The organism is Sphaerisporangium sp. NPDC051017 (genome assembly GCF_040683095.1).
Taxonomy (GTDB): Bacteria; Actinomycetota; Actinomycetes; order Streptosporangiales; family Streptosporangiaceae; genus Sphaerisporangium.
This window is the reverse complement of the sequence record NZ_JBFBCI010000001.1, coordinates 448619-506289: the sequence shown is the minus strand read 5'-3', so window position 1 is coordinate 506289 and position 57671 is coordinate 448619. Positions and strand designations below refer to the sequence as shown.

General features: G+C 70.7%; 49 protein-coding genes, 2 pseudogenes and 1 riboswitch (2 of these 52 running past the window's edge). Of the genes and pseudogenes, 18 read left to right on the top strand and 33 right to left on the bottom strand.

Features of this window, described 5'->3' with window-relative positions; genetic code table 11:
* From AB0M95_RS02495 to AB0M95_RS02485, 3 genes are all read left to right on the top strand, one after another.
* Positions 1-318, top strand: partial view of a helix-turn-helix transcriptional regulator gene (locus AB0M95_RS02495; RefSeq protein ID WP_363758343.1) — the 3' portion only. 78 nt of this gene lie to the left of the window's left edge; 318 of the gene's 396 nt are visible here — the last part of the coding sequence; its start codon lies off the left edge, out of view; its stop codon occupies positions 316-318.
* 94 nt (positions 319-412) lie between these two features.
* Positions 413-528: riboswitch (SAM riboswitch) on the top strand.
* 92 nt (positions 529-620) lie between these two features.
* On the top strand, positions 621-1913 hold the full coding sequence (locus AB0M95_RS02490) for an aminotransferase class V-fold PLP-dependent enzyme (protein WP_358526509.1): 1293 nt from the start codon (positions 621-623) through the stop codon (positions 1911-1913).
* Between the two features lie 17 nt (positions 1914-1930).
* Positions 1931-3103, top strand: a complete 1173-nt coding sequence (locus AB0M95_RS02485; RefSeq protein ID WP_363758341.1) for an NADH-quinone oxidoreductase subunit D — start codon at positions 1931-1933, stop codon at positions 3101-3103.
* Between the two features lie 66 nt (positions 3104-3169).
* Here AB0M95_RS02485 and AB0M95_RS02480 read toward each other — a convergent pair whose 3' ends face one another.
* The 11 genes from AB0M95_RS02480 to dacB all read right to left on the bottom strand — a co-directional run bounded on the left by AB0M95_RS02480 (position 3170) and on the right by dacB (position 13268).
* Positions 3170-3634: a DUF3180 domain-containing protein gene (locus AB0M95_RS02480; RefSeq protein WP_358526459.1), complete on the bottom strand. Its 465-nt coding sequence runs from the start codon at positions 3632-3634 to the stop codon at positions 3170-3172.
* Positions 3635-3894: 260 nt separating this feature from the next.
* Positions 3895-4401: a 2-amino-4-hydroxy-6-hydroxymethyldihydropteridine diphosphokinase gene (gene folK, locus AB0M95_RS02475; protein WP_358526458.1), complete on the bottom strand. Its 507-nt coding sequence runs from the start codon at positions 4399-4401 to the stop codon at positions 3895-3897.
* A complete protein-coding gene (folB, locus tag AB0M95_RS02470; protein ID WP_363758338.1) occupies positions 4398-4760 on the bottom strand; it encodes a dihydroneopterin aldolase in 363 nt (120 codons plus the stop codon). Before folB ends, folK begins: the two co-directional genes overlap by 4 nt.
* Positions 4753-5193 carry a nuclear transport factor 2 family protein gene (locus AB0M95_RS02465; RefSeq protein ID WP_363758336.1) on the bottom strand — a complete coding sequence of 147 codons (441 nt, stop codon included), beginning with the start codon at positions 5191-5193 and terminating at the stop codon, positions 4753-4755. The genes folB and AB0M95_RS02465 overlap by 8 nt, the downstream gene beginning before the upstream one ends.
* Positions 5190-6047: a dihydropteroate synthase gene (folP, locus tag AB0M95_RS02460; RefSeq protein ID WP_358526455.1), complete on the bottom strand. Its 858-nt coding sequence runs from the start codon at positions 6045-6047 to the stop codon at positions 5190-5192. The genes AB0M95_RS02465 and folP overlap by 4 nt, the downstream gene beginning before the upstream one ends.
* Before the next feature lie 97 nt (positions 6048-6144).
* The gene (gene folE, locus AB0M95_RS02455; protein WP_363758334.1) at positions 6145-6732 is read right to left on the bottom strand and encodes a GTP cyclohydrolase I FolE; all 588 of its coding nucleotides are present in this window, start codon (positions 6730-6732) and stop codon (positions 6145-6147) included.
* A 3-nt stretch (positions 6733-6735) separates the two neighbouring features.
* Positions 6736-8757 carry an ATP-dependent zinc metalloprotease FtsH gene (ftsH, locus tag AB0M95_RS02450; protein ID WP_363758332.1) on the bottom strand — a complete coding sequence of 674 codons (2022 nt, stop codon included), beginning with the start codon at positions 8755-8757 and terminating at the stop codon, positions 6736-6738.
* A 277-nt stretch (positions 8758-9034) separates the two neighbouring features.
* A complete protein-coding gene (hpt, locus tag AB0M95_RS02445) occupies positions 9035-9592 on the bottom strand; it encodes a hypoxanthine phosphoribosyltransferase (protein ID WP_358526452.1) in 558 nt (185 codons plus the stop codon).
* A gap of 13 nt (positions 9593-9605) precedes the next feature.
* Positions 9606-10583: a tRNA lysidine(34) synthetase TilS gene (gene tilS, locus AB0M95_RS02440; protein ID WP_363758329.1), complete on the bottom strand. Its 978-nt coding sequence runs from the start codon at positions 10581-10583 to the stop codon at positions 9606-9608.
* Positions 10584-10738: 155 nt separating this feature from the next.
* Entirely contained in the window at positions 10739-11830 is a 1092-nt protein-coding gene (locus tag AB0M95_RS02435; RefSeq protein ID WP_363758327.1) for a zinc-dependent metalloprotease, read from the bottom strand.
* 28 nt (positions 11831-11858) lie between these two features.
* Positions 11859-13268, bottom strand: a complete 1410-nt coding sequence (dacB, locus tag AB0M95_RS02430) for a D-alanyl-D-alanine carboxypeptidase/D-alanyl-D-alanine-endopeptidase (RefSeq protein WP_363758325.1) — start codon at positions 13266-13268, stop codon at positions 11859-11861.
* Between the two features lie 98 nt (positions 13269-13366).
* Between dacB and AB0M95_RS02425 the strand changes: the two genes are divergently transcribed.
* Entirely contained in the window at positions 13367-13897 is a 531-nt protein-coding gene (locus tag AB0M95_RS02425; protein ID WP_363758323.1) for an inorganic diphosphatase, read from the top strand.
* Here AB0M95_RS02425 and AB0M95_RS02420 read toward each other — a convergent pair.
* From AB0M95_RS02420 to AB0M95_RS02395, 6 genes are all read right to left on the bottom strand, one after another.
* A complete protein-coding gene (locus AB0M95_RS02420; RefSeq protein ID WP_363758321.1) occupies positions 13843-14487 on the bottom strand; it encodes a C40 family peptidase in 645 nt (214 codons plus the stop codon). The genes AB0M95_RS02425 and AB0M95_RS02420 overlap by 55 nt on opposite strands.
* A 57-nt stretch (positions 14488-14544) precedes the next feature.
* Complete coding sequence (locus AB0M95_RS02415) at positions 14545-15195, bottom strand: hypothetical protein (protein ID WP_363758319.1); 651 nt, start codon at positions 15193-15195, stop codon at positions 14545-14547.
* Between the two features lie 15 nt (positions 15196-15210).
* Entirely contained in the window at positions 15211-16785 is a 1575-nt protein-coding gene (locus AB0M95_RS02410; RefSeq protein WP_363758317.1) for a sigma-70 family RNA polymerase sigma factor, read from the bottom strand.
* 414 nt (positions 16786-17199) lie between these two features.
* A complete protein-coding gene (locus AB0M95_RS02405) occupies positions 17200-18306 on the bottom strand; it encodes a saccharopine dehydrogenase (RefSeq protein ID WP_363758315.1) in 1107 nt (368 codons plus the stop codon).
* 98 nt (positions 18307-18404) lie between these two features.
* Positions 18405-19226 carry an FxLYD domain-containing protein gene (locus AB0M95_RS02400; RefSeq protein ID WP_363758313.1) on the bottom strand — a complete coding sequence of 274 codons (822 nt, stop codon included), beginning with the start codon at positions 19224-19226 and terminating at the stop codon, positions 18405-18407.
* A 105-nt stretch (positions 19227-19331) separates the two neighbouring features.
* Positions 19332-20942 (bottom strand): ATP-binding cassette domain-containing protein, encoded by a 1611-nt coding sequence (locus tag AB0M95_RS02395; protein ID WP_363758311.1) that lies wholly within the window; start codon positions 20940-20942, stop codon positions 19332-19334.
* A gap of 253 nt (positions 20943-21195) precedes the next feature.
* On the opposite strand from AB0M95_RS02395, the gene AB0M95_RS02390 reads away from it, so the two are divergent.
* Entirely contained in the window at positions 21196-21453 is a 258-nt protein-coding gene (locus AB0M95_RS02390; RefSeq protein WP_358526435.1) for a hypothetical protein, read from the top strand.
* Here the strand turns inward: AB0M95_RS02390 and metE are convergent.
* Positions 21423-23699 carry a 5-methyltetrahydropteroyltriglutamate--homocysteine S-methyltransferase gene (gene metE / locus AB0M95_RS02385; protein ID WP_363758309.1) on the bottom strand — a complete coding sequence of 759 codons (2277 nt, stop codon included), beginning with the start codon at positions 23697-23699 and terminating at the stop codon, positions 21423-21425. The two genes, AB0M95_RS02390 and metE, sit on opposite strands and share 31 nt — an antisense overlap.
* Before the next feature lie 183 nt (positions 23700-23882).
* Here metE and AB0M95_RS02380 point away from each other — a divergent pair, with 183 nt between their 5' ends.
* Positions 23883-24782 carry a LysR family transcriptional regulator gene (locus AB0M95_RS02380; RefSeq protein ID WP_363758428.1) on the top strand — a complete coding sequence of 300 codons (900 nt, stop codon included), beginning with the start codon at positions 23883-23885 and terminating at the stop codon, positions 24780-24782.
* Between the two features lie 116 nt (positions 24783-24898).
* Here the strand turns inward: AB0M95_RS02380 and AB0M95_RS02375 are convergent, their stop codons facing one another.
* Entirely contained in the window at positions 24899-25339 is a 441-nt protein-coding gene (locus tag AB0M95_RS02375; protein WP_363758307.1) for a helix-turn-helix domain-containing protein, read from the bottom strand.
* Positions 25340-25434: 95 nt separating this feature from the next.
* Between AB0M95_RS02375 and AB0M95_RS02370 the strand changes: the two genes are divergently transcribed.
* Positions 25435-26367, top strand: a complete 933-nt coding sequence (locus tag AB0M95_RS02370; RefSeq protein ID WP_363758305.1) for an NADP-dependent oxidoreductase — start codon at positions 25435-25437, stop codon at positions 26365-26367.
* Positions 26368-26444: 77 nt separating this feature from the next.
* Here the strand turns inward: AB0M95_RS02370 and AB0M95_RS02365 are convergent, their stop codons facing one another.
* Entirely contained in the window at positions 26445-28988 is a 2544-nt protein-coding gene (locus AB0M95_RS02365; protein WP_363758303.1) for a germacradienol/geosmin synthase, read from the bottom strand.
* A gap of 445 nt (positions 28989-29433) precedes the next feature.
* Here AB0M95_RS02365 and AB0M95_RS02360 point away from each other — a divergent pair, with 445 nt between their 5' ends.
* Positions 29434-29814 (top strand): hypothetical protein, encoded by a 381-nt coding sequence (locus AB0M95_RS02360; protein ID WP_363758301.1) that lies wholly within the window; start codon positions 29434-29436, stop codon positions 29812-29814.
* Positions 29815-29844: 30 nt separating this feature from the next.
* Here the strand turns inward: AB0M95_RS02360 and AB0M95_RS02355 are convergent, their stop codons facing one another.
* Positions 29845-30372: a DUF1697 domain-containing protein gene (locus AB0M95_RS02355; RefSeq protein ID WP_363758299.1), complete on the bottom strand. Its 528-nt coding sequence runs from the start codon at positions 30370-30372 to the stop codon at positions 29845-29847.
* A gap of 354 nt (positions 30373-30726) precedes the next feature.
* Here AB0M95_RS02355 and AB0M95_RS02350 point away from each other — a divergent pair, with 354 nt between their 5' ends.
* Genes AB0M95_RS02350 through AB0M95_RS02340 form a run of 3 tightly spaced genes read left to right on the top strand, consistent with a single transcriptional unit; the run spans position 30727 to position 33942 of the window.
* Positions 30727-31434, top strand: a complete 708-nt coding sequence (locus tag AB0M95_RS02350; protein WP_363758297.1) for a TetR family transcriptional regulator — start codon at positions 30727-30729, stop codon at positions 31432-31434.
* Positions 31427-32338 (top strand): ABC transporter ATP-binding protein, encoded by a 912-nt coding sequence (locus AB0M95_RS02345; RefSeq protein ID WP_363758295.1) that lies wholly within the window; start codon positions 31427-31429, stop codon positions 32336-32338. The genes AB0M95_RS02350 and AB0M95_RS02345 overlap by 8 nt, the downstream gene beginning before the upstream one ends.
* Complete coding sequence (locus AB0M95_RS02340) at positions 32335-33942, top strand: ABC transporter permease (protein ID WP_363758293.1); 1608 nt, start codon at positions 32335-32337, stop codon at positions 33940-33942. The genes AB0M95_RS02345 and AB0M95_RS02340 overlap by 4 nt, the downstream gene beginning before the upstream one ends.
* Positions 33943-34026: 84 nt before the next feature.
* Here AB0M95_RS02340 and AB0M95_RS02335 read toward each other — a convergent pair whose 3' ends face one another.
* The 3 genes from AB0M95_RS02335 to AB0M95_RS02325 all read right to left on the bottom strand — a co-directional run bounded on the left by AB0M95_RS02335 (position 34027) and on the right by AB0M95_RS02325 (position 36399).
* A complete protein-coding gene (locus AB0M95_RS02335; RefSeq protein ID WP_363758291.1) occupies positions 34027-34752 on the bottom strand; it encodes a hypothetical protein in 726 nt (241 codons plus the stop codon).
* Positions 34753-35182: 430 nt separating this feature from the next.
* Positions 35183-36130 carry a DUF2218 domain-containing protein gene (locus tag AB0M95_RS02330; protein ID WP_363758289.1) on the bottom strand — a complete coding sequence of 316 codons (948 nt, stop codon included), beginning with the start codon at positions 36128-36130 and terminating at the stop codon, positions 35183-35185.
* 20 nt (positions 36131-36150) lie between these two features.
* The gene (locus AB0M95_RS02325; RefSeq protein ID WP_363758287.1) at positions 36151-36399 is read right to left on the bottom strand and encodes a hypothetical protein; all 249 of its coding nucleotides are present in this window, start codon (positions 36397-36399) and stop codon (positions 36151-36153) included.
* Positions 36400-36631: 232 nt separating this feature from the next.
* Between AB0M95_RS02325 and AB0M95_RS02320 the strand changes: the two are divergent.
* The 4 genes and pseudogenes from AB0M95_RS02320 to AB0M95_RS02305 form a co-directional block, all read left to right on the top strand.
* Positions 36632-37177, top strand: a pseudogene (locus AB0M95_RS02320) (hypothetical protein); the annotation flags it as partial.
* Positions 37178-37406: 229 nt separating this feature from the next.
* The gene (locus AB0M95_RS02315) at positions 37407-38204 is read left to right on the top strand and encodes a hypothetical protein (protein WP_363758285.1); all 798 of its coding nucleotides are present in this window, start codon (positions 37407-37409) and stop codon (positions 38202-38204) included.
* Positions 38201-38485, top strand: coding sequence for a hypothetical protein (locus AB0M95_RS02310; protein WP_363758283.1), 285 nt, complete (start codon positions 38201-38203; stop codon positions 38483-38485). The genes AB0M95_RS02315 and AB0M95_RS02310 overlap by 4 nt, the downstream gene beginning before the upstream one ends.
* Positions 38482-40449: an ABC transporter ATP-binding protein gene (locus tag AB0M95_RS02305; protein ID WP_363758281.1), complete on the top strand. Its 1968-nt coding sequence runs from the start codon at positions 38482-38484 to the stop codon at positions 40447-40449. Before AB0M95_RS02310 ends, AB0M95_RS02305 begins: the two co-directional genes overlap by 4 nt.
* Before the next feature lie 128 nt (positions 40450-40577).
* On the opposite strand, the gene argG is transcribed toward AB0M95_RS02305, so the two are convergent.
* From argG to AB0M95_RS02285, 4 genes are all read right to left on the bottom strand, one after another.
* Positions 40578-42026 (bottom strand): argininosuccinate synthase, encoded by a 1449-nt coding sequence (gene argG / locus AB0M95_RS02300; protein ID WP_363758279.1) that lies wholly within the window; start codon positions 42024-42026, stop codon positions 40578-40580.
* Positions 42027-42151: 125 nt separating this feature from the next.
* Positions 42152-43189 (bottom strand): DUF916 domain-containing protein, encoded by a 1038-nt coding sequence (locus tag AB0M95_RS02295; RefSeq protein WP_363758277.1) that lies wholly within the window; start codon positions 43187-43189, stop codon positions 42152-42154.
* 157 nt (positions 43190-43346) lie between these two features.
* A complete protein-coding gene (locus tag AB0M95_RS02290) occupies positions 43347-44906 on the bottom strand; it encodes a metallophosphoesterase family protein (protein ID WP_363758275.1) in 1560 nt (519 codons plus the stop codon).
* A 118-nt stretch (positions 44907-45024) separates the two neighbouring features.
* Positions 45025-46203, bottom strand: a complete 1179-nt coding sequence (locus AB0M95_RS02285; RefSeq protein ID WP_363758273.1) for a HupE/UreJ family protein — start codon at positions 46201-46203, stop codon at positions 45025-45027.
* 206 nt (positions 46204-46409) lie between these two features.
* On the opposite strand from AB0M95_RS02285, the gene AB0M95_RS02280 reads away from it, so the two are divergent.
* The gene (locus AB0M95_RS02280) at positions 46410-47081 is read left to right on the top strand and encodes a hypothetical protein (protein ID WP_363758271.1); all 672 of its coding nucleotides are present in this window, start codon (positions 46410-46412) and stop codon (positions 47079-47081) included.
* A gap of 16 nt (positions 47082-47097) precedes the next feature.
* On the opposite strand, the gene AB0M95_RS02275 is transcribed toward AB0M95_RS02280, so the two are convergent.
* The 4 genes from AB0M95_RS02275 to AB0M95_RS02260 form a co-directional block, all read right to left on the bottom strand.
* Positions 47098-49224 carry a prolyl oligopeptidase family serine peptidase gene (locus tag AB0M95_RS02275; RefSeq protein ID WP_363758269.1) on the bottom strand — a complete coding sequence of 709 codons (2127 nt, stop codon included), beginning with the start codon at positions 49222-49224 and terminating at the stop codon, positions 47098-47100.
* Positions 49225-49920: 696 nt separating this feature from the next.
* Entirely contained in the window at positions 49921-50982 is a 1062-nt protein-coding gene (locus tag AB0M95_RS02270) for a mechanosensitive ion channel family protein (RefSeq protein WP_363758267.1), read from the bottom strand.
* Between the two features lie 117 nt (positions 50983-51099).
* Positions 51100-51333: a hypothetical protein gene (locus AB0M95_RS02265; RefSeq protein WP_363758265.1), complete on the bottom strand. Its 234-nt coding sequence runs from the start codon at positions 51331-51333 to the stop codon at positions 51100-51102.
* A 10-nt stretch (positions 51334-51343) separates the two neighbouring features.
* Positions 51344-52798: an MDR family MFS transporter gene (locus AB0M95_RS02260; protein ID WP_363758264.1), complete on the bottom strand. Its 1455-nt coding sequence runs from the start codon at positions 52796-52798 to the stop codon at positions 51344-51346.
* Positions 52799-53224: 426 nt separating this feature from the next.
* Between AB0M95_RS02260 and AB0M95_RS02255 the strand changes: the two genes are divergently transcribed.
* Positions 53225-54250: an ATP-binding cassette domain-containing protein gene (locus AB0M95_RS02255; protein WP_358526394.1), complete on the top strand. Its 1026-nt coding sequence runs from the start codon at positions 53225-53227 to the stop codon at positions 54248-54250.
* Positions 54247-55083 carry an ABC transporter permease gene (locus AB0M95_RS02250; RefSeq protein WP_363758263.1) on the top strand — a complete coding sequence of 279 codons (837 nt, stop codon included), beginning with the start codon at positions 54247-54249 and terminating at the stop codon, positions 55081-55083. The genes AB0M95_RS02255 and AB0M95_RS02250 overlap by 4 nt, the downstream gene beginning before the upstream one ends.
* A gap of 1689 nt (positions 55084-56772) precedes the next feature.
* On the opposite strand, the pseudogene AB0M95_RS02245 reads toward AB0M95_RS02250, so the two are convergent.
* Positions 56773-57671: pseudogene (locus AB0M95_RS02245) on the bottom strand (BTAD domain-containing putative transcriptional regulator) (its annotated part continues 331 nt past the right edge of the window); the annotation flags it as partial.

Here is a 57671-nt window from a genome sequence, read left to right as displayed (position 1 = left end):
CCGCTCAGCCGGTACAACCCCGGTGAAGTGTGCGGTCCATGCGCCGTGGATGCTCAACCGATACCAGCGGAGGTGTGGACTATTCCCGATGTCCGTGAAGCGCTCGCTTCATGGGATCTTGCCACCGTATGCACGCTGATCCGCGAGCATGCCGGGATGAGTCAGGAACGGCTCGCTGAACTAATCGGGCGATCTCAGGGCTACGTGTCTCAGCTCGAATCAGGGGCTCGGCTGGCCAGCGGTGTGATGCTGGTACGCGATCTGGTTGACGGCCTGGGCATACCCACCGAACTCCTCGGTGGCGCAGAGTCCTCTTAACGCGACACCGCCGGTGCTGGCACAAACGGAGGCGGGGGCGTGAGGCCTGTCACATTGCGGGGGCGGGGGGAGGTTGGGTTATAGTCCGGACGTAGGTCATGAGTGCCAGCGCCAAGCCCCGGCTCGCTGGCCGGCAACCCTCGCGCTCGCGGCGGGGTGCCCCGGGTGAAGACCAGGTCCGGCGCGCGGTGCGCCGGGCAAGCGCGGGCTCCGTCGTCTCAACGCCATGACCGAGGGCCCCTTACCCGAGGAGGCCGGCGTTGTCCGCTGTCACCGATCTGACCATCCCCACCCCCGCCGAGATCGTCCCCGCCCAGCCCGTCCCCGCAGGGCACCGGACCGGCATCCCCACCGTGCTCGGCACCGACCTGGAGGTTCCCGTCAAGGGCGGCGAGCTGGTCCGGTACGTCAACCTGGACTACGCCGCCAGCGCGCCCTGTCTGGAGCCGGTGAGCGCGGCCGTCGCCGCCGCGCTGCCGGCCTACTCCAGCGTGCACCGCGGCGCCGGGTACGCCTCCCAGCTCACCACCGCCCGCTACGAGCAGGCCCGCCACACCGTCGGGGCCTTCGCGGGCGCCCGCCGCGACGACGCCGTCGTGTTCACCCGCAACACCACCGACGCGACGAACCTGCTGGCCCGCTGCCTGCCCGAGGGCACCACCGTCGTCGTCTTCGAGACCGAGCACCACGCCTCGCTGCTCCCCTGGACCGGCGCCGTCCGGCTCGCGCCGCCCGCCTTCCCCGGCGAGGCCGTGCGCGCCGCCGACGAGACCCTCGCGGCCATCGACGGCCCCAAGCTGCTGGTCGTCACCGCCGCGTCCAACGTCACCGGCGAGCTGTGGCCGATCGCCGCGCTGGCGCACATCGCCCACCGTCACGGCGCCCGTATCTTCGTGGACGCCGCCCAGCTCGTCCCGCACCGCAGGCTCAACCTGACCGCGCTCGACCTCGACTACGTCGCGTTCTCCGGGCACAAGCTCTACGCCCCGTTCGGCGCGGGCGTGCTCATCGGCCGGCCGGACTGGCTCGCGGACGCCGACCCGTACCTGCGCGGCGGCGGCGCGTCCGCGAACGTCACGGGCGGGGCCGCCGAGGGGGCGCCGATCACGACCGAGTGGAGCGGCGACGCCGAGCAGCGGCACGAGGCCGGCACGCCGAACGTCCTCGGCGCGATCGCCCTTGCCGCCGCCTGCGACGCCCTGTCCGCCACCGGCTGGGCCCCGCTGGTCAAGGAGGAGGAGCGGCTGGTCGGCCTGCTGCGCGACGGGCTGGCCCGCATCGACGGCGTGCGCGAGCTATCGCTGTGGGGGCCTGGGCACCCGCGCGTCGGCATCGTGTCCTTCATCGTGGACGGCTGGACCGCCCGCGAGGTCGCCGAGGCGCTGTCGTCGGAGTACGGCATCGGCGTGCGGGACGGCCGGTTCTGCGCCCACCCGTTCGTCCGCCACCTGCTCGACGAGGCCGGGCGGCTGGACGACGGCACCTGCGCGGACGGCACGGCCGGCGCGGTCCGGGCGTCCATCGGCATCGGCACCACCGAGGAGCACGTCCGGCGTCTGGTGACCGCCCTCTCCGAGCTTGTGTCGCGCCGCTGACGTGACAGCATAGGTCCATGACCGAACCTCTCGCCGGAGGCGGGCGCGTCGAGCGCGTCGTGGGAATCGGCGCCGGGGCCAAGGAGCTCGCCACCGAGGACATGATCCTCAACATCGGGCCCCAGCACCCCTCGACCCACGGCGTGCTGCGACTGCGGCTCACCGTGGACGGCGAGCGCATCGCCGCGGCGGAGCCGATCATCGGGTACATGCACCGCGGCGCCGAGAAGCTGTTCGAGGTGCGCGACTACCGGCAGATCATCGTGCTGGCCAACCGGCACGACTGGCTGTCGGCCTTCGCCAACGAGCTGGGCGTGGTGCTGGCCGTCGAGCGCATGCTCGGCATGGAGGTCCCCGTGCGGGCCGTGTGGGCGCGCACGCTGCTCGCCGAGCTGAACCGCGTGCTGAACCACCTCATGTTCCTCGGGTCCTATCCCCTGGAGCTCGGCGCGATCACGCCGATCTTCTACGCCTTCCGCGAGCGCGAGATGCTGCAGGCCGTCATGGAGGAGATCTCCGGCGGGCGCATGCACTACATGTTCAACCGGGTCGGCGGGCTGAAGGAGGACCTGCCGGACGGCTGGCTCGACCGGGTGTCGCGGACGGTCGGCGACGTGCGGGGGCGGCTGTCCGACATCGAGCACCTGATCTACGGCAACGAGATCTTCCTGGCTCGCACGCGCGGCGTCGGCGTGCTCGACCGTGAGACGATCATGCAGTACGGCGTGAGCGGGCCGATCGCCCGCGCCTCCGGCGTCGACCTGGACCTGCGCCGCGACGAGCCGTACCTCGCGTACGCCGAGCTGCCGGTCAAGGTCGCCACGCGCTCGGCCGGCGACTGCCACGCCCGCTTCGAGGTCCTGCTGGACCAGGTGAAGAACTCGCTGGACCTCGCGGACGCCTGCGTGGACCGGCTGCGGTCGCTGCCGCCCGGGCCGATCAACCAGCGGCTGCCCAAGGTGCTGAAGGTGCCCGAGGGGCACACCTACGCCTGGACCGAGAACCCGCTGGGGCTCAACGGATACTACCTGGTGTCGCGCGGCGAGAAGACGCCGTGGCGGCTGAAGCTGCGCAGCGCGTCGTACAACAACGTCCAGGTGCTCAGGGAGATGCTTCCCGGCCACCTCATCTCGGACATGGTGGCGATCCTGGGCTCGATGTTCTTCGTCGTCGGCGACATCGACAAGTAAGGATTTTTCCCGTTTTAGCAGGCGCGGACGCGGCGGGACCATCGTACGCGGGTTCAGGGCCCTCGCTCAGGGGCGCGCGGGGCCCGGCCGGTCGTCCGGGTCCTTCGGCACCTTGCAGCAGTGTTCGAGGAACAGGGCCGCGCAGACCAGCACCACACAGGCGATCAGCGACCCGCCGGCCAGGAAGAAGTCGCGCCGCGGGCTGTCCTGGTCCAGCAGCGGCAGCACGTAGAGCACGAAACCGGCGAAGATGCCCGCGCAGGCCGCCCCCACGTACGCCGACGCCTTGGCCAGGGCGGCGAGCCGGGCCACCGCCAGCGGCTCCACCGGCTTGGTGTCGGGCCTGCGCTCGATACGCGCGCGGGTCATCCATCCGCTGTACGCCTCGCCCACCGCCAGCAGCAGCACGGTGGGGATCGCCGTCCAGGGGACGGTCGGCAGGGCGGAGTAGACCTGCTGGAGCACGGCCCACGTCACCAGCGCGAACCCGACGACCAGCACGACGAGCAAGCCGGGACGGCTCGGTCTCACGCGATCCTCCTCCTCGTTCCCTCCGCCGCCCGCAGGCTATTCCATGCGCGATCGGCCCGCGCCGGCTGTGCCTATGGCCGCGCCTCCGGCACGGCGGTTCGAAGCGCCCCTTAGGCCTCGAACAGTGCCCATGGCCGCGCCTCCGGCACGGCGGATTCGAGGCGCACTTCAGGCGGCGTTCTTCCGTCGTCACTCGGAAGGGGCTCGTTCCTCACCCCTTCCTCCCTCCTCCTCCAGAACACCGCCGCGCCTCGAACAGGTCAGTCGGGGGGCTGGAGCACCAGGTCGGGGCGCAGACGCACGCCTGCCTGGTCCAGGTCGGCGAGCAGGCCCGCCACCGAACCCCGGCCGGGCAGCACCGCGCCCGGATCGGCCTGCGACCACGGAACCAGGACGAACGCCCGCTCGTGCGCCAGCGGGTGCGGGAGCGTGAGCTCAGGGTCGTCCGATAGCAGGTCGCCGACCATGATCAGGTCGACGTCCAGCGTACGCGGCCCCCACCGCAGCTCGCGGACCCGTCCGAACGCGACCTCCACGCCGAGGGCCCGTTCGAGGATCGCCTTCGGGCCCAGCGTCATCGTGCTGCCGATCACCACCGCGTTGAGATAGGGGCGCTGGTCCGGAGGCCCGCCGACGGGGTCGGTCTCGTACACCGGCGACACCGCCACGAAGTCGAGCCCGGGAGCGTCGAACAGCGCGTCCACGGCTCCTTGAAGGGTGTCGAAACGGCGGCCGACATTGCTGCCGAGCGCCAGGACCACCTTCATCCCCGCCTCCTCCTGATCGTCACGACAACATCGTCGAAGGGCAGCGGGATGGGCGCGGCGGGCTTGTGCACCTTCACCTCGGCCTCCTCGACCGGCTCGTTCGCCAGGCACGCCTCCGCCAGGCGCCCGGCCAGGGTCTCGATGAGATCGACCGGCTCCCCCTCGACGATGGCGGCCAGCCGCAGGGCCAGCTCGCCGTAGTCGACGGTCTTGGACAGGTCGTCGCCGGCGGCCGCGGGGGCGGTGTCCAGGAAGAGCGTGACGTCGACGACGAACTCCTGCCCCAGCTCGCGCTCGGCGGGCAGGCATCCGTGCCGGCCGCGCGCCCGCAGGCCCACCAGGCTGATGCTGTCACTCATCAGCGGGCTCGTCGTCGTCATCGTCGGCCTGCAGGACCGGGGAGCCGTGGTAGATCCAGAGTTTCCAGCCCGCGGCGGTGCGGACGAAGGTGCTGGTCGCGACCACCCGGCCCGCGGCGAAGGTCGCTTCGTCGGTGTCGGCCGCGGTGAGGATGTTCTCGGCGCAGGCGAGCACGGCGACGTCGCCGACGACGGTGGTGCGGACGTCGGTCAGCACGAACTGGATGTACGTCGTGTTGGCCATGATCAGCGCCCAGGAGCGCAGGACCTCGGCCCGGCCCGTCACGGCCGACCAGCCGGGGTGGACGCACGTCGCGACCCGGCCGTCGTCGTCCTCGGCCCAGAGGTCGGTCATGCGGTCGAGGTCGCCGCTCTCGATGGCGGTGTAGAACGCCTCGTTGAGTTTCTCGATCTCCGCTGCGGTGGTGCTCATCGGATTTCCTCCCGCCCGTGCCAGGCCGCCGCCACCCGGACGGCGTCGGCGTTGGGACGCACATGGTGCACACGCACGCACCAGGCCCCGGCGTGGGCGGCCAGCGCGGTGACCGCCAGCGTCGCGTCGTCGCTGCCGCTGAACGGCCTGGGCGTGCCCTCGGAGTCGGCCAGGAGACGACCGAGGAAACGCTTGCGGGACGCGCCGATGATGATCGGGTAACCCAGCCGGCCGAGCTCGCCGATGCCCGCGAGCAGAGACCAGTTGTGCTCGGACTTCTTGGCGAAGCCCAGGCCGGGATCGATGATGATCTGCTTCTCGGCGACGCCCTCGGCGAGCACGGAGTCGACCCGTTTGCGCAGCTCTTCGCTCACCTCGCCGACGACGTCGGAGTACATCGCGCGGTTGTCCATGTCGTGGCTGTGGCCACGCCAGTGCATCACGACGTAGGCGACGCCCGACGCGGCCACCACGCGGGGCATCGCCGGATCGGCCAGCCCGCCGCTCACGTCGTTCACCAGCCGGGCCCCGGCGCGCACCGCGGCCTCGGCGACCTCGGCGCGCATCGTGTCGACGCTGACGGTCACGCCCTCGTCGGCCAGGGTGCGGATGACCGGCTCGACCCGGCGCAGTTCCTCGGCCAGGGACACGCGGGCGGCGCCCGGGCGCGTGGACTCGCCGCCGACGTCGACGATGTCGGCGCCCTGTTCGACGAGTTCGAGGCCGTGACGGACGGCGACCTCGGGGTCGAACCACTGGCCGCCGTCGGAGAAGGAGTCGGGGGTGACGTTGACCACGCCCATCACCAGGCAGCGCCCCGCGTCGGGGAGCCCCGGCACCGTCCATGTGGTCATGGCGTCAAGCCTAGGTGGTTATCGAGGGCTATCTGTGCCTTGGGTCCGGCTTGTGGATAACGAATCGGCCAGGCCACCCTCGAGCGGCGCGGGTGGATCAGCGGTGGCCCAGGATGAGGGCCATCGCCTCGGCGCGGGTCTTGTCGCTGTCGCGAAAGTCGCCGCGCACCGCCGAGGTGATCGTCTTCGCGCCCGGTTTGCGCACGCCGCGCATGGTCATGCACAGGTGCTCGGCCTCGATGACCACGATGACCCCGCGCGGGGCGAGGACGTCCATCAGCGCATCGGCGATCTGGGACGTCATGCGCTCTTGGACCTGGGGGCGCCGGGCGAAGACGTCCACCAGCCGGGCGAGCTTGGACAGACCGGTGATCTGCCCCTTCTCGTTCGGAACGTAGCCGACGTGGGCGACCCCGTGGAACGGCACGAGGTGGTGCTCGCAGGTGGAGAAGACCTCGATGTCCTTGACCAGGACCATCTCGTCGTGGTCGGCGTCGAAGACGGTGGTCAGGACGTCCTCGGGCGACTGCCCCAGCCCGGCGAACTGCTCGGCGTACGCGCGGGCGACCCGGGCGGGGGTATCCACCAGGCCGTCCCGGTCCGGATCTTCACCGATCGCGAGGAGGATCTCGCGAACGGCCTTTTCGATCCGGCCCGAGTCGACCTTCAGGAAGTTCACGCTCACCCGTTACGCCTCGTCCTGGGGCGCCGGGTGGTCGTGCCGGAGCAGGGCGCCGGAGCCGGCCGGGTTGCCGTTGCCCGCCGGGAGCGCGGCGCCGTTGCCGTTGCCCGCGACCTCCTTCGGGGTGAGGATCGGCGGCCGGTCGGATGGGAGCCGCTTGCCGTACCCGGAGTACGAGGGGCGCTTTTCCTTGACGACGACGGGCGCGAAGATCCCCAGGACCTGCTCGCGCGACAGCGTCTCCTTCTCCATGAGCTCCAGCACGAGGTTGTCCAGCACGTCGCGGTACTGGACGAGGATCTCCCACGCCTGGTCGTGCGCGGACTCGATGAGGCGGCGGACCTCTTCGTCGATCGTGGAGGCGATCTTCTCGGAGTAGTCGCGCTCGTGGCCCATGTCACGGCCGAGGAAGACCTCGCTGTTGCCGGTGCCGAACTTGCGGGCGCCGAGGTGCTCGCTCATGCCGTACTCGGTGACCATGCGCCGGGCGATGGACGTGGCCTTCTCGATGTCGTTGGCCGCGCCCGTCGTCGGCTCGTGGAAGACGAGCTCCTCGGCGGTGCGCCCGCCCAGCAGCATCGCGAGCTGGTCGTTCATCTCCGAGCGGGTGGCGAGGAACTTGTCCTCCATGGGAAGCGTCATCGTGTAGCCGAGGGCCCGGCCGCGGGACAGGATCGTGATCTTGTGCACCGGGTCGGAGTTCGGCAGGGCGTGCGCCACCAGGGCGTGGCCGCCCTCGTGGTAGGCGATGATCTTCTTCTCCTGGTCGGACATGACCCGGCTCTTGCGCTCGGGGCCCGCCATCACGCGGTCGATGGACTCCTCGAGGGTGTTCATCGAGATGAGCTTCTGGTCCTGCCGGGCGGTCAGCAGCGCGGCCTCGTTGATCACGTTGGCGAGGTCGGCGCCGGTGAACCCGGGGGTCCTGCGGGCGATGACGTCGAGGTCGACATCCTGCGCGAACGGCTTACCGCGCCCGTGGACCCGCAGGATGCCCTTGCGGCCCTCCAGGTCGGGCCGGTCGATGACGACCTGACGGTCGAACCGGCCGGGACGCAGCAGCGCCGGGTCGAGGATGTCGGGACGGTTGGTCGCCGCGATGAGGATCACGCCGCCCTTGACGTCGAAACCGTCCATCTCGACCAGCAACTGGTTGAGGGTCTGCTCGCGCTCGTCGTGCCCGCCGCCGAGGCCCGCGCCGCGGTGCCGGCCGACGGCGTCGATCTCGTCGATGAAGATGATCGCCGGGGCATTCGCCTTGGCCTGCTCGAACAGGTCGCGGACGCGGGAGGCGCCGACGCCGACGAACATCTCGACGAAGTCGGAACCGGAGATCGAGTAGAACGGCACCCCGGCCTCACCGGCCACCGCGCGGGCCAGCAGCGTCTTGCCGGTGCCGGGCGGGCCGTACAGCAGCACACCCTTGGGGATCTTCGCGCCGATCGCCTGGAACTTGGCCGGGGCCTGCAGGAACTCCTTGATCTCCTGGAGCTCCTCGATGGCCTCGTCGGCGCCGGCGACGTCGGCGAAGGTGGTCTTCGGCGTGTCCTTGGTGATGAGCTTGGCCCGGGACTTCCCGAAGTTCATGACCCGGGAGCCGCCACCCTGCATCTGGTTCATGATGAACAGGAAGATGAGGACGATGACGACGATGGGCAGGAAGCTCACCAGCAGGCCGACGAGGAAGTTCTCGGTCGGCACGGTGACCTTGTAGCCGCCGGGCAGCTTGCCCGCGTTCGCCTGAGCCTGAAGCTGCTTCTGGAGCTCGACACCCTGCCCCGCGACCCAGGACGCGTAGAAGCGATCTTCCCCGCCGATCTTCTGGAGGGTCTTGATCTCTATGCGCTGGTCCTTGTCGACGATCACCGCGTTGTCGACATTGCCCTTTTCGATCTGGCTGACGACGAACGAGGTGTCCTTCTGGGCATAGTTGCTGTTGCTGCTCCAGAATGTGGAGGCGAGCAGGAGCAGCACGACGATGCCCAGGATCCACAGCAGTGGCCCACGTGTAAATCGCTTGAGATCCATCCGATGCGGAACCCCTGCGGGCCCGTCCCTTCCTGAACACGGCCTGACACCCCGGGCGGACCCGGGGTTAGCGGCATCCAACCGCTCCTACTGACAACCCGGAGAAAGTGGTTCGCTCCGAGACATCCGAAGGTACACCGGGCCGCCGCGCAGGGTCACTGCTCCGGCGACACCGGCTTTGTCCTACCAACGTACGTCAGACGGCCCGGTGTTCCCCACGGCGAGACCGAATAAGGGGTGGACACACCGGTAATGAACCCGGAACTTCGCTCAGGGCTTACTCGGCGCCGTACACGTGACGCGCGAGAGTGCCGATGAAGGGGAGATTGCGGTAGCGCTCGGCGTAGTCGAGGCCGTACCCGATCACGAACTCGTTGGGGATGTCGAAACCGACGTACTTCACGTCGATCGGCACCTTCACCGCGTCCGGCTTGCGCAGCAAGGTGCAGATCTCGACCGACGCGGGGTTGCGCGAGCGCAGATTGTGCACTAGCCACGACAGCGTCAGCCCGGAGTCGATGATGTCCTCCACCACCAGGACGTGCCGCCCGGCGATGTCGGTGTCGAGGTCCTTCAGCGTGCGCACGACCCCCGAGGACTTGGTGCCCGCGCCGTAGGACGACACGGCCATCCAGTCCATCTCGACCTTGATGTGCAGCGCGCGCGCCAGGTCGGCCATGACCATGACCGCACCCTTGAGCACCCCGACGATTAAAAGATCCTTGCCCGCGTAGTCCGCGTCGATCTGCCCGGCAAGCTCCTTGATCTTCGCCTGGAGCTCTTCCTCGGGGATGAGGACCTTTTCCAGGTCCTTGCCCATGTCAGCTGCGTCCACCTGGGGATTTCCTTCACAAGAGGGTGCTGGCGAACACCAGGGTGCCATATCGCCGGACCACTCCCACCCCCCCGGGCAGTTCGACCATCCGCTGTCCGCGCCACTGCGTCACCAGGCGGTCCACCTCCGCGATGTGGACGGCCGCGAGCGCGGACGCGTTCGCCCCCGCCGCCAGGGCCGCCCGCTGGATCACCCGGCGCCGCACGGCGGCGGGCAGGTCCTTGACGCCGTCCACGGTCAGCTCGACCCCGATGCCCCTGACCTGCCCGTACACCTCGTCCGCCCAGTCGTCCAGCGCGTCGGCGTCGTCCCGGCACAGCGCGGCGGTACGGGCCAGCGCCTCGGTGACGCCCGGCCCGAGGGCGCCTTCGAGGACCGGCAGGACGTCGTGCCGGACGCGCGCGCGGGCGTAGGAGGAATCGGCGTTGTGCGGGTCCTCCCAGGGCGACAGGTCCAGCGCCGCGCAGGCCGCCCGCGCGGTCGCGCGGGAGACGCCGAGCATCGGCCTGCGGTAGACGCCCGAGACCGCCGGCATCCCGGCGAGCGACCGGGTGCCGCTGCCCCGCGCGAGCCGCAGCAGGACCGTCTCGGCCTGGTCGTCGAGGGTGTGCCCCAGCAGCACTGCGGACGCGCCGAGACGGCTCGCGGCAGCCGAGAGGGCCTCGTACCTGGCGTCGCGGGCCGCGGCCTCGGGCCCACCCTCGCGCCCCACCGTGACCGTCAGCACCTCGGCGGGCGCGAGCCCCAGGTCCCCCGCCAGGGCCGCGACCTGGAGCGCCCGCTCGGCGGAGCCGTCCTGCAGGCGGTGGTCGACGGTGAGCAGGCCCGCGCGCAGGCCCATGCGGGGCGCGGCGAAGCCCAGGCATGCGGCCAGCGCGAGAGAGTCACCCCCGCCACTGCACGCGACCAGCACGAGCGCGTCCGACGGCAGATCGCCAAGCGACAGCCGCACGGCACGGCGAATCTCCGCGACAGCGGGATGCGGTCCCATAACCCTAGTTTGGAGCGGCTGCGCCTATGGCTGTGCCGATGACCCGCTCCGCCGCAGGAGTCGAAGACGCCGTGTTCCGAACCCGCCGTGCCGAAACCGCGGCCATAGGCACAGCGCCCCGAACTGTGCCCATGGCCGCGCCTCCGGCGGGTTTGTCAGGCGTGGCCGTTCGCCGCGGGGAGTTGGGGGGCCTTGATCACGCGGTTGATCCAGAGCTCGGGGTTCTTGATCTCGGCGTGGGTGGGCAGCGTCGCGGGCGAGCCCCACACCCGGTTGAAGCCGTCGATGCCGGCCTCGCCGACGACCTTGCGGACGAACGACGCGCCTTCGGCGTACTGCTTCATCTTCAGGTCGACGCCGAGCAGCCGCCTGAGCGTCTTGTCGAAGCGGGAGCCGCCCTCGCGCCGGTGCTGGAACTTGGCGCGGATCTCGGCCACCGACGGCACCACCGCCGGCCCGACGGCGTCCATCACGTAGTCGCCGTGCCCCTCGACCAGCGTCATCACGGCCGTGAGCCGGTCCAGGATCTCCTTCTGCTCGGGAGTCTGGATGGCGTCGATCAGGTTGCCCTCGCCGCCCTTGATCGCGTCGGCGACGGCGTCGGACGCGGCGCGCATGCGGTCGAGCAGCGTGCCGAGGTCGAGGTCGGAGGCGAGCAGGAACTCGGTCATCTGCGACCGGACGTACTCGCGCAGCCAGGGCACGCCCGTGAACTGCACGCGGTGGGTCTCCTCGTGGAGACACACCCACAGGCGGAAGTCGCGCGGGTTGACGCCGAGCTCGCGCTCGGTGTTCACGATGTTGGGCGCGACCAGCGTGAGCCGGCCCGTGGGCGCCTGCCCGCTCGGGTCGGGCGGGAGGAACAGCTCGTACTGCCCCAGCACGCGCGACGCCAGGAACGCGAGCACCGCCCCGACCTCGACGCCGGTCACGCGCGACCCCACGGCGCCGACGATCGCGGGGATCTGCGCGCGCCGCGCGTTCATGCGCTCGGTGAGCGGCTCGAGGACCACCCGGAACCCGTCGACGTTGGCGCGGATCCACCCGGGGCGGTCCACGACCGTGGCGGCCTCCGGCTCGGCCGCGCCGTCGATGCGGGCGAACCCCTGTACGTGCCCCTCGGCCTCACGCGACAGCCGCCGGAGTTCGGCGACGGCGTGCCTTGCTTCCTCCCGGCTCACCTGCGGGCCAGGACGGACTAGACGGACACCGGTCGATACGGCCAGATCCCAGTCGATCACCTGCATGTTCACCACCGTACGTCGTCCGGGGTCGTCATGAGCACCCGCATCCGGATACGAGGGCGGCCAGCCTGTCGAGCGCCGCCACGGCCCCGTCGGGATCGCGGACGTCGTCGGCCATGAACGCGAAGGCCACGAGCCGGCCGTCGGCGGTCCGCGCGAGCCCTGTCAAGGTGTTCACTCCGTTCAACGTGCCCGTTTTGGCCCTTACCACTCCCGCCGCGGCCTTCGCCTCGCCCTTCGCGTACCGATGGCCGAGGGTTCCGGTGAATCCCGCGATGGGCAGGCCGCTGATCGCCGCCCGCAGGTGGGGGTTGGCGGGGGACGCCGCCAGGGCGATCAGGCGGGCGAGCGCGGCCGGGGTGATCCGGTTGCGGGTGGACAGACCGCTGCCGTCGTTGACCACGACCCCTGCGTCGGCGCCCAGCCGCTTCAGCGTGGCCCGCACGGCCTGGGAGGCGCCGGCGAATCCGCCCGGCCGGCCTTCCTTGATCGCCACGTGGTGGGCGAGGGCCTCGGCGAGGTCGTTGTCGCTCTCGGTCAGCATGTGCTCGACCAGTTCGTACACCGCCGGGGACTCCACCCGGGCGACCTCCGTGGCGCCCGCCGCCGCCTTCGCCCGCTTGACGGTCTTGCCGACCTTGACGCCGTACCGCTTGAGCTGGACCGCGAAGGCCTCGGCGGCCGTCCGGGGCGGATCGGGGTAACGCGCCGAGTTCTCGTTGCGCGGGTCCTGGCGTCCCTCGTCGATGGTCAGGCCCGTGACGGGGGCCACGCTGCCCTCGGGGATGTACCCGGGCTTCCAGCCGGGCGCCGTGCTCGGGCCGGAGAACACCGAGTCGTCGTAGGCGAGCGAGACCGCGGTGACGCCCGCCGCCTTGAGGGCCTGCGCCGTCCGGGAGGCCAGGGTGGCGAGGGACGCGAACCGGGGGTACCCGGGCACGTGGTCCGACTTCGGGCTCGCCAGCGTCGGGTCACCGCCGCCGACCAGCGTCAACGTGCCGGGCTTGCCCTGGAGGACGCGGGTCGCGATCTTGGCGTCGGGGCCGAGCGCGGTGAGCGCGGCGACGGCCGTCACGACCTTGGTGGTGGAGGCGGGCGTGATGCCGATGTCGGCCCTGCCGGAAAACAGGCCGGCGCCGCTGGAGACGTCGACCACCACGGCGCCCACGTTGCCGCCCAGCGCCGAGTCCCCCATGGCGCGGGTGAGCTGGGCGGCCAAAGTACCCTTTCCCGGGAGAGACCCTTCAGGCGCTGGTGGTAGGACGGGACCCGAGGTGACGATGGCGACGGGAGCCCGCGTCGGCGTGGCGGCCTTGACCGGCGGGCTCGCGGTGGCACCGCTCAGCCCTCCGGACGCGAGGAGGTACGCGCCCACGGCGCAGACGAACGCCTGCAGCAGGGCGAGAGTCGCCACCGCCGCCACGCGCTCGCGTCGTACCACCTCGCCGGCCCCTTTCTCACATGCGTCATCCTGGAAATACGTCTACGAGACATTAACGCCCGTCCGGAGTGTCCGGACGGCTGAGCGGAGGAACCGCAGTGGAGTTCGACGTTGTCGTTGAGATTCCGAAAGGACAACGCAACAAGTACGAGGTTGATCACAAGACGGGGCGGATCCGCCTGGACCGCCTGCTTTTCACCTCCACGCAGTACCCCGCCGACTACGGCTTCATCGAGGACACCCTGGGCGAGGACGGCGACCCGCTCGACGCGCTCGTGCTCCTGCAGGAGCCGACCTTCCCCGGTTGCCTCATCAGCTGCCGCGCGGTCGGCATGTTCCGGATGACGGACGAGAAGGGCGGGGACGACAAGGTCCTGTGCGTACCGGCCACGGACCCCCGCATGGAGCACATCCGTGACATTCATCACGTCCCGGAGTTCGACCGGCTGGAAATCCAGCACTTCTTCGAGGTCTACAAGGACCTGGAGCCCGGCAAGTCGGTGGAAGGGGCGAACTGGGTCGGCCGGGTGGAGGCCGAGCTGGAGATCCAGCGGTCGGTCAAGCGTCACCTCGATCACGAGGAGCACGCCGGCGCCGAGAGCCCGCTGAGCAAAGGAGAAGGACACTGACGCCGCCCTCCCGCGAGGAGGGCCGGCGACCGCGGGCGTGACGGCCTTGCTCGCGGGAGGGGCCTGACCACGCCCACCATGTGCGGGCGCCAGATGGACGCGACGCGCACCACGTCCCCGGTGCTGGGGGCGTGGACCATCTGGCCCGCGCCTATGTAGATCCCGACATGACGGATCGTCCCGGGATCGCGCGTCCGGCGTCCGAAGAACAGCAGGTCGCCGCGGCGCAGGGAGCTGAGCGCGATCTTCGGGCCCGCAGTCCACTGCGTGCCCGTCCAGTGGGGAAGCGCGATCCCCGCCCGCTGCCAGGCGCGCATGGTCAGCCCCGAGCAGTCGTACGCACGGGGGCCGGCGGCGGCCCAGACGTAGGGCTTGCCGAGCTGGGTCAGCGCCCAGTTGGCCGCCAGGTCGCCGAGCCGGGCGGCGGCGGCGCGGCGACCCGCCCAGGCCCCCGTCCACCGGCCGCCACCCGTCGCGCCCAGCCCCGGAGTCCAGTGGTCACCGCCCGCCGGACGGGGACCCGCCAGGGCCACGGGGGCGTGCCCCAGGCTCACGGCCAGGGCGCAGGCGAAGACGATCTCACGCCACATAGCCTCCAGATTTCCCCGCGGCTGCACGACGCACACCCACGCCGTCACTTTCCGTGATCAGCCGAGGCGGAACAGACGGGATATCCACGGGCGAACCCCCGCGCCCGGGGGCAGCGGGCCGCGCGGATAGGTGAAGACCGGCACCTCGTGCCCGTACGCGGCGCACAGCTCGCCCGCCTTGCACCAGTCGGCGATCGTCCGGCTGGCCGCCCACGCGGCGCCGAGGGCCGGGCGCGCCTCGGCGTGCCGGTCCCAGACGCGCAGCAGGGTCATCGTGGCCTGCGCCGCAGCGTACCCGTCGTCGGGGTACGCGGTGCCCGCGAGGTACGGCGCCGTCACCTGGCCGGCGAACCGCGTGTCGAGCACCCACGTCCAGTTGGCGACGACCAGCGCGAGCGCGGCCCCGGGGATCGCGCCCGCCGCGTCGTACATGAGCCGCTGCCGCGGGCCGGTCAGACGGCGGCCCGGCCACAGCCAGGCGACGTCCTCGGGGGCCCGGCCGGCGGCGAGCCAGGACAGCATCGCGAGGCCGCGCGCGGTCTGCAGGCGGCACAGCTCCAGCAGGTCGCGCAGCATGCGGGGGCCCGGGTCCAGCCAGACCGGCCAGTCGGCCCGGTGGACGCGGGGCACGAGAGCGGCCAACTCGGGCGGCACGGGCTCGGGGAACACGCGGCGGCCGAGGTGGGCGTCGTCACGGGCGGTGAACACGGGGGCGCCGGCCTGCTACCGGTCGGCTCTCGTCCGCGGGTACCCCTCGCGTCCCCAGTGGCCCCCGTGACCGTGGCCCTCGTGCCACGGAACCCGCGCCCTGCCCGGCTCAGACGGCGGCTCCGACGGCGGCTGCGGGGGCTGCGGGGGCGCGGACGGTGGGACGGACGGCGCGGCGGGCGGGTTCGCCGGTGACGGGGCGGGGGATGCGGGCGGGGTGGCCGTCCGGCAGGGCTTGTGCTGGTGGCTCGCCGTCGGGGACGGATGGTGGTGCGGGCCGCGCACGGGCGGCTCCGGAGCGCCCACCGAGGGAGGGACGGCGGTGGGCGCGGGCGGCCGCGAGGGCGGCTGTGACGGGGGCGCGGTGGGCGGCGGGGGCGGGAAGGGGATCGCGGACTCCGACGGCCGAGGAGAGGGCGTGGACGGCGGGGCGGGCGCCGGACGCGGCGGCACGCCGCCCGCGGGGCGCGAGGACCCGTCCGGCCGGATCGCGCCCGCCGGCAGCGGGGCCCCGGGGAGGACCGCGCCGCTCCGCGCGTCCTGCTCGGCCATCCGCCCCGCAGGCGAGGACGTCGCCGGGCCCGGGTGTCTCGTGACCGTACCGGAGGGGGCGGAGACGCCGGGCGGGGAGGCGGACGGCGGGAACGCGCCGAAGACGGTCTGGGTCAGCCGGTCCTCCCGGCCGTTCAGCGCGCCGGCCAGCACTACGGCGGCGAGGGCCATCGCGACCGCCGCCACACCGCCCGCAAGAACCTGAGGCCGCCACCGAGGCCCTTTGACGTCCTGTAAGGGAAAGCCGTCGGCGCCGAGCAGCCCGGTGCGCCGCGCGACGAACTGGCGGTACGGGACCAGCTCGGGGTCGATGAAGCAGCTCATCACCCGGACGCGGAGGGTCTGGGGCAGCGCGGGCCGGGGAAGCTGGTCGAAGACCTTGGCCGCCGACACCTGGCGCTCGCGGTAGGGGCCGCAGATCGGGCAGTGACCGGCGTGCTCGATCAGCCGCTCACGGGTCTCGTCGTCCAGGACGTCGCCGAACCCGGCGAGGATGTCCCGTCTGTCCGGGCACTCCTGCGCGGTGTCGCGGGCCAGGATCTCGGTGGCGACGAGGTCCTGAAGGCGGGCGCGTGCGGCCTCGTGGAGCTCCTCGGCGTGGCCGGGCGTGGTGCCGAGCACGAAAGGGAGCTCCTCCTCGGGGATGCCGTGGCGCGTCAGGAGCTCCAGGACCTCGCGCTCGTCGTCCGGCAGCGCGGCGACGGCGTTGACGGCCACGCGCCGCAGGTCGCCGTCGGAGTCGTCTTCGGGTGCGGGGTCCGGGTCGTCCTCGGCGGCCGGGGGCACCGAGCGCCGGCGCAGGGCCTCCCCGCGGGCCAGGGCGTAGAGCCAGGCGCGCAACCGCTCAGGATCGGCCAGTGTCTCGATGTGCGCCTCGGCCGCGATCAGGGTGTCGCGCAGCGCGACCTGCGCGCCGTCGGGGCTGCCGAGCAAGAGCGAGGCGTACGCGTACAGACCTCCGGCGTAGTCGTCGTAGAGGGCAGCGAGGGCACCAGGATCGCGGGCGCGGAGTGCCTCGACCAGGACGCTGTGGTTCATGTAACCGACAGTAAAGGCTTCGTAACTGGTTGCTCCACCGTTTCCCGGACAATGACCGGCCTTGTATTAATACCGTAATGAACGCTGGCAAGATTGTTTGCGGTACTGCGCGCGGCATATGGCCATCAAATTCGACATATCACTAGATAGCAGATCCGAGCGGACGCACAGGTGGGAGCCGGCCCGCTTTCCCCGCGGCGGCCTACATGAGAACTCCGGGACAACCCTTCACCGCGATCCCGGTTAATATATGAATTTCATTCACACCTGCCGGGCTTGACAATACGCGGCCTCCGGCACGGGCGCCGTCACCCACGCCGGCCTTCCCGGACGGTCACTCACGGGAAGCGCCCCGGCGAACGGGGCAGGGGTCAGGCACCGAGTCTGCCCAACCAGCCGACCCGGTAACTCCCATCAGGCGATGGCGTGCAGCCCGGCCTGGTCGCAGCCCCGCACCAGGGATTCGAGGCCGAACGCCTCCACCGGCCCCACGGCCCCCTGCGCGTCCACCCCGTCGGTGCCGGCCGTGATCGCGCCCCACGCCAGCAGGCGCGCGGTGAAGTCGTACGGGTCGCCGCCGTGCAGCTCGATGGAGGCGAGCCGCTCGCCGTCGCGGTCGAACGCCTCCGCGACGACCTGCGTGGCGATCTCCTCGCCGGACTCCCCCGGGGACGCGTCCCGGCCCGCCGTGTGGATCACGCGGTCGGCGATGGCCTCGGTGACGCGCTTGGCGCCCGGGATCGCCGCGATGAAGGGCGTGGCCCTGGCCAGCGCCGCGGCGGCCTTGGTGAGCCCGCCGAACCAGCCCAGGTAGACGTTCACCTCGCGCAGGCCGACGTGCGTTCTCGGCAGCGCGAAATGTTCCGAGGCTCCCACGGAGAGCGCGTGCCTGCGTCGGCCGTTCACGGAGAAAATCCGTGTACGCCCGTGTTCGCGAAGAATGCGGCCTTCGCGAAAGCCGTACATCGGCTCCAGCACCATTCCCAGCGCGGACGCCCGTGTGCCCGCGCTCGCGCGCCGGAGCATGTCGCCCTGCGTGAAATACCCGACGTCCACGCGCACCGCCGCGGGCCCGGCCTTGCGCAGCGCCAGTTCCGCCGCCAGATTCCCCGGCGCGTAGTCGTGTCCGAAGGCGGTGAGCAGCGTCGCCCCCGAGGCGGCCGCCGCCGGGCCGTACCGCTGGAAGATGCGCCGGATGAACGCCGGCTCGCCCGTGGAGTCGAGGTAGACCCCCCCTGCCTCGATCGCCGCCTCGACGGCGGGCTCCCCCCACCGCGCGAACGGGCCCACCGTGGAGATCAGCACGCCGCCCGGCTCGACGATGCGCCGGATCGTCGCGGGACGCCCGACGTCGGCGACGGCCGTCGGCAGCTCCACCGGCAGGGACGAGGCGAGCGCCTCCAGCCGGGCCGGGTCGCGTCCCGCCAGCACCGGACGGGCGCCGCGGGCGAGGAGCGCTTCGGCGGTGAGCCGGCCCGTGAAGCCGGTGGCACCGAAGAGGACTATCCGGGGGGAAGTCATGTAAGTACCGTAACCCGCAGGCGATTTCAAGATCCATAGCGGGGCTGGCCGGTCGCCCTCGGGGGCGGGTCCGGATGCGGACGCGGACAGCCCGGCGCTCACGGCCGGCTGTCGACGGGCATCGCTTGATACCCGCGGTCTCGGGCGAACGGTGGGGTCTTCGGCTTGTCCGTACTCGGCGGCATCGCCCCGCTCATGGCCAGCTCCTCGTACGGCCGCGCGCTCGACCCCCAGGTGCGCGCGGCGATGTCCGTGCGCGCCACCGGGCCGGCACTGCTCAAGCTGTCCACGGTGAGCACGAACCGGCGCGGCGAGCCGGCGCGCACGTCGTCCACGTACGTGCTGGCGCCGCCGATCAGCTTGCCGTCCTTGTCGCGCAGCAGCGCGGTGATCACGAGGCTGGTCGCCGCCTTCTGGTACGGGTTGCCGACCGCGCCGGTCACGAGGTACGAGCCGTTGCCGAGCTTCTCGGTGATGGGCGCCGTGATCGGGAACGGCACGAACGCCGACGGGATCCGCCCCGCCTGCCGCCAGCGGGCGGGCCGGAAGGTCACCTTGACGTCGACCGGCGCGGCCGAGGCCGTGGCCTGGCCGGTGAACTTGAGCGACCCGGCCGGAGGCACGGCGTCGAGGGGCTGCTCCATGCGCACCACCTCCTTGCCGGAGGCGTCCTTGCCGACCACGGTGGCGGCGACGTTCTCGCCGAAGTGCCACCGGTTCGGGTTGGTGATCACACCAGCCCAGGTCACCACGTAGCCGCCGGCCCCCTGGGCGACCGACGAGGTCTGCTCCTTCATCACGAGCGGCTTGAGCGCCTGCTCGCGCCGCGGCTCGTCGCCGCCGCACCCGGCGAGCGAGGCCGCCGCCACCACCCCGAGAGCGAGTCCTAGTGCTGTCGTGTTTCGACTACGCTGGGTCACAAGACCGTCATAGCCCGGTTAGTCGGGGGTGATTCCTCCGACACGCGCAACCCGTACGAAGTCTTTAACTGCGGCACACCCGCGCCGCGCCTGCGCGCACCGATCTCAGCGTTCGCGCGCCACCCTTGCCTCGTCCCAGACCGGCTCCGACGGCTCGTACACGCGGCCATCGGCGCCGAACACCAGATACCGGTCGAAGTCTGCGGCGAACCAGCGGTCGTGGGTGACCGCGACCACCGTCCCGTCGAACTGGTTCAGGCCGTCCTGCAACGCCTCGGCGCTGGCCAGGTCAAGGTTGTCGGTCGGCTCGTCGAGCAGCAGCAGCGTCGCGCCCGACAGCTCCAGCAGCAGGATCTGCAGCCGGGCCTGCTGACCGCCGGACAGCGTCTCGAACCGCTGCTCGGCGATGGTGCCCGCCAGCTCGTAGCGCGCCAGCGCCTTCATCGCCTCGTTCTTCAGCCGGGCGTGCTCGGTCATGACGATCTGGCAGGGCGTCCGGCCCTGGAGCTCCGGCCGGGCGTGGGTCTGCGCGAAGTGTCCCGGAACGACCCGGGCGCCGAGCCGCGCCACGCCCGTGTGCCGGACGTCCTCGCCCGCGATCAACCGCAGGAAGTGGGACTTGCCCGAGCCGTTCGAGCCCAGGACCGCCACCCGCTCGCCGTACCAGACCTCCAGGTCGAACGGCTTCATCAGGCCCGTGAGCTCGAGGTTCTCGCAGATCACGGCCCGCTTGCCCGTACGGCCGCCACGCAGGCGCATCGAGATGGACTGGTCCTTCGGCGCCTCCTCGGGCGGCCCGGCCTCCTCGAACCGGCGCAGGCGCGTCTGGGCGGCGTGGTAGGCCGCGGCCATGCCGTCGTTGTACTTGGCTTTCTGCTTGAGCATCACGACCAGGCGTTTGATCTTGTCGTGCTCCTCGTCCCAGCGGCGGCGCAGCTCGTCCAGGCGGGCGTTGCGGTCGCGGCGCGCCTCCGCGTACGTCGCGAAGCCGCCGCCGTGCACCCAGACGTTGCCGGACTCGACCGTGACGATGCGGTCGGCGGCGTTGGCGAGGAGCTGCCGGTCGTGCGAGACGAGCAGGACGGTCTTCGGCGTCTCCCTGAGCGCCTGTTCCAGCCACAGCTTGCCGGGGACGTCGAGGTAGTTGTCCGGCTCGTCGAGGAGCAGCGTCTGGTCGGGGCCGCGCAGCAGCGCCTCCAGCACCAGCCGCTTCTGCTCGCCACCCGACAACGTGTTGACCTCGCGGTACTTGACCCGGTCGTACGGGGCGCCGAGCGCGGCCATCGTGCAGGTGTCCCAGAGCACCTCGATCTCGTAGCCGCCGGCGTCGGTGTAGTCGGTGATGGCCTGCGCGTAGCGCATCTGCGTCTTCTCGTCCTCGCGCTCCATCATCGCGAGTTCGCTCTCGTCGAGCCTGCGCGCGGCCTCGCGGACGCGGTCCGGGGCCACCGACAGCAGCAGCTCATGCACCGTGCGGCCGTCGCGGATGCTGCCGATGAACTGGCGCATCACCCCGAGCCCGCCGGAGGAGACCACGCTGCCCTCGACGGGCTTGACGTCGCCCGCGATCAGCCGCATCAGCGTGGTCTTGCCCGCGCCGTTCGGCCCGACCAGCGCGGCCTTCAGTCCCTCACCGACGCGGAAGGACACCTCGTTGAGCAGCGGACGCCCATCGGGCAGCACATAGGTCAGACGACCTACCTCGACATGGCCCACGACGTTCCCTCCCAGCCTTCCCGCAGAAGGTATCCAGCGGGGACGCTTCCCGCATCTGGATATCCGCCGTGGCCATGGCGGCGCGTGACGGACCCTCGCCGCGGACGGGGCGCCGGGCCCGTCTAAGGCGTCCGGGGTCATGGACCGATCCTAGCCGCGGCCCCGGCGGCGGATACGGGGCCGCGGGCGCCGCGGCCCCGCGCAGGACCATAAAGTGGGTGCCCTACCTGCGGAGTGCTTGGGAGTAGCGACAGTGGAAGACGATGACTACGTCTCGGTGGGCGAGGCCTTGTCGGGGCTCACCGTCTCGCCGCTCCCCGAGGGCTGGACGGCCCTGGGCGCGATCATCCTGGTCAAGTGCTTCGACGACGAGGGCCGCTCGTCGTGGGCGTTCCGGCGCACGGACGGGCTGAACGACGAGGAGCTGCTCGGCGCGCTGATGGTCCGCACCGACCTGCTGCGCCGCGAGCTGTTCGAGGCCTACACCGGCGACGACGAGGAAGAGGACTGAGCAAGCGTCCCGCGCACACGGCGCGCGCCGGCCACCACATTGGCCAGCGCCGCCTCCACCTGCTCGTAGGTACGGGTCTTCAGGCCGCAGTCCGGGTTGACCCAGACCCGCTCGGCGGGCAGGACGCGGAGCACCGCGTCCAGAAGGCCGCCGACCTCCTCCAGCCCGGGCACGCGCGGTGAGTGGATGTCGTACACGCCCGGCCCGAGGCCCCGGGCGAACTCGCGCACCACGAGCTCGCCGAGGATGCGCCCGCGCGACCGGGCCGACTCGACGCTGGTGACGTCCGCGTCCAGCGCGTCGATCGCTGTCAGGATCTGATCGGCGTCCGAGTAGCACAGGTGGGTATGGATCTGCGTGCGGTCTGCCGCCCCCGAGGTCGCCCTGCGGTACGCGGCCACGGCCCAGTGCAGGTACGCGCCCTGCTCGGCCCGCCGCAGCGGCATCAGCTCGCGCAGCGCCGGCTCGTCGACCTGCACGATCGAGATGCCCGCGGCCTCCAGGTCGGCCACCTCGGCCCGCACCGCGTCGGCCACCTGGAACACCACCTCGCGCAGCGGCAGGTCGTCCCGGACGAACGACCACGCGACGATGGTCACCGGGCCCGTGAGCATGCCCTTCACCGGCCTGCCGGTCAGCGACCGCGCGTACTCGGCCCAGCGCACGGTGATCGGCGCGGGCCTGCCGACGTCGCCGTGCAGGATGGGCGGGCGCGTGCAGCGCGAGCCGTACGACTGCACCCAGCCATGGCGGGTCACGGCGAAGCCGTCGAGGTGCTCGGCGAAGTACTGCACCATGTCGTTGCGCTCCGGCTCGCCGTGCACGAGCACGTCCAGGCCGAGGCGCTCCTGGACGCGGACGGCCCGCTCGATCTCGGCGCGGACGCGCTCCTCGTAGGCCGCCTCGCCCAGTTCGCCCGCCGCGAGTGCCGCACGGGCGGCGCGCAGTTCGCCGGTCTGCGGGAACGAGCCGATCGTGGTGACCGGGAGCGGGGGCAGTCCCAGGTGCTCCGCCTGCGCGGCGGCGCGCACCGCGTACGGCGAGCGGCTCTCCCAGATGGGCGGGGCCTGCGCCTTCCCGCTTTCGACGGTCTCGCCGGTCTTGGTGGTCTCGCTCCGGACGGTGGGCGGGGCCGTGGCGAGCAGGGCAGCCAGCTCGACGACCTCGGTGACCTTCTCGTCGGCGAACGCCAGGCGCGCCACCAGCGCGGGGTCCAGGCCGGTCTCGCGCTCCAGGCTGTGCGGGACGTGCTGCAGTGAGCACGAGGTGGCGACGACGACCCGCTCCACGCGCTCGCGCAGGGCGCGCAGCCTGCCGAGGGCGCGGTCGCGGTCGGCGCGCCAGACGTCGCGCCCGGACACCACCCCGGCGACGACGGTCTTGCCCGCCAGGGCGTCCCCGAGGGCCTCGACGGGCGTGCGGCCGCGCACGAGGTCCACGCCGACGGCCTCGACCGGCGTGCCCGCGAGGGCCGGCAGCGCCTCCCCGAGGTCGCCGAAGTACGAGGCGACGAACAGCCCCGGCCGGTCCGCGCGCGAGCCCAGCCGCTCGTACGCCCGCCGGACGGCGTCGAGCTCCGCGCCGGTGCGGTCGGCGACCAGGGCGGGCTCGTCGAGCTGCACCCAGGCGGCGCCCTCGGCGGCGAGCGCGGCGAGCAGCCGCTCGTAGACGTCCAGCACGTCGTCCAGCCGGTCCAGCGGGGCGAACCGTTCCGGGGAGCCCGGGGCAGGCTGGGACAGCAGCAGGAAGGTCACCGGGCCGACCAGCACGGGCCGCGTCTCGAACCCGAGCGCCCGCGCCTCGCGCAGCTCCGCGACGGGCTTGCCCGGATCCAGGGTGAAGACGGTGTCCGGCCCGATTTCCGGGACGATGTAGTGATAGTTCGTGTCGAACCACTTGGTCATCCGCAGAGGGGGCACGTCGCGGGTGCCGCGCGCCATCGCGAAGTACGTGTCCAGCGCCGACGCGCCGCGATACCGCCCGGGAACCGCGCCCAGCGTCACCGCCGTGTCGAGCACCTGGTCGTAGTACGAGAACGTGTTGGACGGCGACGCGGCGAGGCCCAGGGCGTCCAGGCGGCGCCAGGTCCGCTCCCGGATGCGCGCGCCGGCCGCCAGCAGGTCGTCGGCGGTCGAGCCGCCGTCCCAATACCGCTCCAGCGCCCGTTTCAGCTCCCGGTCCGGCCCGATCCTCGGGTAGCCGAGGATCGTCGAGGCGGGGAACGGCGAGGTGTGTACGGCGGGCATGCGGGCTCCTTCACGGACGGACGGTCGGACCCGGCCTGCCCGCGGACGGCGGGCACGTGGACTCCTTCACGAGTGGACGGGCCGGACCCACCCTGCCCGCCTACGCGACCCCCGGCCCCGATCTATTGGTGCCCCTTATGGATGGATGCGCCGCCCACCGCGCCGAGGTGCCCATACTTGAGCATGGATCACGGCCCGCACCCGCGCGACCTGCGCTGTTTCGTGAGCGTCGCCCGTCACAACGGCTTCTCACCGGCGGCGGCCGAGCTCCGTATGTCGCAACCCGCGGTCAGCCAGGCCATCGCCCGTCTCGAACGCGTCCTCGGCGTCCGCCTCTTCGCCCGCACCAGCCGCGAGGTCCGCCTCTCCCCGGCCGGCGAGTCCCTCCTGCCGTACGCCGAGACCGCGCTGGACACGCTCGCCGCGCTCACGTCCGAGGCGGCGCGGCTCGCCGTCCCCCAGCGGCCGTCCATTCGCTTCGCTTATCCACCGCTCGTGGGATCCCTCGCCGCGCGCGCGGCCCGGCGGCTCGCCCACCGCGTCCCGCCCATCGGCGTGGACCTCAGCCCGATGGGACGGCGGGCCGCGACGGAGCTCCTGGAACAGGGCGAGCTGCCGGCCGCCATCCTCGCCTCGCCCTTCCCGCTGCGGATGACGACGGGCACGCGGTTCCACGTGACGGTCGGCCACCTCGCCCTCCCGGCCGGGGACCCGCTCGCCGCCCGGGCGCCGCTGCAGCCCGAGCAACTCGCCCGGCACAAGATCCTGATGCCGCGCCGGCGGCCACCCGGCGGCATGTGGGAGCGGCTGGCCGCCCGGCTCCGCGGTCCCCACCAGATCAACGTCGTGGCCGACGAGATCGACGACTTCGCCGCCGCCCTCGACCTCGTGGCCGCGGGCGCCGGCCTGCTGCCCGTCCCCCGCCTGCTCACCTCGACCGTCCGCCGGGACGACATCCGGTTCGTCCCCTTCGACGCGGGCGACCTGCGCATCACGTACGGCCTCGTGTGGTCCCGCGAGCGCGTCACCCCCGAGCTGATGACGCTGATCCAGGCCGTCCAGGAGGTCCTGTGGACCCGGTGACCGCCCAGGCGACCCGGTACTGCGCCCTGGTCAGGGCGCGATGGCCACCTGGGTGCGGTGGTGGGCGGGGGTCTCCACCTCGTCGATCAGCAGCCGGTTCGTTCCGCTCCGCTCGCTCAGGTGCGCGCGTGCGGAGGGTTCGGGGGGCCGGTGACGGGGGTGGGAGGTTCGGCGGCGCGGCGGTCGAAGTCCTCGCGGGCCGCGACGATCTCCGGGACGTGGTTCTCCGCCCAGCGCTTGATGCCCTCCATCAGCGACACCACGCTCTGCCCGAGTTCGCTCAGCTCGTACTCCACCCGGGGCGGGATCGTCGGGTACACCGTGCGGATCACCATGCCGTCCCGCTCCAGGTTGCGCAGGGCCTGGGTGAGGCTCTTCTGGGTGATCCCGTCGAGGCGGCGGCGCAGCACGCCGAACCGCACGGGGCCGAGGCGCAGCGCGTCCACGAGCAGGCACGTCCACTTGTTGGCGATCGCCTCCAGGACGGTACGGGACGCGCAGTCACGCAGGTAGGCGTTGACCGAGAACGATTCACGCCGGTCGGCGATGGTATCCATGAGGTACCTATATATCTCAAAGGTGCCGACTTTCCCAGTGATAGTTACGTCCCCCACGATGGTCGCGGCAGTAAGCACGACCTATGGAGGACCAGATGCGTTCCATCACCCAGTCGTCGTTCGGCGACACGTCGGTGCTCGAATTCGCCGAGGTCGACCGCCCTCGGCCCGGGCCCGGGCAAGTGCTGATCAAGGTGGGGGCGGCCGGGGTCAACCCCGTGGACGTCGGCGTCCGCGCGGGCTTCTACCCCCTGCTCGGCGAGCCGCCGTTCACCCTCGGCTGGGACGTCGCCGGTGTGGTCGAGGACGCCGGGAGCGGGGTGTCCGCCTTCGAACCCGGCGACGAGGTGCTCGGCCTGCTCGCCTTCCCCGCCGCCGGGAACGTCTACGCCGAGTACGTGCTCGCGTCCGCGAACGAGATCGTCCGCAGGCCCGCCGCGCTGACGGTCGAGCAGGCGGCGGGGTTGCCGCTCGCCGGGCTGACCGCGTGGCAGGCGCTGGTCGGCATCGCGCGGCTCGGCGAGGGGCAGCGGGTGCTGATCCACCGGGCCGCCGGCGGCGTGGGCCACCTCGCGGTCCAGATCGCCAAGGCCCGGGGGGCGCACGTCGTCGGGACGGCCAGCCGCGCCAAGCACGCCCTGCTGCGCGAGCTCGGCGCGGACACGCTCATCGACTACACGACGGAGGACTTCGTCACGGAGGCCGGGCCGGTGGACGTGGCGTTCGACCTGGTCGGCGGCGAGTACGGCGCGCGCTCGGCCGCCGTCGTCAAGCCCGGGGGCCTGCTCATCGGCGCGTTCGGCGCCAACCTCGGGATCACGCCCGAGCAGGCCGCCGAACGTGGGATCGGGTTCGAAGTCGTCTCCGTACGCCCCTCGGCCGCCGACCTGGCCCGGTTGACCGCACTCGCCGAGGCGGGACGGCTGACCGTCCACGTCGAGCACGTCCTGCCGTTCGCCGAGGTGGCCAAGGCCCACGAACTCATCTCCTCCGGCCGCACCACCGGCAAGGTCGTCCTCACCCCGTGACGGCCTCCATCGTCCGTCCTCACGCCGTGACGGTCTCCGCATCCGTCCTCACGCCGTGACGGTCTCCGCATCCGTCCTCACCCTGTGACGGCCTCCGTCTCGGTCGGTCGCTCTCGGAGCAGCGCGGACAGGTCCGCGGACATCCCCGTCCACTGAGGAAGCGGCCCGGAGGTCCCGGCGCCGTCACCGAGCTCGGCCACCGGAACGGAACCGCTTCCAGTGGCCGGGACGGAGCCGGCTTCGGCGGTCGCGTGGGGAACGGTCGCCGCGCCGGTCTCCGCGGTCCCCGCCGTGTCGCGAAGTGCGAGGAGTGTCGAGATCGAGGGGACCACTCCGATCGGGGCCGTGACGGGGGGTGCGCCGGCTCCGGCGGCTTGCTCGGCGGTTTCGCCTGGGATGCCCGTGACATGTGCGGCCGAGGTGCCGAGGCCGGTGGGCAGTAACGAGAAGCCGTGCGAGACGCTGGAGCTTCGGTGGCGCCGGAGCTCGGCCTCGGTGTAGCGGCCGCACTTGCGGTGCCATTCGAGGATGCCGGACATCCAGTTCTGCAGGGACTCGGCGTAGTCGACGAGGGCGCGGCGGACCGGCTCCTCCAGCCCGAGGTCGTCGCACATGGCGGGCAGGTCGGTCTCGACGAGGTGCGCGAACTGCTCGATGCGCGCCGCCATGAGGTCGGCCACGATGTCACGGGCCCGGTGGCGGTCGACCCCCAAGAAGTTCTCGACGACCAGGACGAGGTTGTGCAGCTCGCCCTCGAACTCGATCTCTTTCTGGTACGAGAACAGGTCGTTGGTGAAGCAGGCGTAGTCTTCGGCGGCGGTCTCCAACTCGTGCATCACCCGGTTGCGGTAGATCTCGGCCGGGACGACGTCGGCGTGCGCGAAGCGCGCCAGGCTCTTGGTCAGCTCCGAGCCGAAGGTCTTACGGCGCATCTCGACGTAGTCGACCGGGTCGGGAACGCGGTTGTCGGCCTGGTTGATCAGCTCCCACAGCCAGCTCGCGGTCATCTCTTCGACCGCGTCGCGCAGGTGACGCCGGGCGTCGGGCGTCATCGACCCGGCGGTGCGCCGCCAGAGATCATCGAGCCCGCGCTCAAGGGTGTTCGCGGGCTCGGGCGTCTCACCGGCGTCGAGCGGCATGAAGGCCGCGAGCCGGTCGTTGCAGAGCTTCGCCCCCGCGAGGTCGCGGGACGCGCCGAACACGACCGGGTAGACATCGTCGGCGTACGTGCCCCAGGACAGCCAGTCGGCGGACAGGTCGAGCTGCTCGGGGGTGGCGTCCGGGTGGATCATCGCGGCGCAATGAGCGAGGTCGTAGACCCGGCAGCGCCGCTCGTCCCAGATGCCCCCGAGCTCGACGCCCGGCGTCGCGTCGAGGAAGCCCATGCGCCGTGCCCACTCGACCGTGTGGTCGCGCGCGGCGTCGATGTGCGGGCTGGTGCGCAGGGCGTAGGGCATCGGGACATCGGGCAGGCGGAGGTGCCCCACCGGAGTGAACGGCACGTGGGAATGCTGCCGCGCCCTGCGCCGCGCCCCGGGCGCGAGCGACGAGGGCGTCAGCGCGGCGCCGGAGGTGCCGAGCCCGGTGGGGCCGCCGAGCACCCCGCCGTGCCGGGAGGCGGCGCCCTCGTTCATGTACCGGCTGGACCGGGCGTGCCACTCGTGGCCGCCGGACTGCCAGTCCTGCAAACCCTTGACGTACGCGGCGACCGCGGCCTGTTCGTGCGGCGGGACGGCGTGCTCGGCGAACAGCGCCGGCACCTCCATGAGCGCCGTGGTCTCGAACTGCTCCATGCGGGACGTCAGCAGGTCGTTGACCATCTCGGCGGCCTCCTGCGTGGAGCAGTCGAAGAACCGCTCGAAGACCAGCACGGCGTTGGAGTTCTCGCCTTCCTCGCGGACCTCCCGCTGGTAGGAGAACAGGTCGTTGCGCAGGTGGACCGCATCGGAGAAGGTGTCGACCAGGACCTCCATCGGCCGGGTGGCGGCCAGGGAGTCCGGGACCTCGGCGTGGACGGCGTACTCGACGAGGCCGGCCGACCAGGGCGCGCCGCCGACCCTGCGCCGCATCTGGATGTACTCGATGGGGTTCGCGATGCGGCCGCGGTTGATGTTGTCGAGCTCCCACATCGACTCGACCATGAGGTTGTGCGTGCTGGCGATGAACCGCCTGCGCCACCCGTCGGACATCGCCGGCACCGTGCGTTCCCACAGGTCTTTGAGCCCGGCCTCGGCGGCGTTCTCGGGCTCCGGCGGCGTCTCGCCGTCCGCGGTCATGAAGAGCTCCAGCCGGTCCAGGTGGGCCTTGGCGCCGGCGAGGTCGCGGGAGTGCTTGAACAGCTCCAGGAAGTTGTCGTCGAAGAAGAACACCCAGACGTACCAGTCGGTGATCAGGTCGAGCGTGGGGCCGTCGCAGTCGGGGTGGGTGTACGCGCACATCAGGGCGTAGTCCATGGCGGCGAGCGCCTCGGCGTCCCAGACGACCCCGCCGGACGGCTTGGGCGCGTCCAGCATGCCCATGCGCGCGGCCCAGGCCTCGCTGTGCGCCCGGGAGCGCTCCAGATGCGGGTTGAGCCTGGCGGGATAGGCCAGGTAGAAGTCCGGCAGCGTGAAAGCCTGCATGAGCGTGCCTACTCTCGTGAGCCGAGCCGATCGCGGGTCTCACCATCGGTGAATCCCCTGACACCTGGAGTAGTTTGCCGCAACTTTGACCTCAGCGATACCCCGCGAAATTCTGTCCGCCCGACCCGGCACCACGATTTCCGGGCGAATTCCGCAATATCCCCTTAACTGCACATCCTGCGCATTCTTCGCTCTACATGACCCATCCGGGTCAAATTATGTGGATTCGGATGGGAGGGCGATGTCGGAACAGACATCCGCTACTCCCCTCGTCGGCGGTACGACAAAAAGCCGGTAAGCATACGGGCTGTCGATCATTCGGAACGAGAGGCGCACATGGTGAGCGGGTATGGACGCGGTGTCGCCGAGGCGAGACGGACATAAGGCGGCTACTGGGTGACCTGAAGACAGGTACCGGACGACCCGAAGGCAGGTGTGCGACGAAATGACCCGTCACCGCGCGGACGATCCGCTCGTATCCCTGGCCTGGTCCACGACGCGGCTCGCGACCGCCGTGCTCCTGATCGGGCTGGTGGGGGCCGTCGCGTCGTCGCCGGCCGAAGCCTGGGCGTCCGCGGCGGGCCACGCCGTCTCCGTGAGCACCGGCTCGGGCGACCACGGGCAGTCCAGGTTCGGCAACGGCAAGTACAACTCGTTGTACGTGCAGGTGAACAGCCCGACCTTCATGCGCGGCATCCAGCACAAGTCCAACGCGGCCGTCCAGGGCAGCGCGCCCTCCCAGGCCGCCTTCTGCAAGAAGAAGCAGCGTGTCTGTAACATCTGGCAGTTCCAGAAAATGAACCACAGCCGCCACAGGTCCCGCTAGACGTCTCCGCGCGGCCGTGTTCCGGCCGCGTCAGGCCTCCGCCAGCTCCAGCAGCCGCGTGACGGTGTTCCAGTTGCGCATCGTCGCCGGGGCGCTCGACCGCCTCTCCACCAGAGGCGGCAGCTTGGGACGGCGCAGGCCGTCGGGAAAGTACATGTAGAGCTCCCGCCTGCCGACGGCCATCTCCTCCGGCGCGTACTCCGCCGGGTCGATGCCTTCGAGGACGGCCCTGTCGGGGGCCCCGGCCAGGAAGACCACCACGAACTTCACCGGGTCGCGGACCTCCAGCGGGTTCTCCTCGACCACCGCGCGCAGCTCCGGCACCGTCCGGACGATCACCGCCGGGGAGATGCCCAGGACCTCGGAGATCCGCCGCCCGACCTCGTCCGCGACCTGTTCCGGAGACCTGCCGTCGGCCGTGAGCAGGGCGTTTCCGCTCTGCAGATGCGTGCGGACCCCGGTGTACCCCAGCCCTTCCAGCAGGGCGCGGAGGTCGGCCATGGCGACCCTTGTACGGGGGTTGATGTTGATACCGCGCAGCAGCGCGACGTAGCGCATCGGATGTCACCTGTCCCATCGGCGAGTACCAGGTGACGCTACTGCCCATACCCGTCAGGGCCATACCCGTCAGGAGATGTCACCCTCACGGACGTGATCAGGGCCACCGACCCGGCTCGCCGCCGTCCGGACGGTGCGGCCTCCGCGACCTCGACGGGCGCCAGTGGTCGTTCCCGTACATGGACCACACCGCCATGGGCTACAACGGGGATCGGCCGGACGGGCGTGCGCACACCCCCACCGGCGTCAAGAAAGCGTATGGATCCATGACGCGGCCTGGACAGTCACTACACACGCGTATAGCGTCCTGTCCGCGCGAGTAGCGGGCTACACGCCCGGATAGGAAGAGAGCAAGTGGCGACGACCCAACCGGACCCCGAGGACCTCACCGCCCGTGCCCGCATCCGAGACGCGGCGCTGCTGCAGTTCGGCGAGCACGGGTTCGAGCGGGCGACGATCCGCGAGATCGCCAAGGCCGCCGGGGTGTCGTCGGGGCTGGTACGCCACCACTTCGGCTCCAAGCAGGAGTTGCGCGAGGCGTGCGACGAGTTCATGTACCGGACGGTCCGCAAACTCAGCGACCAGGCCCGCGCCGGTCTCGTACACGGCGCGTTCGGCGACCTGAACCACCTGGCCGCCGCACGCGCCGTGCTGCTTCCGTACCAGAATTACCTGGCACGAGCCCTGGCCGACGGGACCGCCGCGGCGCTGTTCGACCAGATGGTCGACATCACCGAGGAGTGGCTCGCGAGGGCCGACGAGAAACGCGCCGGCGCCCCCCCGGCGGCGAGCCGCAAGGCCCGGGCGACGGTGCTCACCGCGATGGCGATGGCCGTCCCGGTCCTGCACCAGCACGTGTCCCGCAGCATCGGCGCCGACATGTTCACGCCGGAGGGCGACCGCGAGGTCGCCTACGCCCTCATCGACCTCTACTCGCACGCGCTGATCACTCCGGACGATGCCGCCACCGCGCGCGACGCCCTCGACACCGTCTGGAGCAAACAACCCCCAGCGGACCGCGACGCCGTGATCCGCGCATTCGAGGAGCAAAACGATGACTGACGCCATCTCGGTGACAGGGCTCGTCAAGACGTTCGGCGCCACCCGGGCGCTGGACGGGTTCGACCTCTCTGTGCGCACCGGGGAGGTCCACGGCTTCCTGGGCCCTAACGGCGCGGGAAAGAGCACCACCATCCGCATCCTGCTCGGCATGATGCGCGCGGACTCCGGCACCGCGCGGTTGCTCGGCGGCGACCCCTGGGCCGACGCGACCACCCTGCACAAGCAGCTCGCGTACGTACCCGGCGACGTCACCCTGTGGCCGAACCTGTCCGGCGGCGAGGTGATCGACATGCTCGGGCGGATGCGGGGCGGGCTGGACAAGAAGCGCCGCGCCGACCTGCTGGAGCGTTTCGACCTGGACCCCCGCAAGAAGGGGCGCGCCTACTCCAAGGGCAACCGGCAGAAGGTCGCCCTGATCGCCGCGCTGGCCTCCGACGTGCGGCTGCTGCTGCTCGACGAGCCGACCTCCGGCCTGGACCCGCTGATGGAGGAGGTCTTCCGCGAGGCCGTCCGCGAAGAGATGCGCCGCGGCGACCGCACCGTGCTGCTGTCCAGCCACATCCTCTCCGAGGTCGAGGCGCTGTGCGACCGGCTGACCATCATCCGCGACGGCCGCGCCGTCGAGACCGGCACCCTCGCCGACCTGCGCCACCTGAGCCGCACCACGATCCAGGCCGAGCTGGCCGCCCCCGCCAACGGCCTCGCCGAGCTGCCCGGCGTCCACGACCTGCACGTGGAGGAGGGCCGAGTGCGCTTCGACGTCGACGCCGACGCCCTCGACCCGGCGCTGCGCCACCTCACCGCCGTCGGCGTGCGCAGCCTCGTCAGCCGGCCGCCGACGCTGGAGGAGCTGTTCCTGCAGCACTACGACCGCACCCAGCGGGCCGCCGAGGTGTCGCGATGAACACCCTGACCGGCACGGGCGGGCTGGCCCGGCTGATCCTGCGCCGCGACCGCGTCCTGCTCCCGCTGTGGGTGCTGCTCCTCGGCCTCATCCCCCTCTCCTACGTCGTCTCCATCAACGAACTCTTCCCCACGGCCGCCGGGCGGCACGGCTACTTCGCGGCCAGCGAGCACAACGCCGCCTTCGTCGCGTTGTACGGCCGCCTGTTCGGCGACAGCCTGGGCCAGCTCGTCGCCTGGCGCGCCGGCTTCCTGCCCATCGTGGTCGGGCTGTTCAGCATCCTCACCGTCGTCCGGCACACGAGGACCGAGGAGGACAGCGGCCGCCGCGAGCTGCTCGGATCGACCGTCACCGGCCGGCACGCGGGCCTGGCGGCCGCGCTGCTCACCACCTTCGCCGCGACGCTCCTCCTCGGGGTGATCCTGGCCGTGGGCATGATCGGCCAGGGCCTCCCCGCCGCCGGCTCGTGGGCCTTCGGCATGGAGCTGACCGCCTCGGGGTGGGTCTTCGCGGCGGTCGGCGGCGTGGCGGCCCAGCTCACCAGCAGTGCGGGCAGCGCGCGCGGCATCGCGATCACCACGCTGGGCGCGGCCTTCGTGCTCCGGGTCGTCGGCGACATCAGCGGCATCGGCGACGGCACGCTCGCCTGGCTGACGTGGCTGTCCCCGTTCGGATGGGTCCAGCGCATGCTCCCCTACGGCGGCGACCACTGGTGGCCCGCCCTGCTCGCCGTCGCGTTCGGCGCGGTGCTGGCCGTGACGGCCGTCGTGCTCTCCGCCCGCCGCGACGTCGGCGCCGGCCTCCTGCCGCCCCGGCTCGGCCCCGCCTCGGCGGCGCCCGGCCTGCGCTCGCCCCTGGCGCTGGCCTGGCGCCTGCACCGCGGCCTGCTCGCCGGCTGGGTCGCCGGGTTCGCCGTCCTCGGAGTCGTGCTCGGCTACCTCGCCGCGGGCGTCGGGGACCTGGTGCGCGACAACCGGCAGCTCAACGAGGTGTTCGCCAACCTCGGCGGCGCGTCCGGGCTGATAGACAGCTATCTCGCCTCCATCATGGGGCTGTTCGGCCTGATCGCGGGCGGGTACGCCATCCAGGCGACGCTGCGCGCGCGGGTCGAGGAGACCAGCGGCCACGCCGAGCCGGTGCTCGGCACGGGCGTCGGCCGCGTCCGCTGGGTGGGCGGCCACATGGTCTTCTCGCTGCTCGGCCCGGCCGCCGTCCTGGCCGTCGCCGGGGCCGCCACCGGGCTGGCCCACGGGCTGAACACCGGGGACGTCGGCCGTGAGCTGCCGAGGGCGGTGGCGGGCGCGATCGTGCAACTGCCCGCGGTGTGGATCCTGTCCGCGGTCGCGATCGTGATGTTCGGCCTGCTGCCGCGGCTCGCGGCCGTGAGCTGGGGCGCGCTGGTGATCTGCCTGCTGTTCGGCCTGGTGGGCAGCGCCCTGGGGCTCGACGAGCGGGTACTGGAGGTCTCGCCCTTCACCCACCTCCCGAAGATCCCCGGAGGCGAGGTCACCGCGGCCCCGCTGATCTGGCTGACGCTCATCGCCGCGGCCCTGACCACGGCCGGCCTCACCGCCTTCCGCCGCCGGGACATCCCTGCCGCCTGACGTCCCACTCGGGTCCGGCCTTCCCGAAGTCCGGACCCGCCAGCGGGCGCCCCGGCCCGCTCAGCCCAGCACCACTCAGGCCGCTCAGCCCAGCACCACGCCGACGAGTTGCCCGACGCCCCCGGCCAGCACCATGGACACGATGGACAGCCCGATCGAGATCAGGCAGCCGTTCCCGCCCATCACCCGCCTTTCCGGCACGGGCACCTCGCCGAGGCCCCTCCACACGGGCCTCGGTTCCAAGATGAGGAACAGGATCGCCCCGACCTGCCCGATCGTGAACATCCAGAACCACGCCCACCGGTTGGCCAGGCGAGGTACCGAACCCAGCATGACGACGAACGTGACCACCCAGGCTGCGGCCAGCCACGCCAGGTTCGAGCCGCCGGGGAGCTTGAACGGCCAGTCGGGGAAGGGGTTCCTTCCGGAATCCGGCTCGGAGTCGTACACCACGGACGCCCTGATGGGGGCTCGGTTCACGTCCGCCATGAGCTGATCGACCGTGTAGCCACGATAGGCGTCATCGACGATCTCCCGCCGCACCTCGTGCCAGATCAGCGGCGACTCCGACCATTCCAGGCGTATCAGCTCCCGCGGACCGGCCACCGGGTCCCCACCACCGGCCGCTTGGTAGCTCACGCGGTCGACCTCTCCGGCCGCGACGGCCGCGCGGAACTCGGCGACCGTTCGCTCGGAGGGCACAAGGCTCGCGCAGGTGATCAAAGCACCCGCGAGCAGGAGCAGCAGAAGTGCCAGCCGGATCCCGAAACCGACCCAGCGCAGGAAGTGCCACAAATCCCCGTTATCCACCCTTCATTCCTACCGTATTACTGAAGACGGGGATTGTCTGTTTCATATGTCGTTTATGGCCGATACCCGGCGCCGATGCCCATCTGAGAAGACTTCGTCGTTACGTGTGGTCGCCGGCGTGAACTCCCGCGTTAGGCGCGGTACTCGAAAAAAATGTCGGTCACATCTCCTAAAGTGCCGACCACCGGGTGAACGGCGACCGGTCCCGTTCGACGCCCGCGCGGCACAGCGAAAGGACGCCCTCGAAATGCCGACCGCCGATATGACGAGCCACACCCTCGACGTCCCGGCGGCGCGCCTCTACTACGAGGTCCGCGGGCCGGGTCCGCTGTACCTGCTGACCGGTTCCTCGGCAAGGCGAGCTGACCGAGGCCGGCCCCACCCGCGCCCGGAACGCGGGTGGGCCAGGAGCGTGCCGGCGCGGGCGTGGTCAGCGTTTGCGGGCGAGCGTGACGCCGTCGCGTACGGGCAGCATCACCGACTCGACCCGCTCGTCCCGCGCGATGAGGTCGTTCAGGCGGCGCATCTCGATGTGGTGTTCCTCCTGGAACGCCGGGTCGAACACCCGCGCGCCGAGGAACACGTTGTCCAGGACGACGAGCCCGCCGGGGCGCAGCCGCCGCACGATCTCCTCGTAGTAGGCCGGGTAGTTCACCTTGTCGGCGTCGATGAAGGCGATGTCGATGGACGGCTCGTCCGGCAGGGCGCGCAGCGTGTCGATCGCCGGGCCGATCTCCAGGTCGATGCGGTCGGCGACCCCGGCGCGCTCCCAGTACTCCCGGGCGATGGTCGTCCACTCGTCGCTCACGTCGCAGGCGAGCAGGCGGCCTCCCTCGGCGAGCCCTCGGGCGATGCAGATCGACGAGTAGCCGGTGAACACGCCCACCTCGACGGCCCGGCGTGCGCCGACCATCCGGACCAGCATGGTCAGGAAGGCGCCCTCGTCGTGGGAGACCTGCATCCCCGACGCGTCTCCGGTGGCCTCCCGCGTTCTGACGACCAGCTCCTGGAGCACGTCGTCCGCCGGGGTGCAGTGGGTGAGCACGTAGTCGCTCGCGACGGGGTGGACGATGTTCATGGAGTCGCCCGCGGCGGGTTCCGTCCACTCGACCTTGAGTTCCTCCTGCGTGGCGAAGCGCACGAGGTGGCTGGTGACGACGTCCTGGACGGTCGCGAGCCCTTCGGCGTCCACCGCCGTGATGATCATGTCGAGGTGGCCCCGGGACGGCGTGAACACGCAGGTGCCCTGGGCGAACGTGAGCGTCCCCCGGCTGTCGCCGGCGAGCTCGGCGGGGATCTTCTTCCCCATGTGGGAGAGGAGCTGCTTGATATAGCGAGATGGACGGGCGGTTGCGACATGTGCCGTCGTGTAAGGCATATAGATCCTTCGGCTAGGCGCTATGGCTCCCGGGACGAACCAGCCTGCAGGTACGCCCTGCTCTCAAGTATCGCAAACATGCTGCCCCCGGCCCCGGTAAGGCCGAGCACACCGCGCTCCGCCACTTCTGGATCATCCGCTCCAGTCCGGCGAAGGCGTACGTGCGCCCGCAACTCGGCGCGCAGCGGTTCGACCAGATGCCCGAAGGCCACCGAGCCGCCCGCCCGCGCCGCCTCCAGCAGCGCTTCGTGCTCCGTCTGCGCCCGCATCCCCACGCCCTCGACGAACCCCTGCGCCGACTTTACTTCGCGTTGTAGGTCGATCAGGGCGCTCTTAGCGATCTCCGCGGGACTGTTGCGGACGGCACGAAGCCCCAGCGAACGGTTGCCACGTCGGAAACAGACCGGGCGCGCCGGATACCGGGCGGTAAGGCCACCGACTCGCGGGACAAAGGCCCTCCGGATGATCCCGGAGGGCCTTTGTCCCGCTGGGTGGTAATCAGTGTCCGACCTGTTCCGCGACAGCGACCACGACGCGTGGGTACTCAAGTCCGTCTCGGGCGGTCCGGGACTGAGCCTGCTGGAAGCGGCCGCGGCCAGCGGCCTCAGGACGATCAACGACGCCCGGTCGATCCCCGCGGTCCGGGACAAGGCCGTCGCGGCGGCGGTCGCCCGGCGCCACGGCCTCCCGTTCCCACTGACCTACTTCGCCGCCGTCCCGGACCTCCTGCGCACCGTTCCGCCCGAGCACTACCCGCTCGTCGTCAAACCGGCCAACGGCGACTCCGGCCGCAGCGTCCGCCTGGTGTCCACGCCCGAGGACCTCCAGTGCTGCACCATGGGCGACGGCTGGCTCCTCGCCCAGACGTACGTGCCGAACCCAGGCGTCGACATCAAGGTCTACAACACCGGCGACGGGCTGTACGCCACCGTCCAGCGGTCGCCGCTGCACCCCGACATGCCGGTGGAGGGGCGGCTCATCACGCTCTCCCCCGACCTCGCCCGGCTGGTCGCCTTCATCGGAGCGGTCTTCCGCCTCGACCTCTACGGCGTCGACGTCGTGGAGGGGCCGGACGGGTGGGCCGTGGTCGACGTCAACGACTTCCCGAGCTTCGCCTGGGTCCCCGACGCGCCGGCCCGGGTGGCGCGCACCGTCCTGCGCCTGGCCGACCGTGACGGTGCCGCGGCGTACCCTCCGCTCGACGTGGACACGGCCGGGGCACCGGGCCGTGTCCACGTCGACGCACGCGCGGCGACGCATCGCACGGGTAGGCGCCATGAGGGTCCGCGTCCTGGCCGACGATCCGTTCCACCCGCTGCTGGTCTCGGCGGCCGAACTGCTGAGGACCCGGCACCGGGTCGACCTGATCGACTCGGCCGCCCAGCCCCGGGCTCCGGCGGAACCCGCCGACCCGGCGGACGTGTACCTGCTCAAGAGCCACTCGCCGCGCGCCCTGGCGCTCGCGCGCGCGGCCGAGGAGCGCGGTGCCCGGGTGGTCAACGGCGCGGCGCCGACGGAGTTCTGCCAGGACCGCGCGCACATGGCCGAACGGTCCCAGGCGGGCGGCCTGCCCTTCCCGCAAACCCACGAGTTCGCGTCCCTGTCCGGCCTGATCGCCTCCGCCACCGGCTCACGGCCTCCGGGCTTCCCCATGGTCGTCAAGAGCCGGCGCTGCCGCCGTCGGGATCTCGTCCGAAGGGTCGACGGTCCCGAGGGGTTGGCCGCGCTACGGCCGGTCTGGGGACGGGAGCCCGTGGTCGTGCAGGAGCAGGTGCCCAACGACGGCTGGGACCATAAGGTGTGGGTGGTCGGCGACGAGGTCTTCGTCGGCCTGCGGCGCACCCCGCTGGAGCCCGAGGCCCTCGCCGCGACGATCCCCGTCGACATGGACGACCTCCCACCCGGCTGGCTCGACATGATCAGGTCCGTGGGCAGGCTGTTCGACCTGCAGGTGTACGGGGTCGACATGTTCCCCACCGACCGCGGGCCGATGATCGTCGATGTCAACGCGTTCCCCGGGTGCCGTGGTGCGCGCGGTGCTCCCGAGGCGCTCGCCGCGCTGGTGGACCCGTGACTCCCATACTCGCGGGGCATCTGCCCGCCTTCGCGGCGCAGCTCGCCACGGCCGCCGACGCCCTCGCGGTGGCGCTCCAGCGCAGCCATCCGCCGCGGCTCGTGCCGGTGCACGGGTCGTTCAAACCCGGCCACCTGGTCTTCGAGGCCGCGGCGCTCCTCGAGATGGCGTCGCGCCGGGTCCACCGGCTCAACAGTCCACGTCCGGGGGAGCCGGCCCGCGTGCTCGGCGAGATCGACGTCTGCCTGCGGCGTTTCACGAGGGAGCGGACCAGGCCGTGATCCGCTTTCTGTTCACCAACCTCAAGGGGCGGCGCCTGATCATCGCCGCCGCGATCGTCCTGACGTTCGCGGCGGTGGCCGCCGACGTCCTCATGGCGATCCCGCTGAAGCTGGTCCTCGACAAGGTGGTCGACCACCGGGATCCCGACCTCCCGCTCGCTGGCACCCTCATCAGCGCCTTCGACCGGCTCGGCTCCCCGGACGGGCCGGCCTCGACCGGGCACACGCAGCTCGGGGTCATCCTCTTCGCCGGGGCCATGGCGCTCACCCTCGGCGTGGTCGGTGCCGCCGTCTCGTTCGTCCAGCTCCGCATCGGCGCGTTCGTCGGGCAGGACCTCGGGGCCCGGTTGCGCCGCCGGCTCTTCGTCCACCTGGAGCACCTCCCCTTGCGCTGGCACGGCAGGCAGCGGGTGGGCGACATCGTCCAGCGCATCAGTGGCAACGTCACCGAGATCGAGAAACTCGTGACGGACGGCCTCGTCAACTTACTCTCGGGGATCCTGACCCTGCTCGGGATCCTGATCGTGATGCTGGCGATCAACTGGCAGTTCACCCTGCTGTCGATGTGCATCGCGCCGCCGCTGTTCGTCATCGTGGTGCTGTACACGCGGTGGATCAAGCTGGCGTCCAAGGAGACCGCCCGCGCCGCCGGTCAGGTCGCCCAGGTGGGGACGGAGAGCGTCAACGCCATCGCCGAGATCAAGGCGTTCACGCTCGAGAAGTGGGCGGCCGACGCGTTCGACCACCAGTCCGAGCGGCAACGGCGTTCGGGGTTGCGTGCCGGCCTCCGGCAGGCCGAGTTCAATCCCCTGGTGACCGTGCTGATCGCGGTGAGCAACGCGGTGATCATCACCGCGGGGGCGTGGGTGGCGACCGGGCACGCGATGTCCTATTCGGTGGGCTTCCTCACGATCCCCACCGACAGCCTGACGATCGGCTCGCTCACCGTCTTCCTCGCCTACTCCAAGCTGCTGTACCAGCCGATGCGGAACCTCTCCAAGCTCATGCTGCTGGCCTCGACCGGCGCCAGGGCGGCGGAACGCATCCAGGAGATCATCGACGAACCCGTGGAACAGCCGCTCCGGGCCCTCGCCGCGCCCGCTCCCGACGAATCCGTGGCGCGGAGGCCGCGGACGGCGGGCGTCCCCGCGCGGACGCCCAGCGGGGACGTCGTCTTCTCGGGGGTCGTCTTCGGCTACGGCCGCGGCTCGGTTCTGCGCGGGGTCGACCTCGACGTCCCGCTCGGCACCCGCCTGGCCCTGGTCGGGTTGTCGGGCAGCGGGAAGACCACCCTCGTCAGGCTGCTCCCCCGCTTCTACGAGTTGTGCGACGGCGGCATCACCATCGGCGGGGTCGACGTCCGCGACTGGCCTCTCGCGGTGCTGCGGCGCAACATCGGCTTCGTCATGCAGGACTCGATGCTGTTCGAGGGCACGATCAGGGAGAACATCGCCCTCGGCCGGCCGGACGCCACCGCCGGCGAGATCCAGACGGCGGTGGACCAGGCGTCGCTGCGCGAGATGATCGCCGCGCTCCCGAACGGGTACGCCACGCCGGTGTACGAGCAGGGCCGGAACTTCTCCAGCGGGCAGCGGCAGCGGATCGCCATCGCGCGCGCCTTCCTCAGGGACGCCCCGATCCTGATCCTGGACGAACCGACCGCGAACCTCGACGTCGAGGCCGAGGCGGAGGTCATGGACGCCATCGAGCGGCTCACCGTCGGGCGGACCGTGATCATGATCTCGCACCGCCTGAGCACGCTCGGCCAGGTGGACGAGATCGCGGTGCTCCACGCCGGCACGATCGCCGAGCGGGGCACCTACGGGCAGCTCAGGGACGCCGGCGGCCTGTTCGCCCGGCTCGCCGAAAAGCACCGCCGCCCCGCGGACGCCCACGGGAGCGACGGCGCGCGACGCCCGCCCCTTCCCGGCCCTCCCGTTCCCCACCCCCCGGGCCCGCCATGACCGCCCTCGGCGGACCATGCTCCAGGTCGTGGAGTTCGCTGCTGTCCAGACGGCGAAAGGGCCGCTTCCGGTGAGCGGAAGCGGCCCTTTGACGTGTGGTGCGGCCCCGGGTGGCTGTGGCGAGGCCGTCAGTCGGTGCCGGACTCCATCGCGGCGTGGTCGAGCAGCTCGTCGTCCTCCGCGGCCTCTCCGCGGGAGGCGATGGCCTCGGCCCCACCCTCGGGCATCGCGCCGATGAGCCCGGTCGAGGCCGCCTGCGCGGCGCCGATCAACATCGGCTGCGGGCTGCCGACCATGCCGAGCTGGGCGTACTGCTCCAGCTTGGCGCGGGAGTCGGCGATGTCGAGGTTGCGCATGGTGAGCTGGCCGATGCGGTCGACCGGCCCGAAGGCGGAGTCCTCGGTTCGCTCCATGGAGAGCTTGTCCGGGTGGTAGCTGAACGCAGGTCCGGACGTGTCCAGGATGGAGTAGTCCTCACCGCGGCGCAGCCGCAGGGTCACCTCGCCGGTGACCGCCATCCCGACCCAGCGCTGCAGCGACTCGCGCAGCATGAGCGCCTGCGGGTCCAGCCAGCGGCCCTCGTACATCAGCCTGCCGAGGCGCCGTCCCTCGTTGTGGTAGCTGGCGAGGGTGTCCTCGTTGTGGATCGCGTTGACCAGCCGCTCGTACGCCGCGTGCAGCAACGCCATTCCCGGCGCCTCGTAGATGCCGCGGCTCTTGGCCTCGATGATCCGGTTCTCGATCTGGTCGGACATGCCCATGCCGTGCCGTCCGCCGATGGCGTTGGCCTCCAGCACCAGGTCGACGGCGGAGGGGAACTCCTTGCCGTTGATCCTGACCGGGCGTCCCTGCTCGAAGGCGATCGTGACGTCCTCGGTGGCGATCTCGACGGCGGGGTCCCAGGACCGCACACCCATGATCGGTTCGACGATCTCGATGCCCGTGTCGAGGTGCTCCAGAGACTTGGCCTCGTGCGTCGCGCCCCAGAGGTTCGCGTCCGTGGAGTAGGCCTTCTCGGTGCTGTCCCGGTACGGCAGGCCGCGGGCGAGCAGCCACTCGGACATCTCCTTGCGACCGCCGAGCTCGCTGACGAAGTCTGCGTCCAGCCACGGCTTGTAGATGCGCAGGGAGGGGTTGGCGAGCAGACCGTAGCGGTAGAACCGCTCGATGTCGTTGCCCTTGAAGGTCGAGCCGTCGCCCCAGACCTGCACGCCGTCCTCGAGCATGGCGCGCACCAGCAGGGTGCCCGTGACGGCCCGCCCGAGCGGGGTGGTGTTGAAGTAGGTGCGGCCGCCGGACCGGATGTGGAACGCCCCGCAGGCCAGGGCCGCGAGCCCTTCCTCTACGAGGGCCGCTCGGCAGTCGACCAGCCGCGCGATCTCGGCGCCGTACGCCTGGGCACGCCCGGGGACCGAGGCGATGTCAGGCTCGTCGTACTGGCCGATATCGGCGGTGTAGGTGCAGGGAACCGCACCCTTCTCGCGCATCCACGCGACCGCGACCGAGGTGTCGAGACCCCCGGAGAAGGCGATCCCGACTCGTTGACTGACAGGCAGGGAGGTGAGCACCTTGGACACGAGTAGAACTATATACACAGGAGTGCATGAGCATGCAATACATCTCGGGGTGGCGCTCTTCTCTCGGATGTACTCTGTCAGGTCCGCCGGGAGGCGACGAGCCAGGTGACCGCGTGACCGAGCATTTAAGCCCGCCCGTCCACCTGAGGCTGGAGACGAGCGTCCTCGCGGGCCTTGACCCGCCGACTGCGGAAGGTCAGGGCTGCGACGATGAGTGCGCAGAGGGCGGCGAGGGCGAGTAGCAGGGTCCAGGGGATGGTCCAGGCGTGCGTCGTGGTTTCGATCTTGGCGAGGGGGGCGACCGAGTTCGAGGCGTCGGTGAGCAGGGGGACGACGGACACCGTCCCCGTCAAGCTCAGCACGGGAGCCACTCCGTGCACAGGCACGGAGACCTTCCACGTTTCGCCCGGGAGCAGTTGGGGCGAGTCGTCGACCTGTCCCGCGCGAGCGCCCCAGCGCCCGAAGGGGCCCGTCACGGACACCGTCTGCCGTGCGGTGAGGATGGCGTTGCCCGTGTTGCGGATCGCGTACGTGACCGTGGCGTCACCCTTACCGAACGGATTGGGCGTGCCCGAATAGTCCACCCGCACGTCCTCCACGGAGAGGCTCGGCTTGAGCGCTCCGCCCACGCGCAGACGGATCCGGATGCCTCGACGCTGGTCCGCGCCGGTCCCGCCCGTTTCGCCGGTCCCCGTCAGCGAGGTGACGATGCCGCCCATGTACTCGCCGGGCGCGGCGTCGTCCGGAAGAGTGACCGTGAACGGCACCTCGGCCGACTCGCCGGGCCGGACCGTCACCTCCGGCCGGTCCGTGTGGACCCAGGCGCCCACCCGGGTCGACTTCGCGTCCTTGGCGACCAGGTCGAGCTGCCCGTCCTTGGCGGTGAACCCGTCGGCGGCGTACACGGCGAGGCGCAGCGGTGTCGTGCCGTTGTTGGCGACGACGAGACCGTCCGAGACGTGCCCGCCAGGGTCGATGGTGTAGCTGTAGTTCTGCCGTCCGGACCCGAAGTCGTTGGAAGCCGTCGTGATCGCCCAGGAGACGTCACCGTCCGCCGCCGCGGCGGGTCCGGCCCCCGCTCCGAGGAGGCTGAGCGCGGCGAGCAGCACCACGACAGTGGCCTGGGCGAGGGCTGTGGTCGTACGCGGTCTGGACGGGCGCATCTGGTGATCCTCGGGCGGTCTGGAGGTCGCGGGATGAAAAACGTGTGGTGGGGTGGGCACCCGACGGTGCTCACCCCACCGAGTGGAGCGGGCCGGATCAGCTCAGCGCGGTGAGCGTGAGGGTCCCCGGCACGACCCCGGGTCTTCTACTGAAGGTCTACTTAAGCCAGCCGGACTTGCCGCCGTGGCCCTTGCCGGCCTGCTCATCGTGGTCATCGCCCTGGTCATCGTGGTCGCCGTGGCCGTACGGACGGATCACAACCTTGTCGACCTTGGAGCCGACCGGCTGGGCGGCGCCGGCGCCGTTGTCCGGCCCGCACCACTTGACCTTGCCCAGCTCCACCGCGGCGTTGGGGGCGGCGCAGGTGCTGCTGCGGATGTTCTCGACGACGAGCTTGTCGTCGCGCACCTGGACCTTGACGTAGGTGCGGACGTGCTCCTGGTTCTCGACCGAGTTGGCCCAGTGGCTCTTCGGGTTCAGCGGGTCAGGACCGAAGTTCGGGTCCTTGGTGATGTCCGGAGCGGTGAGGTCGTAGTACTTCGAACCGGACGCGGAGTTCGCCGTCACGTAGATGACGCCGCCCGGCCCCTGCACCACCTGGGCGGCACCGGGCTGCTCGTCCTTGTTCGCCTTCTGGCCGTTCTTGATCACGTAGCTACGGGAGTAGCTGTGGTCGTGACCCTGAAGGACGAGGTCGACGCCGAGGTCCGAGAAGGCCGTCGGGAAGTCCTGACGGCGCTGCTTGTTGTCGCTGTCGTTCGCGTGGGCGGCCGGCGAGTAGATCGCGTGGTGGTAGACGAGCACCGTGTACTTGGCGTCGCGGCCGTGGTTCTTGACGACGTCGGTGATGTAGCCGATGTGCGCGGCGTCGGCACCGGCGGCGTACGCGTTGCTGTTCAGGTCGATGAACAGGACGCCCTTGTAGATGTACCAGTAGTCACCGCCCGACCGGGTGTTGGCGTCGCCGGTGTAGAACGCCGCGGAACGGTCGGTGTTCGGCGTCCAGAAGTGCTGCTCGTACGCCTTGCCGCCGACGTCGTGGTTGCCGATGGTGGCGGCCCACGGGTACTGGCGCAGCTTGTCGGACGCGAGGAAGGCGTCCCACTGCGTCTCGGTGTTGGCGGTCTCGACCTGGTCGCCGCCGGAGACCAGCAGCTCGGCCTTCGGGTTGGCGGCGAGGGAGACGTTCAGGGTGTCCGCCCACCCCTCGCTGTCCTTCGCCACGTTGCCGGACGAACCGATCTGCGGGTCACCGTAGAACAGGAAGTCGAAGTCGCCCTTGAAGTTCTGGGTCTTGAAGGAGTACGTCGGGGACCAGTTGCCCTCGGTGCCGACGCGGTAGGAGTACGTGGTGTTCTTCTTCAGGCCGTCGATCGTGGCGTGGCCGTTGAAGCCGCCGCTGACCTTGTTCGCGGCGACCGCGGCCGGGAAGGTGGTGGTGTGCTCGGGGAACTGGCCCTTGACGAGCTTGTTCGTCGGCGCGATCTCGACCACCTGCGCGGTGTTGGCCGAGGCGTACCACGACACGACGCGCTGCGACTCGGTCGCGCCCACGCCGAGGACGATGCCGGTGAGCGTGGCGCCGTTGTCCGCGTGGGCCGCCGCCATCAGGCCGCTGCCGAACACTGCGCTGAGGCCCATGACCGCCGCGGTGGCGCCCACGGCCGCCCGGCGTCGAACAAGCCCGGAGCCCTCGGCCCGGTTGTCGAACTTCATCGGGTTTCCATCCGTTTGAGGGTGATGAGGAGTTTTGTCACGGTTTCGGAGGTTGGTGTCCGCGAGATGAACGTGAGACGGGGGCGCCGTTGCGCTTGCCAAAAGTTGTCATGCGGTCTCAGATCCCGAGAATCCGCTGGACGAACCACACCAGGCCCATGACGGACACCCCCGCCGCGATCGCCCCGGTCGTCCACAGCCCTGCGGCGGGCCGGCGGTGACGCAGCAGGGCGAGCAGCGGGAAGACGACGATGATGATCGCCAGCTGGACGGCTTCGATGCCCACGTTGAACACGAGCAGCGACCACAGGAGCTTCCACGACAGGGCCTGCTCGATGCCCAGCGCCGAGGCGAAGCCGAGTCCGTGCACGAGGCCGAAGCAGAAGACCACCGCGAGCCGCGCCCAGCCGGCGGAATCCAGGCTGAGGTGGCCGTGACCGGCCAGATCGAGGTCGGTGGCGTGCGATCGGCGCCGCCAGATCCGCCACAGATGCCAGCCCGCGACGACCGCGATCGAGAGGGCGATGACCGGCTCGACGAACGACGCGGGCACCTGCACGAGGCCGAGGGCGGCGAGGATGAAGGTCACCGAGTGGGCCAGCGTGAACGTCGTGGCCGCCAGCACGATCTCGCGCAGGCGGCGTGACCCCGCGATCAGCGCGAGCAGGAACAGGATGTGGTCCAGGCCGGTGAGCAGGTGCTCGGCTCCGAGCCGGAAGAACTCCCAGAACCGCTCGGCCCAGGACTGTTGCGTCGAGAACGACGGCTGCCGGGCGTCGAGGGCGGCGCTCCCGGACGTCAGGTCGAGGTCGTAGGTGACCACCGTCTTGGTGTCGCGCACGTATTCCTCGGAGTCCGGGAACAGCCCGCTGCGCACCTCGTGCGACTCGGCCGACTCCGGGCACCGGTAGTCGAGGACCAGCAGCGCGTACGGGACGTCCTCGCGTTGCTCGATCGTGAAGCCGCCGTCCCGGACCGGCGTGCACGCCTTACCCTCGGCCGTGACGCCGAAGCGCCCGGTCACGTACGCGACCACCGAATCGGCGTGCGCGTCGAGCGCGGCGGCCTGCCGAGCCGCGTCGCCCGCCTTGAACGCCGCGTCGCCCGTCCGGAAGAGCGGATCATCCTTCTCGGCGTCGGCGGCGGAGACGACGAGCAGGTCGTACTCAAGGCCCAGCGCGGCGCGGACGTGCCCGGTCGCGGGCGAGGTCAGGTCGACGTACACGGTCGAGGTGAATCCGTGCGCGAAGGCGGGGGCGGCACCGAGCAGGGCCACCACGGCTATGGCGGCGGCCACAACACCGGCACCATACCGGGCAAAGCGGGACATATGACTCCTCTTCAGCAGGCGCACAAATCTGCTCGGCCCAGATGAACGAAATGTGACCCGCACGCGAACCGATGAGGAACCAAACCGGGCGGATGCCGCCCGCGAGTGGAAAACCGCAGGCAATGAGGTAGAAAGTGGGCGCACGTCCCGCCCGCCCTCGAAGGACGATCTCTATGCGCTCCCGACTCCTGCCCGCCGGCATGCTGGCCGCGGCAGTCGCGACCGCCGTACTGGTCAGCGGATGCAGTTCCGGCGACGACTGGTCCGCGCCGCACGCGAAGCCCATCCCCGTCGGCACCCTCGGCCCGGGGTTCTTCCCCTCCACGTCGCCCGCCCCGGAGTCGACGATCACCCCGCGCCCCCGCTCCTGGGACGGGGTCCACCCGCCGGAGGACTACCGCGTGGTGCTGCTCACCGCGGGATCAGACCCCCAGACCAAGACGCTCGTGAGCGCCGTGACGAAGTGGGCCGAGGAGGAGCGGGTCAGCCTCAAGACCATCACGGCCACGGCACCGAGCCAGTACATCCCGCGCATCAGCGAAGCGATCGACCTGGCGCCCGACCTGGTCATCAGCGCCGGCAACGACCTCATCGACCCCCTGGCCCTGGTCACCGCCAACCACCTCGGCCGGCAGTTCCTCGTGATCGGCGCCGAGTTGGCCGAGCCCACGGCGAACGTCACCGCCGCCGACTGGACCGGCGCGGCCTTCCGCGGCGAGGGACTCGGCATGTCCTCGGCGTACGACCCCGCCACCTTCACCCCCGAACGCGCCGGCCGGGCCGTCCGCGCGGGCGTGGCTGCCGTGCTGCACGGCATGACCGGCATCGTGATCTGGCTCGACTAGCCGGGCTTCCGCGTTCTCAATGTGGTTCCGCGGCGGTTTCGCGAGAACGCGTGGTCGTCTTTTCCGGTGACAGACCGGTGTATTGCCCGGCGAATGCGAGGATGTCCGCGGCCAGGGCGCGTTCTTTGCTCGCGGGAAAGGCGGCGTGGGCGGTGTCGGGTTCGCGCCGCATGAGGATCGGCCGGTCGCCGCTGGTGGCGTGTTGGAGCGCCGCGCACATCTTGGTGACGTGCGCCTCTCCGGTCTGCAGATCGGTTACCGCGCCGGTGAGCAGGAATGCGGGATAGGAAGCTCCGGGCGTGATGTTGTGGTAAGGCGAGTATGCGAGTAGCCATTGGAGTTGTTCGGGTTGGGAGGCGGTACCGAATTCCTCCGTCCAGGTGCATCCCAGACCGAAATGCTCGTAGCGCACCATGTCACACAGGGGACCTTCGGCGATGACCGCGGCGTACAGGTCTGGACGCTGTGTGGCGGCGGCGGTGACCAGCAACCCGCCGCCGGACTGGCCGAAGATCGCCAATTGGTCGGGAGTGGTCCGGCCGGTTTCGATGAGCCAGGTGGCGGCGTCGTTGAAGTCGCTGATCGCACGGTGTTTGTGTGGTCCGCGGCCGGCGTCGTGCCAGTGTTGGCCCTCTTCGCCGCCTCCGCGCACACAGGCGACCGCGTACGTGCCGCCGGCTTCGACCCATGCGGCCGCCATGGGGAAGAACCACGGGCGCATCGGCATGCCGAAGCTGCCGTAGCCGTAAAGGAGGGTGGGGCGGGGGCCCTGATGTTCTTCAGCGGGGGTGAACAGGAACAGCGTGATCTCGGTGCCGTCGCCGGCGGGATAGCGAACGCTGCGACTGCGGATTTCAGGGGTACGCCCCGCTATTGTGGCGCCGGTCTCCAGTTCCGTTTTCCCGCTGCCGGCGTCGTAGCGATAAATGGTGGGGGGCGTGGTCGCGTCGCAGTAGCTGAACCACGCGTGACGTCCATGTCGGTTGTTCGTGCGCAGAGATGACACGACGCCCGCGCCGGGAAGGGGCAGGCCGGTGAGCGGCCGGCCACTGGCCAGGTCGTGCAGTGTCAGGTCGGAGGCGCCGTGGCGGGTGCGTGCCACCAGCAGGAGGGCCCGCGGAAGTGCCGGGTCGTCCAGGACCAGACACTCGTCCAACGGGGCCTGGGGATCTTCGGCTACCAGCGTGCGCCATGCTGCCGGGTCGGCATCGTGCCGGCGCGCCACGCAGACGCGACCGCACGGGGCCTGGTAGTCGGTGACCAGCAGCAGATCGTTGTCCGCGAGGAAGCGTGGGAGAACACGGGCGCGTATGGCGGCTCCGTCCACGATCTTGACGAATCGCGGGGCCTCCGGATCGACGAGCTCGGCCGCGTACACGTCATTCTGTGAGGCGGGCCCGGCCGTCGCGGTGATCGCCAGGTGACGGCCGTCGGCGCTGACCGTGAGCCCGTAGTAGTGGTCCGGCGCATCGTCGCCGCCGAACACCACCGCGTCGGCCTGCCAGGGCGAACCGATCCGATGCAACCTCACCCGCCGCTGCAAACGCTTGTCGCCAGGGGCCAGTTCCTCGTCAGCGACACGGCTGACGTAGTAGAACGCGTCCCCTCCCGGCAGCCAGGCGAGCGAAGTGTTACGGGCGCGCGGCAACGGGCCGTCCACCGTCTCACCGGTGCGCACGTCCAGCACCAAGATGTCGCTGCCGGGCTGCTCGGCGACCTCCATCTGGACTGCCACACGCTCGCCCTCGCGCGACGGCCACCAGGCGTACAGCCCGGTATGGCCGGACGGATCGACCTGCACCGGATCGACCAGCACCCGCCTGTTCCCCTGGGCGTCGACGACGAGCAGGCGCCGTTGTTCGTCCCCACGGAGTTGCTCGGCGAGGAACATGACCTGGCCACGCGCCATCGGCGACTCCGACACGCCGAAGGACGACATCTGGTCCAGCAGCGACGCCCACGATCGCTTCTCACGCCATCCGTCGCGACACGCGCGGAAGAGACGATCCTGGGCCGCGGCCCAGTTCCGCACGCGCGCGTCATCGCCGTCTTCCAGCCACCGGTAGGGATCGGAAACCGGGAATCCGAAAAGATCCTCCACCATATCGCTGCGCCAAGCGGCAGGGTAGAACAATCGCGCCACGAACGCCCCCCGATGAATTACTCCGCCTGCCACAGGTCGAGGCACTGCGGCCTATTCGGACCGCAGTACCTCAGCTCACTCGGCTACGACTCGCCGCGGAGAATGTCCGCCTGCCAGCCGCGGATGCCCCCAACGCGGGCAGCCGGACCGGATGCGCTATACGGTAGGTATCCGTTCATGTATGCCTCCCGGACCTATCGATTCGCCCAGAATGAGCGATTACGCCAACCCTATCACCGCGCTGACGATCGATAAACGTGGTAGCGACTCCCGGCGGCAGGCGTCAACCCTCCTGAATCCTCGGCATATCCGGGCCGCAGGGGCGGCCGGTATATCGGTCATAATCCTGACAAAATTTCATACAAGAGAAGAAAGCGCGCCGGAATGCCACACGGAGATCGCTCCGGCGCGAAAGTAATTCGGGGCCTTTCGAGATAGATCCCAGGTCAGGCGAAGTTCTCGAATCGCAAGACCGAAAGCAATCAACTGCCACCGAACCCATCGCGGGCTCCCGCAGGCCCCTCGGCGGCATGCCCTTCGCGGGGGCCGACGGCCGTGGCACCTGCGCCGACGGCCCGGAAACCGGCTCCGCCGTCAACCGCGAAGAGTCGATCGACATCCCGAAGCCGGAGGCTCCACGAGTGCGACCTCCCGGCCTGAACACCCAGGCCGGAACGTCACACGATCAACCGCCGATCAAGCGATCGCCGAGAGCCGGTCCTGGTCCTTGCCCCCGTTGGGGAAGAGCATCGTGCGAACCGCGGAGGGAATCTCAATCTCTTCGGCGCGGTAACGCGCATGCAGGCGCTTGATGAACTCGTGGACGATGATGTACCGGGCGGTGTATTCGCTTGCCCGCAGAATCACCGAGAAGTTGATCCCGGACTCGCCGAAGGTGTGGTAGCGGACGACCGGCTCGTGGTCGGGCACGGCACCCTCCACGGTCAGCATCACGTCACGTCCCACCTCAATGGTGACCCGCTCCACCTGTTCGAGATCGCTGTCGTAGCCGACACCGACTTGTACCAGCACGGACGTGTCCTGCTGAGGCTGATGGTAGTTGGTGAGAATCGCGTCGGCGACATGGGAGTTGGGCACGATCACGATGTTTCCGGCCAACTGCTGGACCGTCGTGTTCCGCCAGTTGATGTCTACGACGTAACCGTCCTCGCCGCTGGCCAGGCGGACGAAATCACCTGGCTGGACCTTCTTGGAGGCCAGGATCTGAATGCCGGCGAACAGGTTGCCCAAGGTGTCCTGCAGGGCGAGCGCGACGGCGAGGCCGCCCACGCCCAGCGCGGTCAGCACCGGGGTGACCGAGATTCCGATGCTCTGCAGGAGCACCAGTACGCCCACACCGAGGATGATCACCCGGGTCACGTTGACGAAGATGCTCGCCGACTGCGCGACCCCTGACCGGGAGACGGTGATCGAGCGGACCAGGCTCGCGGCCAGGCTGGCGATGGTCAACGCGACCGTGAGCACGATCACCGCGAGGAGGATGCGCTCCACGAACTCGCGGACCGGCGATCGCAGCCGCAGAACCTCCGCCGCCCACCACACACCGGTGATAGCCGTGGCCGGCAGTGCGACGCCCTTGAGGAGATCCCACCACACATCGTCCCACGACGTCGCCGTGCCGGCCGCCCGCCGTGCAAGGCGGTTGAACATGGCACGCAGTGCGAGGCCGACGAGAACACCGCCCACGATGCAACCGACCGCGATGGCAATGGATGCGAGGTCGGTTCGATCAGCCATCAGCGATCCCCGCGGTCACCCGCGAGCCTTCCCGCATCCTTGAGCCGAGGTCGTCAGAGATGCCGGCAGCCCGTCCGAATGCCTGCATCCGTGCTTGAATGCGACTTCTGTCGATGTTCACGGGAGCATGATCATATCAACCGAACGACCACCGACGACCAGGACGACCAGACGCCCCATCGACAACGCCCGCACCGCCACCCGCACCACCTGCGGCCATGATCTGCGGGCATCGGCCCAGATGGTCACGGTCCGCCCGTTATATGCGGCGGCGAACTTGATCCGCCGGCCGTCGGGCAGGCACAACCCTCCCGACAAGGCAACTACAGCGTGCCACTCCACCGCCGTCACGCCGGTTTCATCAGCCGTGTCCCTTGAACTCGCCGACGCTGTCCGCTCGGGCCGGTAGGAGCAAGGCGGTGACGACCACGACCACGGACAGCACCGCGCCGATGATGAAGGCCAGCCGCATGCCGTCAAGGAGGGCGAGCGTCTCCGTGGCCCCTGCGGATCTCACGGCATCGGCTCGCGCGCTCATCACGGTGATCACGAGCGCGGTGCCGATGGCCGCGGAGACCTGTTGCAGCGTGCTCAGGATCGAGCTGCCGTGGGAGTAGAGCTGCGGGGGAACCGCTCCGAGCCCGAGGGTGAACACCGGGGTGAAGGTCGCGGCCAGACTCACCATCAGCAGCGCGTGCAGAGCGAGGAGCTGCCAGAACGGCATGGTCATCGTGACCTGGGTGAAGCCGACGAGCGCGAGCGTGATCCCGATCGCGCCGGGGATGACCAGAACCCGGCCGCCGAACCGGTCGAACAGGCGGCCGACGGTCGGGCCGAGCAGCCCCATCGCGAGGCCGCCCGGCATCACGAGGAGCCCGGTCTCCAGGGGGCTGAGCGCGCGGACGTTCTGCAGATACAGCGGCAGCAAGATCATCGAGCCGAGCATCGCCATGAAGGCCACCGACATCAGGGTCAGCGCGACCGTGTAGGTGCGGTTGCGCAGGGTACGCAGGTCCATCAGCGGCACGCCGCGCTTCTGCAACGACAGCTGGCGGAGGACGAAGACGGCGATGGCGACCAGGCCGGCCGCCACGATCGCCGCGGCAACGCCGACGTCACCGCCCTCGAACCGGCTGAGCCCGTAGACGAGGCCGCCGAAGCCGGCGGCGGCGGTCACCACGCTCAACCAGTCGATGGTGCTGAACTCGGGCGCGCCGACGTTCTTGAGCCGCTTCAGTCCACTCCATGTGATCACGGCGGCGATGGGGAGCACCACGACGAACAGCAGGCGCCAGGACCCGAATTGGAGGATCACCCCCGAGATCGTCGGGCCCATCGCGGGCGCGACCGAGATGGCCAGCGAGACGTTGCCCATCACGCGGCCCCGGTCTGTCTCGGGCACCACCTGCATCAGCGTGGTCATCAGCAACGGCATCATCACGGCCGTCCCGGACGCCTGGATGATGCGGGCGCCCAGCAGCACCTCGAACGTCGGCGCGACGGCGGCCAACGCCGTGCCGAGCAGGAACAAAGCCATCGCGGCGGTGTACGCGCGGCGAGTGGACACCCGCTGCAGGAACCACCCGGTGATCGGGATGACAGCGGCCATGGTCAGCATGAATGCGGTCGAGAGCCACTGCGCGGTCTGCTCGGTGATGTGCAGTGCGCCCATCAGCCGCGGGATCGCATTGATCATGATCGTCTCGTTGAGGATGACCACGAACGTGGCGAGCACCAGCAGCCGGATCACGGCCGGGGTACGACCTGAAACGACGGTCGCGGGCTTGGCGGGTGAGTCGAGCTGTGGGACGGACACGGCACCTCGATCGGGGTCATCGGATTAGACGTGGTCATGGCTGGCGTCCCAGCCGTGGGTCTCACGAGAAGTTGCGGTCACGGGAAGACTGACAGGCGCCACCGACAAAACTGATGGTTCATGCCCAGCCTTCCGGCCGGTGATACGAAATGTCACCCGATTTTACGATGCGCACTGACAACCCCATCTACCCCGTTACCTGCGGTAATACGGATCCGCTCGTTGAGGATGAGCGTCCCCGTGGGGTACCGCATGGTGGACGGTCATGTGCCCGCGGTTCGTCCACGTGCTCGACGTCGGTGCGTTCTCTCGGTTACGCGACGGGCTGAACCGCGACCGCGCGTCCGCGTGGTTCCGGGTGGTTCCCGGCAATCGGTGAAACCCGGTCGAGGGTGCCGTGAAACCGGCGCCACCGAGAGTGAAGCCATGAGCATCACAGAACTCGGACGTACCGGGGGCGGCCCGGCCCTCGGCGGGGGCACCGATCCGGCCGTACGTGCGGAAGGGCTTGTGAAGACGTTCGGCGAGCACCGCGCCGTCGACGGCATCGACCTGGAGGTACGCCCAGGCGAGATCTTCGGCGTCCTCGGCCCGAACGGCGCAGGCAAGACCACCACGCTACGAATGCTGGCCACCCTGTTGAAGATCGACGCGGGCCGTGCCGAGATCTTCGGGGTCGACGTGGCCGGCAACCCGCACGTGATCCGCCAGCTCGTCGGCGTCACCGGACAGTACGCGTCGGTCGACGAGAACCTGACCGCCCGCGAGAACCTCTGGCTTTTCAGCCGCCTGCAGGGCATCGCCGCGCCGCGCGCCCGGCGCATCGCCACCGAGCTGCTGGGCCAGTTCGGCCTGGAGGACGCCGCCGACAAGCCGATCGCGCAGTTCTCCGGCGGCATGCGCCGGCGCCTCGACCTGGCGGCCAGCCTGATCACCAGGCCGCCGCTGATCTTCCTCGACGAGCCGACCACCGGCCTCGATCCGCGCACGCGCGGCCAGATGTGGGACACCATCCGCGGCCTGGTCGCCGACGGCTGCACGGTGCTGCTGACCACGCAGTATCTGGACGAGGCCGACCAGCTCGCCGGCCGCGTCGCCGTCATCGACCACGGCCGCAAAGTCGCCGAGGGCACCCCCGACGAGTTGAAGACCGCGGTCGGCGACTCCACCCTCCAACTGCTGCTCGCCGAGCCGGGCCAGGTGCCCGCCGCCGTGGAGGTCGTGCGGCGCGTCCTCGGCTCCGACCCGGTCCTCAGCCCGGAGCAGGGCCGCCTCAACGTCGCCCTCGACCAGGCCGACCTGGCCGCGGACGTACTGATCGCGCTGCGCACCTCCGGGGTGTCGATCTCCTCGGTGAGCGTGGCCAAGCCCAGCCTTGACGAGGTGTTCCTCGCCCTCACCGGCCACGAGACGGACGGGGACGACGAGACCGGCACGGAGGAGAACCGATGAGCACAATGATCGCACCCGCCCGCGAGGCGGTCCGGGCCACCGACCGCGTGGCGGCCGCCCGGCGGCGCGTCTCCATCGGGGAGACGCTCGGCCAGACCCTGATGATGGCGTGGCGGGCGGTCAAGAAGATGCGCCGCAACCCGGAGCAGTTCTTCGACGTGGCGCTGCAGCCGATCCTGATCACGGCGATGTTCGCCTACATCTTCGGCGGCGCCATCGCCGGCGACGTGGAGAGCTACCTCCCCCTGATGATCCCCGGCATCCTCGCCCAGACCGTGCTGACGAGTTGCATGGCCACGGGCACGCAACTCCGCGAGGACATGGAGAAGGGGGTCTTCGACCGGTTCAAGTCGTTGCCGATCGCCCGGATCGCGCCTCTCGCCGGCCCGATGGTGGCCGACCTGCTGCGCTACACGATCGCGACCACTCTGACCTTCTCCATGGGCCTGGTGATGGGCTACCGCCCGGGCGGAGGAGCGGGCGGCGTGCTCGCTGCGATCCTGCTGGCGATCTTCACGGGCTGGTCGCTGGCGTGGGTCTTCACCTGGGTCGGCACGATCGGCCGGAGCGCCCAGGCCGTGCAGGGCATGTCCATGATGATCTTGTTCCCGCTGACGTTCCTGTCGAACGCGTTCGTCCCCGTCGAGACCCTGCCCGGCTGGCTGGCCGCGTTCGTACGGATCAACCCGGTCTCACACCTGGTCACGGCCGCCCGCGACCTCGCCAACAGAGCCCTCGTCAGCGGAGAGGTGGCCTGGACGCTCCTGGCGTGCCTGATCGTCATCGCGATCTTCGCGCCGCTGTCGGTACACAGCTACAAACGGCACATGTGACCTCCGTCCGTCACGGCCGGAAACCCGCTCGACGAGGCTCCGCGCCTCGTCGAGCAGGTCGGAGCCGCGTCGGTCGCCGTACTCGGCCCCCAGGGCGGCGATCATCCCGGGCGCGGCCCGCTCCGCGTACGGTCCGATCCGCTCGAAGGTCATGCTGGGCATGCCGCTGTTGTACGAGAACCGCTCGGCCAGCACCAGCAACCTGATCGCGTCGCCGGGGGCCACGGCTCCCCGCAGCAACCCCCAGGCGCCGAGCCCGAAGAGCATCGAGCCACACACCGGGTAGTCGAGGAGGGGGTGTTCCGCCGCCAGCAGGTCGTAACTCCGGACGGCGGAGAACAACTCCTCGCCGTACCGGACGTCCTCCGGCGTGGCGTGGTACGCGTACGCCGTCAACGTGGCCGACACCGCGATCATCGTCCACGGCGTGAGCTCCGCGCGCGGCACCCCGGGCAGGCGCAGATCGCGGGCCCGCTGGACGGCCAGGCGGTAGTCCGCGAGCGCGTCGGCCGTCTCGCCGCGGGCGAGGGCGAGCTCGGCCGCGCACAACGAGACGATCGCCCTCCCGCCGAACACCGCCTCGGTGTCGTTGATCCGGCTGATCTCGGCGAGCTCGGCCTCCGCGGTGTCAAGATCGCCGTCGGCGAGCGCGGCGGTGAACAGCACCGCGTGTAGCTGGGTCTCGTCGTCGGTGGCGCCTAGCCGGCTCAGCACCGGGATGGCGGTCCGCGCGTGCCCGACCGCCCGGCGGCGGTCGCCGAGCCGCATGACCAAGTGGGCCAGTATGGCGTGCATGATCGCCGGGAGCCACGGCCCCTCGTCCTCGCGGAACATCGCCAGGGTCCGCTCGGCGGCCTCGATCGCCCCGGTCACGTCTCCCCCGTTCTCCAGGACGTGGACGCTCATCTGCGTCGCCGCCAGGGCGATCTCAGGGTCGGTGCTCCGGCACAACTCCGACAGCCGACGGCGCACCTCGGCGCCGTCGGTCACGTCGCACGCGAGCATCACGGTGGCCGTCGCCGCCACGCGGGGATCCGTCGCGTCACTGGTGGGCAGCGTACGGAGGAGGTCACGCAACGGATCGCTGCGGCGATCGGTGATGAACACGTTGTTCATGAGGGCGATCAGCATGGCGGCCCTGGCCACCTCGACGACGTGCGGCGGCGGCACCCAGCCGGCGATCACCTGGGTGATCGCGTCCCAGTGAACGAGGATCCGGGAGTGGTCGCCACGGATCGACCACAGCGCTCCGACGCCGGCCAGCAACTGGACCGTCGTGACGGGATCGGGCTCGCCGAGAGCCTGCCGGAGCAGATCGGCGAGGTTGCCCTCCTCGGCGCGCAACGCGTCGACCGCCGCGAACTGCGCCGGGCCGAACAGCTCGGAGGCCTGGTCAAGGGCGTACGCCGTCGCCCAGGCCCGCTGCGCCGCCCGGGTGGGCGCCTCCTCGCCGGACTCCGTCAACCGCACCCGCCCGAACTCCCTGACGGTCTCCAGCATCCGGTAGCGGAGGCCGTACGTCGTCTCGCGGACGCTCAGCACCGACTGCTCCGTCAGCGCGTCCACGGCGTGCAGGGCCTCCGGGCCGAGTACGTGCTCGGCCGCGGCCAGCGTGAAACCATCGCCGAACAGCGACAACCACCGCAACGCCTGCCGTTCCGGCTCGTCCAGCAGATTCCACGACCAGTCGATGACCGCAAGCAGCGTCTGGTGCCGGTCGGGGGCCGTACGGTTCCCGCCGCGCAGCAGGGCGAACCGGTCCGCCAGGCGCCGCGCGATCTCCTCCACCGACATCACCCGTACCTTGGCCACGGCCAGCTCGATCGCGAGCGGCAGGCCGTCGAGGCGGGCGACGACCCCCTCGACCACATCCTCGTCGATCCGGACACCTGGGCGGGCGGCCGTGGCGCGCTGGCGGAACAACTCCACCGCGTCCCCCGTGGGCAGCTCGCCGAGCAGGTAGACGCGTTCGGCAGGGATCGACAAGGGGGCGCGCGAGGTGATCAGCACCCGCAGGTCGCGGGTCGTCACGGTCAGGAACGCCACCAGCTCGGCGACGGCCTCGATCACGTGCTCGCAGTTGTCCAGGATCAGCAGCGCCGGAGCCTGGTCGAGACGCTGGGCGATCCGGGCGCGAACGTCGGAGCGCTGCGCGGCGGTCAGGGCACGACGCCCGCTGACCGAGTCCCGGACCCCTAGCGCCGAACCCACCTCGCCCACCACGCCCTCCGGCGAGGAGACGCCGACGAGTTCGACGAAGTGGGCGACGGGCTGCGCGGCGTTCCTGCCGACTACGTGAGCCAGCCGCGTCTTGCCCAGCCCGCCGGGGCCGATGATGGAGACCACCCGGTTGGTCTGCACCAGGGCGTGCACCGCACGGATGTCGCCGTCGCGGCCGAGCAGCGAGGAACCGTCGAACAGGATGCCCTCACGCACCGGCCGATCGGCGGCGAGGAGTCCGGCGTACACGCGGGCGAGCTCGGGCCCTGGTTCGGTGCCGAGCCGCTCGGCCAGACCCGCGCGATACCGCCCGTAGCGCTCCAGGGCGGCGGCGACGCCTCGTACGGCGGCCTCGCTGCGCAGCAGGC

Coding starts and splice junctions, on each gene's coding strand:
- AB0M95_RS02485 (WP_363758341.1), top strand. CDS start 1,931: ATGACCGAACCTCTCGCCGGAGGCGGGCGCGTCGAGCGCGTCGTGGGA.
- folK (WP_358526458.1), bottom strand. CDS start 4,401: ATGAAGGTGGTCCTGGCGCTCGGCAGCAATGTCGGCCGCCGTTTCGAC.
- folB (WP_363758338.1), bottom strand. CDS start 4,760: ATGAGTGACAGCATCAGCCTGGTGGGCCTGCGGGCGCGCGGCCGGCAC.
- AB0M95_RS02465 (WP_363758336.1), bottom strand. CDS start 5,193: ATGAGCACCACCGCAGCGGAGATCGAGAAACTCAACGAGGCGTTCTAC.
- folP (WP_358526455.1), bottom strand. CDS start 6,047: ATGACCACATGGACGGTGCCGGGGCTCCCCGACGCGGGGCGCTGCCTG.
- ftsH (WP_363758332.1), bottom strand. CDS start 8,757: ATGGATCTCAAGCGATTTACACGTGGGCCACTGCTGTGGATCCTGGGC.
- tilS (WP_363758329.1), bottom strand. CDS start 10,583: ATGGGACCGCATCCCGCTGTCGCGGAGATTCGCCGTGCCGTGCGGCTG.
- AB0M95_RS02435 (WP_363758327.1), bottom strand. CDS start 11,830: ATGCAGGTGATCGACTGGGATCTGGCCGTATCGACCGGTGTCCGTCTA.
- AB0M95_RS02420 (WP_363758321.1), bottom strand. CDS start 14,487: ATGTGGCGTGAGATCGTCTTCGCCTGCGCCCTGGCCGTGAGCCTGGGG.
- AB0M95_RS02410 (WP_363758317.1), bottom strand. CDS start 16,785: ATGAACCACAGCGTCCTGGTCGAGGCACTCCGCGCCCGCGATCCTGGT.
- AB0M95_RS02405 (WP_363758315.1), bottom strand. CDS start 18,306: ATGACTTCCCCCCGGATAGTCCTCTTCGGTGCCACCGGCTTCACGGGC.
- metE (WP_363758309.1), bottom strand. CDS start 23,699: ATGCCCGCCGTACACACCTCGCCGTTCCCCGCCTCGACGATCCTCGGC.
- AB0M95_RS02380 (WP_363758428.1), top strand. CDS start 23,883: ATGGATCACGGCCCGCACCCGCGCGACCTGCGCTGTTTCGTGAGCGTC.
- AB0M95_RS02375 (WP_363758307.1), bottom strand. CDS start 25,339: ATGGATACCATCGCCGACCGGCGTGAATCGTTCTCGGTCAACGCCTAC.
- AB0M95_RS02370 (WP_363758305.1), top strand. CDS start 25,435: ATGCGTTCCATCACCCAGTCGTCGTTCGGCGACACGTCGGTGCTCGAA.
- AB0M95_RS02365 (WP_363758303.1), bottom strand. CDS start 28,988: ATGCAGGCTTTCACGCTGCCGGACTTCTACCTGGCCTATCCCGCCAGG.
- AB0M95_RS02360 (WP_363758301.1), top strand. CDS start 29,434: ATGACCCGTCACCGCGCGGACGATCCGCTCGTATCCCTGGCCTGGTCC.
- AB0M95_RS02355 (WP_363758299.1), bottom strand. CDS start 30,372: ATGCGCTACGTCGCGCTGCTGCGCGGTATCAACATCAACCCCCGTACA.
- AB0M95_RS02345 (WP_363758295.1), top strand. CDS start 31,427: ATGACTGACGCCATCTCGGTGACAGGGCTCGTCAAGACGTTCGGCGCC.
- AB0M95_RS02340 (WP_363758293.1), top strand. CDS start 32,335: ATGAACACCCTGACCGGCACGGGCGGGCTGGCCCGGCTGATCCTGCGC.
- AB0M95_RS02330 (WP_363758289.1), bottom strand. CDS start 36,130: ATGCCTTACACGACGGCACATGTCGCAACCGCCCGTCCATCTCGCTAT.
- AB0M95_RS02325 (WP_363758287.1), bottom strand. CDS start 36,399: ATGCGGGCGCAGACGGAGCACGAAGCGCTGCTGGAGGCGGCGCGGGCG.
- AB0M95_RS02315 (WP_363758285.1), top strand. CDS start 37,407: ATGAGGGTCCGCGTCCTGGCCGACGATCCGTTCCACCCGCTGCTGGTC.
- AB0M95_RS02295 (WP_363758277.1), bottom strand. CDS start 43,189: ATGCGCCCGTCCAGACCGCGTACGACCACAGCCCTCGCCCAGGCCACT.
- AB0M95_RS02290 (WP_363758275.1), bottom strand. CDS start 44,906: ATGAAGTTCGACAACCGGGCCGAGGGCTCCGGGCTTGTTCGACGCCGG.
- AB0M95_RS02280 (WP_363758271.1), top strand. CDS start 46,410: ATGCGCTCCCGACTCCTGCCCGCCGGCATGCTGGCCGCGGCAGTCGCG.
- AB0M95_RS02270 (WP_363758267.1), bottom strand. CDS start 50,982: ATGGCTGATCGAACCGACCTCGCATCCATTGCCATCGCGGTCGGTTGC.
- AB0M95_RS02255 (WP_358526394.1), top strand. CDS start 53,225: ATGAGCATCACAGAACTCGGACGTACCGGGGGCGGCCCGGCCCTCGGC.
- AB0M95_RS02250 (WP_363758263.1), top strand. CDS start 54,247: ATGAGCACAATGATCGCACCCGCCCGCGAGGCGGTCCGGGCCACCGAC.